Annotated in this window: 45 protein-coding genes (1 of these 45 running past the window's edge); 29 read left to right on the forward strand and 16 right to left on the reverse strand. The window is 69.9% G+C overall.

What is annotated here, in order from left to right:
• Positions 1-475, reverse strand: the beginning of a protein-coding gene (locus ON26_RS23095; RefSeq protein WP_040798479.1) for a UvrD-helicase domain-containing protein. It extends 2114 nt beyond the left edge of the window; the window shows 475 of its 2589 coding nt (coding positions 1-475); its start codon is at positions 473-475; its stop codon lies beyond the left edge, outside the window.
• Between the two features lie 313 nt (positions 476-788).
• On the opposite strand from ON26_RS23095, the gene ON26_RS23100 reads away from it, so the two are divergent.
• Positions 789-1109, forward strand: a complete 321-nt coding sequence (locus tag ON26_RS23100; RefSeq protein ID WP_040798543.1) for a chorismate mutase — start codon at positions 789-791, stop codon at positions 1107-1109.
• A 109-nt stretch (positions 1110-1218) separates the two neighbouring features.
• On the opposite strand, the gene ON26_RS23105 is transcribed toward ON26_RS23100, so the two are convergent.
• Entirely contained in the window at positions 1219-2670 is a 1452-nt protein-coding gene (locus ON26_RS23105; RefSeq protein ID WP_040798481.1) for an NAD-dependent succinate-semialdehyde dehydrogenase, read from the reverse strand.
• A gap of 156 nt (positions 2671-2826) precedes the next feature.
• Here ON26_RS23105 and pgi point away from each other — a divergent pair, with 156 nt between their 5' ends.
• Positions 2827-4464 (forward strand): glucose-6-phosphate isomerase, encoded by a 1638-nt coding sequence (pgi, locus tag ON26_RS23110; protein WP_040798544.1) that lies wholly within the window; start codon positions 2827-2829, stop codon positions 4462-4464.
• Positions 4465-4509: 45 nt separating this feature from the next.
• On the opposite strand, the gene ON26_RS23115 is transcribed toward pgi, so the two are convergent.
• The 6 genes from ON26_RS23115 to ON26_RS23140 all read right to left on the reverse strand — a co-directional run bounded on the left by ON26_RS23115 (position 4510) and on the right by ON26_RS23140 (position 10352).
• The gene (locus ON26_RS23115) at positions 4510-5415 is read right to left on the reverse strand and encodes a hypothetical protein (RefSeq protein ID WP_157171983.1); all 906 of its coding nucleotides are present in this window, start codon (positions 5413-5415) and stop codon (positions 4510-4512) included.
• Between the two features lie 71 nt (positions 5416-5486).
• Positions 5487-6329: a hypothetical protein gene (locus ON26_RS23120; RefSeq protein WP_157171984.1), complete on the reverse strand. Its 843-nt coding sequence runs from the start codon at positions 6327-6329 to the stop codon at positions 5487-5489.
• Between the two features lie 349 nt (positions 6330-6678).
• Positions 6679-7260 carry a potassium channel family protein gene (locus tag ON26_RS23125; protein ID WP_083884305.1) on the reverse strand — a complete coding sequence of 194 codons (582 nt, stop codon included), beginning with the start codon at positions 7258-7260 and terminating at the stop codon, positions 6679-6681.
• 52 nt (positions 7261-7312) lie between these two features.
• Complete coding sequence (locus ON26_RS23130) at positions 7313-8002, reverse strand: nucleoside/nucleotide kinase family protein (RefSeq protein ID WP_040798484.1); 690 nt, start codon at positions 8000-8002, stop codon at positions 7313-7315.
• A gap of 555 nt (positions 8003-8557) precedes the next feature.
• Complete coding sequence (locus ON26_RS23135) at positions 8558-9430, reverse strand: NmrA/HSCARG family protein (protein WP_040798486.1); 873 nt, start codon at positions 9428-9430, stop codon at positions 8558-8560.
• A gap of 10 nt (positions 9431-9440) precedes the next feature.
• Positions 9441-10352, reverse strand: a complete 912-nt coding sequence (locus tag ON26_RS23140; protein WP_174375437.1) for an EamA family transporter — start codon at positions 10350-10352, stop codon at positions 9441-9443.
• 81 nt (positions 10353-10433) lie between these two features.
• Between ON26_RS23140 and ON26_RS23145 the strand changes: the two genes are divergently transcribed.
• The 13 genes from ON26_RS23145 to ON26_RS34725 all read left to right on the forward strand — a co-directional run bounded on the left by ON26_RS23145 (position 10434) and on the right by ON26_RS34725 (position 19786).
• Positions 10434-11321 (forward strand): LysR family transcriptional regulator, encoded by an 888-nt coding sequence (locus ON26_RS23145; RefSeq protein ID WP_040798488.1) that lies wholly within the window; start codon positions 10434-10436, stop codon positions 11319-11321.
• Between the two features lie 412 nt (positions 11322-11733).
• A complete protein-coding gene (locus tag ON26_RS23155; protein WP_157171985.1) occupies positions 11734-12006 on the forward strand; it encodes a hypothetical protein in 273 nt (90 codons plus the stop codon).
• A complete protein-coding gene (locus ON26_RS23160; RefSeq protein ID WP_040798492.1) occupies positions 11999-12289 on the forward strand; it encodes a YbaB/EbfC family nucleoid-associated protein in 291 nt (96 codons plus the stop codon). The genes ON26_RS23155 and ON26_RS23160 overlap by 8 nt, the downstream gene beginning before the upstream one ends.
• On the forward strand, positions 12286-12582 hold the full coding sequence (locus tag ON26_RS23165) for a type VII secretion target (protein ID WP_157171986.1): 297 nt from the start codon (positions 12286-12288) through the stop codon (positions 12580-12582). Before ON26_RS23160 ends, ON26_RS23165 begins: the two co-directional genes overlap by 4 nt.
• The gene (locus ON26_RS31790; RefSeq protein WP_051027403.1) at positions 12579-13805 is read left to right on the forward strand and encodes a DUF6973 domain-containing protein; all 1227 of its coding nucleotides are present in this window, start codon (positions 12579-12581) and stop codon (positions 13803-13805) included. Before ON26_RS23165 ends, ON26_RS31790 begins: the two co-directional genes overlap by 4 nt.
• 37 nt (positions 13806-13842) lie before the next feature.
• Complete coding sequence (locus ON26_RS23175; protein ID WP_157171987.1) at positions 13843-14340, forward strand: hypothetical protein; 498 nt, start codon at positions 13843-13845, stop codon at positions 14338-14340.
• A 146-nt stretch (positions 14341-14486) separates the two neighbouring features.
• Positions 14487-16259: a serine/threonine-protein kinase gene (locus ON26_RS23180; protein WP_218000621.1), complete on the forward strand. Its 1773-nt coding sequence runs from the start codon at positions 14487-14489 to the stop codon at positions 16257-16259.
• A 48-nt stretch (positions 16260-16307) separates the two neighbouring features.
• Positions 16308-16571, forward strand: coding sequence for a dehydroquinate synthase/iron-containing alcohol dehydrogenase family protein (locus ON26_RS32545; RefSeq protein ID WP_083884306.1), 264 nt, complete (start codon positions 16308-16310; stop codon positions 16569-16571).
• Positions 16562-17233 (forward strand): 3-oxoacyl-[acyl-carrier-protein] synthase III C-terminal domain-containing protein, encoded by a 672-nt coding sequence (locus ON26_RS23185; RefSeq protein WP_083884307.1) that lies wholly within the window; start codon positions 16562-16564, stop codon positions 17231-17233. Before ON26_RS32545 ends, ON26_RS23185 begins: the two co-directional genes overlap by 10 nt.
• A gap of 294 nt (positions 17234-17527) precedes the next feature.
• Positions 17528-18208 carry an HAD-IA family hydrolase gene (locus tag ON26_RS23190; protein WP_051027407.1) on the forward strand — a complete coding sequence of 227 codons (681 nt, stop codon included), beginning with the start codon at positions 17528-17530 and terminating at the stop codon, positions 18206-18208.
• Between the two features lie 456 nt (positions 18209-18664).
• On the forward strand, positions 18665-19165 hold the full coding sequence (locus ON26_RS34715) for an ROK family protein (protein WP_281032408.1): 501 nt from the start codon (positions 18665-18667) through the stop codon (positions 19163-19165).
• Complete coding sequence (locus tag ON26_RS34720; protein WP_245545990.1) at positions 19162-19536, forward strand: alcohol dehydrogenase catalytic domain-containing protein; 375 nt, start codon at positions 19162-19164, stop codon at positions 19534-19536. Before ON26_RS34715 ends, ON26_RS34720 begins: the two co-directional genes overlap by 4 nt.
• Before the next feature lie 61 nt (positions 19537-19597).
• Positions 19598-19786, forward strand: coding sequence for a hypothetical protein (locus ON26_RS34725; RefSeq protein ID WP_245545992.1), 189 nt, complete (start codon positions 19598-19600; stop codon positions 19784-19786).
• 160 nt (positions 19787-19946) lie between these two features.
• Here ON26_RS34725 and ON26_RS23205 read toward each other — a convergent pair whose 3' ends face one another.
• Together ON26_RS23205 and ON26_RS23210 are read right to left on the reverse strand one after the other, a co-directional pair.
• Positions 19947-21569: an acyl-CoA dehydrogenase family protein gene (locus ON26_RS23205; RefSeq protein ID WP_040798496.1), complete on the reverse strand. Its 1623-nt coding sequence runs from the start codon at positions 21567-21569 to the stop codon at positions 19947-19949.
• A complete protein-coding gene (locus ON26_RS23210; RefSeq protein ID WP_040798554.1) occupies positions 21556-22206 on the reverse strand; it encodes a TetR/AcrR family transcriptional regulator in 651 nt (216 codons plus the stop codon). The genes ON26_RS23205 and ON26_RS23210 overlap by 14 nt, the downstream gene beginning before the upstream one ends.
• A 76-nt stretch (positions 22207-22282) precedes the next feature.
• Between ON26_RS23210 and ON26_RS23215 the strand changes: the two genes are divergently transcribed.
• Positions 22283-23071, forward strand: coding sequence for a crotonase/enoyl-CoA hydratase family protein (locus ON26_RS23215; RefSeq protein WP_040798498.1), 789 nt, complete (start codon positions 22283-22285; stop codon positions 23069-23071).
• A complete protein-coding gene (locus tag ON26_RS23220; RefSeq protein ID WP_245545994.1) occupies positions 23068-24426 on the forward strand; it encodes a hypothetical protein in 1359 nt (452 codons plus the stop codon). The genes ON26_RS23215 and ON26_RS23220 overlap by 4 nt, the downstream gene beginning before the upstream one ends.
• A 94-nt stretch (positions 24427-24520) precedes the next feature.
• On the opposite strand, the gene ON26_RS23225 is transcribed toward ON26_RS23220, so the two are convergent.
• Positions 24521-25216: a pyridoxamine 5'-phosphate oxidase family protein gene (locus tag ON26_RS23225; RefSeq protein WP_040798556.1), complete on the reverse strand. Its 696-nt coding sequence runs from the start codon at positions 25214-25216 to the stop codon at positions 24521-24523.
• Between the two features lie 79 nt (positions 25217-25295).
• Here ON26_RS23225 and ON26_RS23230 point away from each other — a divergent pair, with 79 nt between their 5' ends.
• From ON26_RS23230 to ON26_RS23240, 3 genes are all read left to right on the forward strand, one after another.
• Positions 25296-26792, forward strand: coding sequence for an aminotransferase-like domain-containing protein (locus ON26_RS23230; RefSeq protein WP_040798500.1), 1497 nt, complete (start codon positions 25296-25298; stop codon positions 26790-26792).
• Between the two features lie 96 nt (positions 26793-26888).
• Positions 26889-27134: a DUF2630 family protein gene (locus ON26_RS23235; protein WP_040798502.1), complete on the forward strand. Its 246-nt coding sequence runs from the start codon at positions 26889-26891 to the stop codon at positions 27132-27134.
• Positions 27135-27223: 89 nt separating this feature from the next.
• A complete protein-coding gene (locus tag ON26_RS23240) occupies positions 27224-28732 on the forward strand; it encodes a carboxylesterase/lipase family protein (RefSeq protein ID WP_040798504.1) in 1509 nt (502 codons plus the stop codon).
• Between the two features lie 9 nt (positions 28733-28741).
• Here ON26_RS23240 and ON26_RS23245 read toward each other — a convergent pair whose 3' ends face one another.
• Together ON26_RS23245 and cobF are read right to left on the reverse strand one after the other, a co-directional pair.
• Positions 28742-29611, reverse strand: a complete 870-nt coding sequence (locus ON26_RS23245) for an Fpg/Nei family DNA glycosylase (RefSeq protein ID WP_040798506.1) — start codon at positions 29609-29611, stop codon at positions 28742-28744.
• A gap of 33 nt (positions 29612-29644) precedes the next feature.
• Positions 29645-30406, reverse strand: coding sequence for a precorrin-6A synthase (deacetylating) (cobF, locus tag ON26_RS23250; RefSeq protein ID WP_040798508.1), 762 nt, complete (start codon positions 30404-30406; stop codon positions 29645-29647).
• Positions 30407-30582: 176 nt separating this feature from the next.
• On the opposite strand from cobF, the gene ON26_RS23255 reads away from it, so the two are divergent.
• The 5 genes from ON26_RS23255 to ON26_RS23275 all read left to right on the forward strand — a co-directional run bounded on the left by ON26_RS23255 (position 30583) and on the right by ON26_RS23275 (position 34236).
• Positions 30583-31401, forward strand: coding sequence for a thymidylate synthase (locus tag ON26_RS23255; protein ID WP_051027409.1), 819 nt, complete (start codon positions 30583-30585; stop codon positions 31399-31401).
• An 8-nt stretch (positions 31402-31409) separates the two neighbouring features.
• Positions 31410-31913, forward strand: a complete 504-nt coding sequence (locus ON26_RS23260) for a dihydrofolate reductase (RefSeq protein WP_040798560.1) — start codon at positions 31410-31412, stop codon at positions 31911-31913.
• 148 nt (positions 31914-32061) lie between these two features.
• On the forward strand, positions 32062-32388 hold the full coding sequence (locus ON26_RS23265; RefSeq protein WP_040798562.1) for a cupin domain-containing protein: 327 nt from the start codon (positions 32062-32064) through the stop codon (positions 32386-32388).
• A gap of 16 nt (positions 32389-32404) precedes the next feature.
• Positions 32405-33439 carry a Dyp-type peroxidase gene (locus tag ON26_RS23270; RefSeq protein ID WP_040798511.1) on the forward strand — a complete coding sequence of 345 codons (1035 nt, stop codon included), beginning with the start codon at positions 32405-32407 and terminating at the stop codon, positions 33437-33439.
• On the forward strand, positions 33436-34236 hold the full coding sequence (locus tag ON26_RS23275; protein ID WP_040798513.1) for a family 1 encapsulin nanocompartment shell protein: 801 nt from the start codon (positions 33436-33438) through the stop codon (positions 34234-34236). The genes ON26_RS23270 and ON26_RS23275 overlap by 4 nt, the downstream gene beginning before the upstream one ends.
• A gap of 12 nt (positions 34237-34248) precedes the next feature.
• Here ON26_RS23275 and ON26_RS23280 read toward each other — a convergent pair whose 3' ends face one another.
• Positions 34249-34560: a PIN domain-containing protein gene (locus ON26_RS23280; RefSeq protein ID WP_040798514.1), complete on the reverse strand. Its 312-nt coding sequence runs from the start codon at positions 34558-34560 to the stop codon at positions 34249-34251.
• Between the two features lie 71 nt (positions 34561-34631).
• Here ON26_RS23280 and ON26_RS23285 point away from each other — a divergent pair, with 71 nt between their 5' ends.
• The gene (locus tag ON26_RS23285) at positions 34632-35162 is read left to right on the forward strand and encodes a hypothetical protein (RefSeq protein ID WP_040798515.1); all 531 of its coding nucleotides are present in this window, start codon (positions 34632-34634) and stop codon (positions 35160-35162) included.
• 93 nt (positions 35163-35255) lie between these two features.
• Positions 35256-36746, forward strand: coding sequence for a TerD family protein (locus ON26_RS23290; RefSeq protein ID WP_169333762.1), 1491 nt, complete (start codon positions 35256-35258; stop codon positions 36744-36746).
• A gap of 95 nt (positions 36747-36841) precedes the next feature.
• On the opposite strand, the gene ON26_RS23295 is transcribed toward ON26_RS23290, so the two are convergent.
• Positions 36842-37456 carry a TetR/AcrR family transcriptional regulator gene (locus tag ON26_RS23295; RefSeq protein WP_040798518.1) on the reverse strand — a complete coding sequence of 205 codons (615 nt, stop codon included), beginning with the start codon at positions 37454-37456 and terminating at the stop codon, positions 36842-36844.
• Between the two features lie 69 nt (positions 37457-37525).
• Between ON26_RS23295 and ON26_RS23300 the strand changes: the two genes are divergently transcribed.
• Positions 37526-38086: a peroxiredoxin-like family protein gene (locus tag ON26_RS23300; RefSeq protein ID WP_040798519.1), complete on the forward strand. Its 561-nt coding sequence runs from the start codon at positions 37526-37528 to the stop codon at positions 38084-38086.
• Between the two features lie 229 nt (positions 38087-38315).
• Positions 38316-38921 carry a YHS domain-containing protein gene (locus ON26_RS23305; RefSeq protein WP_040798520.1) on the forward strand — a complete coding sequence of 202 codons (606 nt, stop codon included), beginning with the start codon at positions 38316-38318 and terminating at the stop codon, positions 38919-38921.
• A gap of 58 nt (positions 38922-38979) precedes the next feature.
• On the opposite strand, the gene ON26_RS23310 is transcribed toward ON26_RS23305, so the two are convergent.
• Positions 38980-45639 (reverse strand): non-ribosomal peptide synthetase (locus tag ON26_RS23310; RefSeq protein ID WP_040798522.1); only part of this gene is annotated, 6660 nt, incomplete at its 5' end.

Here is a 45639-nt window from a genome sequence, read left to right on the forward strand (position 1 = left end):
TCCGCACGCAGCTGGAGTGGAAGGTCGAGACCCACATGGTGGCCGCGCGCGGGCCGACCAGCCCGGCCACGCGCTCACGCATCTCGGCGGCGGCCTTGTTGGTGAAGGTGATCGCCAGGACCTGGCCGGGCGACACATCGCGGGCGGCCAGCAGGTAGGCGATGCGCCGGGTGAGCACGGCGGTCTTGCCCGATCCGGCGCCTGCCACGATCAGCAGCGGCGCACCCGCGTGCACGACCGCGGCCCGCTGTTGCGGATTGAGCCCGTCGAGCAGCTTCTCCACCCGGTCGGCGCGCTGCTGTTCCCGCTCGGCGCGCCACCGCGTCTGCTCCTCGGAGGGCCGCTCCTCGGCATGCCTGCGGGCCAGCTCGTCGGCGCGCTGTTGGGCACGCTCGGCCAGTGTGCGACCGGTAGAGTTCGGTTGGGGAGCGCCCGTCTGGGGAGCTGTCGTCTGGGGAGCCGCCGTCATGTCCATTGCCCGTCCACGCTACCGGCGGACACCGACAGGCGCGACGCCCCGTCCCCTCCGCAGCGGGTGCTCGACGAATTTGCAAAATGACATGTTTTGCATTGTTCGGAAGCCATGGCAGACTGGCCGACGCGTATCGGTTCGGCCACGATGCGTCCGTGTTGACGGTTCGGCGGCGACCGAGATCACGCATCCGGTGGCTGAGCGCGTACTACTGGGGGGAGTATGGAACCCGCCAGGTCTGTTTCACGGTGAAAGAACGGGTCGGTAACGCGCAACACACGCGCGCCGATCCACGTTCTGACACGAGGAGATGAATATGAGCACCCCTGCCACGACCACCGGGTCGGATGCGGCGCAGCCGCCCACCGGGTCCGACTCGGCACTGCCGCAGTCAGAGGCGGAGATCGACAAACTCCGTAAGGAGATCGACCGGCTCGACGCGGAGATCCTCGCCGCCATCAAGCGCCGCACCGAGATCTCCCGCCTCATCGGCCGCACCCGGATGGCCTCGGGTGGCCCGCGCCTGGTGCACAGCCGCGAGATGAAGGTGCTGGAGCGCTTCAGCGAGCTGGGTCAGGAAGGCCACACCCTCGCCATGCTGCTGCTGCGTCTGGGCCGCGGCCGTCTCGGCAGGTAGCAACCACGAACTCACGCACGAGGGTCGCGGTCCGTATCGGACTGCGACCCTCGATTCGTGGGCGGTGCTGTGCCGTCCGAACGGCGGGTATCGCCTCGTGGACGGGCGCTCAGAGCGCGATGTACTTCGTGGACAGATACTCCTCGATGCCTTCGAAACCGCCCTCCCGGCCGAAGCCGGATTCCTTGACGCCGCCGAACGGCGCGGCCGGGTCGGAGATGACGCCCCGATTCACCCCAACCATGCCCGTTTCCAGCCCCTCGGCGATCCGCAGCGCGCGATCCAGATCACGGGTGTAGACGTAGGCCACCAGCCCGTAACGGGTGTCGTTCGCGGCGGCCAGGCCCTGGTCCTCGGTGTCGAAGGTGACGATCGGCGCCACCGGCCCGAAGACCTCCTCGTCGAGGATGCGGGCCTTCTCCGGCACCTGGTCGAGCACCGTGGCCGGGTAGAAACAGCCCGCACCGCCCGGCGCCGAACCACCGAGCCGGACCCGAGCGCCGAGCGCGACCGCGTCCTCGACCAGATCGGTGACGGTGGCCAGCTGGTCGGCGTTGATCAACGGCCCCAGCGTGGTCTCCGGGTCCGCACCCGGCCCCATCCGCACCGAGTCCCGCACCGCCGCCACGAACTTGTCGATGAACTCCTCGGCCACCGCGCTGTGCACGTGGAACCGGTTGGCCGCCGTGCACGCCTCGCCTCCGTTGCGGAGCTTGGCCAGCACCGCGCCCTGCACCGCGGCGTCGACATCGGCGTCGTCGAACACCACGAAGGGCGCATTGCCGCCGAGTTCCATCGAGGTGCGCAGCAGCTTGCCCGCGGACTGCTCCACCAGCTTCTTGCCGACCTCGGTGGAGCCGGTGAAGGTCAGCTTGCGCAGCCGCGGGTCGTCGAGCAGCGCGCCGGTGACCGCCCCGGAACGCTTGGTCGTGATCACCGAGAGCACCCCGTCGGGCAGACCGGCCTCCGAGCACAGCCGGGCGAGCAGCAGCATGGTCAACGGCGTCTCGGAAGCGGGCTTGACGATCATGGTGCATCCCGCGGCCAGCGCCGGGCCGATCTTGCGGGTGCCCATGGCCAGCGGGAAGTTCCACGGCGTGATGGCCAGCGCGGGCCCCACCGGCTGCTTGTGCACGATGATTCGCCCGGTCCCCGAGGGTGCGTGCTGGTAGCGGCCGTGCACCCGCACCGCCTCCTCGCTGAACCAGCGGAAGAACTCCGCGCCGTAGCGCACCTCGTTGCGGCTCTCCGGCAGCGCCTTACCCATTTCCAGGGTCATCAGCAGGGCGAATTCCTCCGCTCGCGCGGTGATCGCCTCGAACACCGCGCGCAGGATCTCGCCGCGCTCGCGGGCGGAGGTGGCCGCCCATTCGGACTGGACCGCTGTCGCGGCGTCGAGAGCGCGCAGCGCGTCGTCCGGGGTGGCGTCGGCGACTTCGGTGATCACCTCCCCGGTGGCGGGATTGTGCACGGGGAAGGTGGCGCCGCCGGTGGCATCGACGGGTCCGCCGATCCACAGTCGCGTCGGGACGAATTCGAGTAGTTCGCGTTCGGACACCATGACGCCAGCCTAGACAGCTCGGGCTTCGGGAGACTGTGGCTTCGCACGGGGATTTCACCTCGATTCGCACCGTTGTCCCTGTCCATGGCCCGTCGTCGCCGCCGCCGGTGAGCATTGCCCGTGCATGCCCGGGCGGCTATGAGTAACCTCGGCGGCGTGAGCAGCGACATCACCGCATCGGCGGCCTGGCGGAAACTGCACGATCATCACGGCGTTCTCGCGCGACGGCACCTGAGGGAGCTGTTCGCCGAGGACCCGGAGCGCGGCCGCGAGCTGGCGATACGGGTCGGCGACCTGCACATCGACTACAGCAAGCATCGCGTCACCCGCGAAACCCTCGCACTGCTGGTCGAATTGGCGCACGAGGCGCAGGTCCCCGAGCACCGCGACGCCATGCTCGCGGGCGCCCATATCAACACCTCGGAGAACCGGGCCGTCGGCCATGTGGCGCTGCGCCTGCCCGAGGGCGAGTCGCTGCGCATCGACGGCGAGGACGCCGGCGAGCAGGTGCACGAAGTCCTGCGCCGCATGGGCGAATTCACCGACGCGCTGCGTTCGGGACAGTGGCGCGGCGCGACCGGCGAGCGCATTCGCACGGTGGTGAACATCGGCATCGGCGGCTCCGATCTCGGCCCGGTCATGGTCTACCAAGCGCTGCGCCACTACGCCGACGCGGGCATCGCCGCGCGCTTCGTCTCCAATGTCGACCCCGCCGATCTCATCGCCGAACTCGACGGCTTGGATCCGGCGACCACATTGTTCATCGTGGCGTCCAAGACATTCTCGACGCTGGAAACCCTCACCAACGCCACCGCGGCCCGTCGCTGGCTGGTTGCCGCACTCGGCGAGGAGGCGGTGGCGAAGCATTTCGTCGCGGTCTCCACCAATGCCGAGCGGGTAGTGGCCTTCGGCATCGACATCGCGCACATGTTCGGCTTCTGGGACTGGGTCGGCGGCCGCTACTCGGTCGATTCGGCCATCGGCCTGTCCGTGATGGCGACCATCGGCAAGGAGCGCTTCGCCGAATTCCTTGCGGGCATGCACACCGTGGACACCCACTTCGCCACCGCGCCGCTGGCGGCCAACGCCCCGGTCCTGCTCGCCCTCCTCGGCGTCTGGTACTCGAACTTCTTCGGCGCCGAATCCCGGGCGGTGCTGCCCTATTCGAACGATCTCGCCCGATTCCCCGCCTATCTGCAACAGCTGACCATGGAGTCCAACGGCAAGTCCGTGCGCGCCGACGGCACCCCCGTGACCACCTCCACCGGCGAGATCTTCTGGGGCGAGCCGGGCACCAACGGCCAGCACGCCTTCTACCAGCTGCTGCACCAGGGCACCCGGCTCATCCCCGCCGACTTCATCGGATTCGCCCGCCCCACCGACGATCTCCCGACCGCCGACGGCACCGGCAGCATGCACGACGTGCTGATGAGCAACCTGTTCGCCCAGACCAAGGTGCTCGCCTTCGGCAAGACCGCCGAGGAGATCGCCGCCGAGGGCGCCGACCCGAAGGTCGTCCCGCACAAGGTGATGCCCGGCAACCGCCCCAGCACCACCATCCTCGCCCCGCAGCTCACGCCGTCGGTGGTCGGCCAGCTCATCGCCCTGTACGAGCACCAGGTGTTCGTGGAGGGAACCATCTGGGGCATCGACAGTTTCGATCAGTGGGGCGTGGAGCTGGGCAAGCAGCAGGCCCTCGCCCTGGCCCCGCTGCTGTCCGCCGCCGAGGATCCCGAGCCCCAGGACGACTCCTCCACCGACGCCCTCATCCGCTGGTACCGCGAACACCGCTGAGCCTGGCCTGTTCCGCGGAGCCGAGACGAACCGCCCGGCCGAGGCTCACTCCTCTCGGAGGTAATCCTTCACCGCGAGCACCGCGATCCGCCGCGTCTCGGTACAGCTGTGTCCGGTCACTCGAAGCAACTCGATCCACGGCTCGGTGTCGCCGTTGTGATCGACGACGGGGAAGGGTCGGTCGGCTCCGACCCTGATCTCGATCATGCAGTAGTCGTTCGCACTGGTCTCCTCGGTCGCGTCGACGCCCACGATGCGCAATCGCCGCATGTGCGACTGGACGTGAGTCGCCACGCTCACCGGCTTGTGCATATAAGCGATTTTGTATCGGTTGATATCGGTCGGCACATGATCGAAGCCGAGCTTGTAGTCGCAGACGAAAGGGCTCAGCGCACTGATGGCGAATCGCTGATCGGGATCGTATGCGGTGTTCAGCGCAGCGCACGGGTCGCGCTGCCATCCCAGCGTCTGCGGCATGCGCGTCGATTCCGCTCGCAACGGTCTCGTCGAGAACAACGGCTCGGAGTCCGTCACGATCCGGCGCAACTGTCCGCACAGGTCCCCGTCGGGTGAGCCGTCGATCGAGTAGAAGAACGACCGGATGTCGTTGAAGTACACGGTGATGTGGCAACGCGTGCCGCTGTCCAGCACGTGCGCGGTGCGGTCGGCGATCTTGATCTCCTGCCCGGCGCGGTCGGGGGTGATCGACAGGAGAACCGAGACACTGCCCACCCCGTTGGTCGTGGTGGTGGAGTCGAAACGCACGACGCAGGCGTCGGGTTCGTGGTCCGCGCCGAAGTAGCGGGGTGTGCCGACGTGCGCGATGATCGCCTCTTCGTCGAGCATGCCGCAGGGGTCGATCTGCCGCATAGTGTCGGAGTCGCTCATCACCTCGGCGGCCCTCGCGCGGTCGGGCCCGGCCGATCCGCGATAACCGGTGCCCTCGGACACGGCGAAACCTTCCACCGTGCATCCGCCTGCCAACGCGGCCGCGGCGAGAACGGCCAGAACTCGTCGCCGGATCATCGATCGACCCCGAACAACTCGAGCGCCGTGGGGATGATCGCGCGCGTGACCTCGCAGACGCCCGACAACTGTCCTGCCGACACGACGTGATCCTTCTCGGGCATACCGTGCTCGTAGGTCGGCCCCACCGGGAACCGGAAGAGGCAGCTCTGCTCGCCGAGGCTCGTCTTCGTCTCGACCAACACCGGATGGCCGGCGATGGTTTCGACCACCTGGCCCTCGCCGTAGGGTCGCAACGCCCCCTGCGGGCTGGTGAGGAGGAACGTCATGTGGATGATGTTCTTCCCGCTCCACCATTCGCAGTCGTAGGGTTCGGTGGTCACGTCGAAGCGTTCGGCGGGAACGTTGTCCGGCATGTGCTCGAGAATTTCGCACGGGCTACGATCCGCCAGTGCGAGTTTCGCCGGCGACTGGCTGCGCAGCGGCACCCGGTCCTCGGCGAACATCGTCAATATCCGTATGGTCGTCTCCCGGATGACGCCGCAATTGCCACCCACCGAGGCGGGAAATCCGAGGGCCGTGAGCAGGAGATACGGCACCGGTGGCACTTCCACGATGTCGGGCACCTCCGTTTGCTCGGCCGATGACGCCGAAGACCTGAACCGCATCGGAACCTTCACGTCACACCCGGTGCCGGAGTGCTTGACGATCGCCACCGTCTCACCGGCGATAGTCACCGTTTCCTCATCCGAATACGGTTCGTAGCTGGAGAGATTCACCCGGATGCTCGCACCGGAACTGCCGGGGATCTCGACCCGGATCTGGCAATCCTCCAACTGGGTGTCCGGCCCGGCGGAAATGACCGTGCCGAGTCCGCGAAAGTACTCCGGGTCGAGCAAGGCGCAGGGATCGACGGCCCGCACCTGCTCGGCGAGTTCCAGCTTCGCGTAATCCGCGGCGGGAACCGGCCGTCCGAAGATGGTGACCGTCTCTGCCGGGGGTGGATCCGGCGGCGTCCACGGTGTCGATGCTTCGGCCGAGCACGCCACCGCGCTCACAGACATCACGAGAATCAGCGCTACACGCGCCGCTACAGACATAACTGATCGCCACCCCCTGGAGACACCCTCGGATCAGGGCGGCTGAGCCCCCCTGTTCGGCAGCAAGTATGCCAAGCCCAGCGACGAGACGATCAATCGGTAGCCCGGCAGTTCGTTGCGGCACACCGTTGAGCGTGCCCCGGCCGGTTCACTCCCGGCCGTCGTCCTCGGCCCGGTCCCCGGTGGCGCCGGGTCCCCCGTCGGCGGTGCGACGGCCCGCCTCCACCCGGCGCACGATGCTCGTCGTCATGACCGCGAGCAGCGTCCCGATCACGATCAGGTCGAACACGATCTGGATCATGACCGCGATGCGCGCGGCCTGCCCGGACGCCTGGACATCGCCGAACCCGACGGTGCCGAGCGTGACGATCGTGTAGTACAGCGCGTCGGTCCGGGTGCGCAGCCCGTCGAACTGGGCAGGATCGTGCACCTCGAGCCGGTAGTAGAACTGCGCGAAGAACACGATCACCACCACGAGCAGCAGCAGGATCCCGTCGACCCGCCGATCCGTGCCCTCCGGCGCGTCCAGGTACCGGCGGATCTGCCGGGCGACCAGCCACAGCAAGCCGAGCACACCGATCACGAAAGCCACCGTCGCCACCACACCGGCCAGGGAAGTACCCGGCCACCTGTCCACCGGCACGCCGTAGAACAGCAGCAACGCGAACAGCACCGCGGCACCGTGGCGCAGGGCACGGATCCGGGGAGAGGCGGGACGCGACTCGGCCATGGCATTCATGGTCCGCCCGAACGGCGGCTCCCGGTGGCTTACGCGCCGGGCATCACCGATCGAGTACCACGTAGCCGTCACCATCGGCCCGCAGGACCAGGTCGGCACGCGCGCGGGTAGCGGCGACGAGTTCGGCGTTGCGCAGGTCGCTGTGCTCGACCTTCTCGCGCGCGGCCTCGTCCGTTCGCCCGCCGTCCCGGTGGCGGCTCAGCAGGCGCGCGGTCAGCACCTCGCGCTCCGCGTCCAGATACCAGCACTCGTCCAGCAGCGCGCGCACCCCTCGCCAGGCGCCGAGCGCGGAATCGTCGACGAGCAGATAATTGCCCTCGGTGACGACGATGCGCTCGCCGCCGAACACCACGCCCGCCGGCGTCGGCTCGTCGAGCGAGCGGTCGAAGGTGGGCCACGCGACCGGCTCACCCAGCGGCGTCTCCCGCAGCCGCGCCAGGTTCTCGACATACCCCACGCTGTCGAAGGTGTCCGGCTCGCCCTTCGCCGCCCGCCTGCCCATCGCGTCGAGGCGCGCGTTGGGCAGGTGATAGCCGTCCATCGGCGCGATCTCGGCGATCCGCCGACCGTCGCGGGAATTCAGCGCCGCGCAGAGGGCTGCCGCCAGCGTGGACTTGCCCGCGCCGGGCGGGCCCGCGATACCCACGAGATACCGCCGGTCCGCCCCGGACGACCTTTCTTCCACGGCGGCAGCCAAAACCGAGATCGAGGTCTCCCACGCTGTGCCGGTCACAGAGTCACCGTAAGCGGTAGGCGACCGCTCCGGCACATGCCCGGCGAGGCAACTCGCCGGGCAGCACTCCTGTCACCAGCAGAACCGGTAACCGTTGTAGTACTCGCACTCCTGCTGGTACTGCCACATGCCGAGTAATCCCCGGCCCGCGTTCACACCGACCGACAGCGAAACGGAGCCGGCCGACCGAGGTGGCGCGCGTCAGGTGAACCCGTACCCCACGCGGTACGGGGTACGCCCTGCCCTCCGCTCCACTCCGCAACCTCCCGAGGTCGGCGAACGAACAGCCACCCGATCGACCTGCCCACAGAGCAGCCGAGCGCACAGACACAAACCCGCGACCACCGGTCCACGCAGCGACCAGCCGGAAGCGTGCCGCCCAAGGCAGTGACACCGTCGAACCCGCACGACGCCCTGTTCCGGCGCATCCTGGCCAACCCCGCCATCGCCACCAGCGAACTCCGCACAGCGTTGCCCGCGTATGTATCTCGACGACATCGGGGTACCGAGCGTATCCATTGCTCATTCCTGTGCGGCAGGTGCGATGGGCCGATATCACTTCGAAGAACCCGCGTGCGATGTGCTGCGCACCCACGCATCGAAGGTCTGCATCCCCGGATAGCGACCGCGGACCATGGCGATGTCGGCACGATGGCCATGCGCGTTCAACCACTCGTACATCCTCGCGAATTCGACTGCTTCCGAACGCACTTGTTCGATCGGCAGCCGCCGCAGCCGCGTCGGTACACCATCCACGGCAGCGAAATTCTCGACGATCTCCCCCACTGTGCATTCGTCCCCGGCGATCTCGATGCTCTCGCCGAGATGACCGGCTGGATCGGTGAAGGCGGCAGCGGCGATGCGCCCGATATCCGACACCGCGATCATCTGCAGCGACGTATCCGCGTCGAGAGGGATCGAGACGACTCGTTCACCGTCTGCGTCCCGAGTCGTGAGATACCGCCAGTTCTCCATGAAGTACACCGGCCGCAGCACCGTGACGGGCACACCGAGGGCTTCGATGTGGGACTCGATCTCACGCTTGGTCTCGAAGTGCGCGACTCCGGAGGCCCGATCGGCCGAGGCGACCGAACTGTAGACCAGATGCGCGACGCCCGCTGCGGCCGCCGCGGCGGCGAGGTTCTTGCCCCGGCGCACCTCGAGCTCGGGATCCGGTGCGCTCATGTCGGAGGGCTGCACGCTGAACACTCCGTGCACATCTCGCGCGGCATCACGCAAGGATCCGGGATCGTCGAGGTCGCCGGGAATGAGCCGGGCACCGAGTTTCTCGAGACTCCGAGCAGCGCGGGCGGCCGGGTCGCGGACGATTGCCCGCACCTGCCAGCCGCCACCGAGCAGTGCCCGGGCAACGGCGCCACCCTGGTTTCCTGTTGCCCCCGAGACCAATACGGTCCTGTTCACAGTCATCGTGACCTTCCTATGCGCTGACCGGTTGGACGCTGTGTGAGCGAGCGGGCGGAGGTAGTTGTCCGGCGACGATCGCGGCGAGGGTGAGTCCGAAGCCCGCGATCTGGACGGGGCCGAGCAGCTGGCCGAGGAGGGCGGCGCCCGCGATAGCGGCGACCAGGGGCGAGAGCAGGCCGAGCAGCGAGACCGACGTGACCGGCAGGGTGACGATGCCTTGGAACCACAGCACATAGGCGATCAAGCCACCGGCCAGACCCAGCCACAGGTAGCCGAGCCCGGCGGCGGGCCCTATCGCGGGCGGCGGCCCTTCGATCAGAAGCGTGAGGGGTAGCAGGAAGATGCCTGCCGAGGCGAGCTGCCAGCCGGCGAACGCGGTCGGTGTCGCTCCCGCGGGTCGCCCCCAGTGTTTGGTGAGAGTCAGCCCCAAGGCCATGGTCGCCGCACAGCCGAGCCCTGCGGCGATCCCGACGCCGTCGAGCGCCGCTGCCGGACCGAGCACCACGAGTCCGACGCCGACGACGCCTGCCACACCCCAGGCCACCCGCCACGCACCGGGTCGCTCCCGCAACACCACCGCCGCCAGCGCTACGACCAGCAGCGGCTGCCCCGCCACCACTGTGGCGGCGACACCGCCCGGCAGGCGTTCAGCGGCGACGAACAACAGCGCGTTGAACGCCCCGATGTTCAAGACACCGAGGACCGCCGCCTTACCCCACCACGCGCCGCGCGGCAGGGTCCGCGCCACGGCCAGCGCGACGAGCCCGGCAGGCAGGGTGCGCATCAGGGCGGCGAACAGCGGATGGCCCGGTGGCAGAACTTCGGTGGTGACCACGTAGGTCGTGCCCCACACCACCGGGGCGACGGCGGTCACGGCGGTGCGCCCGGCCGACCCTCGAACCGGCTGCGCTACTGACGTTTTCATACTCGACAGTCTCGGCCGCACCCAATTGATGAGTCCAACACATTGTTGTCACACGATCGATCTTCATTCACGATTGATCGGATGGAGCTCCAGCAGATGCGATACGTGGTCGCGGTCGCCGAAACGAACAGTTTCACCCGGGCCGCCGAACGTTGCCGGGTGGTCCAGTCCGCCCTCAGCCATCAAGTCGCGCGGCTGGAACGCGAACTCGGCGCGCGACTGTTCGAACGCACCAGTCGCCGCGTGCGGCTCACCGCGGCGGGCGCGGCCTTCCTGGCCGCCGCCGATCGCGCCGCCGCCGAGGTCGCCGCCGCGATCGGGGAGGTGCGCGGGCCGTTGCGCGTCGGCCTGATCCCGACCGTCGCGGCAGTCGATGTCCCCGGCGCGCTGGGCGTGTTCCGGCAGCGTTACCCGCAGGCGCGGATCAGTCTGCGGGTGGGCGGCAGCGACACACTTATTCGTCAGGTCCACGACAGGGAACTCGATGTGGCATTCCTCGGCCTGCCCGCCACCACTCACCCGGCCGGGGTCGCCGCCCGCGAACTCGCGAGGGACCCACTGGTCGCCGTGGTCGCACCGGACCATCCGCTGGCCGCCGAAACAGCGGTCGACCTACGCAGGCTCGCCGGCGAAGTTTTCGTCGACCTGCCCGCGGGCACCCCCGGCCGCAACCAGTCCGACCTGGCCTTCGCCGCAGCCGGGTTGAATCGCGATGTCGCGTTCGAAGTGTCGACGGTCGATGCGCTGATGGCCCGCCTGGTCGCCCAGGGTCTGGGCATCGCCCTGCTCGCCTCCACCTACGCCCCGCAACTGACCGGCGTCGCCACCGTCGAGATCATCGACGCGCCGACCCGCGTCGAATGGGTCGTCTGGAGTTCCACCGGAAGCACGCCTGCCGCAGGCGCCTTTCTCGGCATCCTCGGCGGGTTCGACGAGACTTCCACCCCGGCCCGACCGGACGGTGAATAGTTTCGCCTACCAAGGGGGCAAGCGTGTCGGCGCAGTGCTGTGTCTCGCCTTCTCGCCGGCATCCCTGCTGCCTTTCATCGGCGATCGCCTGCGCCCGATCACACTCGGCCCGGAAGGTCTCTGCACACTGTCGGCCCACAATGCGCACACCGAGCACCTCAACCGCACCGCCAAGCGGTAGGCGCGCAGTCAGCCGAGTCCGAGCCTGCGGTCATACTCCGACCCGGCTGAATTCTCTGTGCCACATGTCAACCCAATCGACGTGGCGGCCGTGACGGGAGGTCCTGGCCTGCGTCGGTCGTGGCCCGCCTCCGCCTCTCAGGATGACCACCCGCCACGGAAGACGGTATACATTTTGCGGCGGGGGTGGCGCTGTGAGCCGTCCCCGGAGAAGCTGGAAGCAGGGTGGGGTGTGAGTACGGGGAGACAAGACACCGAGTTGGATCAGCGGATCGCGTCGGTCCGAGGCGAATCGAGTTCCACCGACAGGAGTGTCGCCATCGAGACCGATCCGGGCGGCCGGATCACGCGACTCTACGTCGCCGACTACGCCATGGACGACGGTCCCGAGCGCTTGGCCGCTGTCCTGGCCGAACAGCATCGAATCGCGCACTCCTCCGCGATGGACCGGGCCGTGCAGATCTTCGAGTCGCAGGCTCGGGATTCGGTGGGCCGCGATGCATGAGGATCTGGACCAGGTGGCCCGGCGCGTCACCGAACTCGACGCGGCGGTCGGTAGCGTCCGTGGCGAGGCATACTCGTCGAACGGCGCGGTCTACGTGGAGGTGGACCTCTACGGCGCCATCACCGGCCTGCGATTGACGGAGTTCGCGATGGAACGCGGGGCGGAGGAGTTCGCTCGGCTCGTCGCGGAAAGTCACGAGCGGGCGCATACCGCGGCGCTGGCGAATGCTCGTCTGGCGCATGAGGCAGTTCGCGCGCAACAGGATTCACGGGGTGTGTGGTGAACGTCGATCCGGTCGAGATGCGGGAACTCGGGACACGGCTGCGATGGCAGGCGGGGATCGTCGAAGGGCATCAGCCGTTGGCCAAGGAGACCCGAGACGCGGCACGTGATGGCACCAATCCTTCGCAGACGTTCACCCGGGTGCAGGAGGTGCTCGGCGCGCTGGACCGAGTCGTCCGCTATCACGCGGAGCAGATGCGCGCGGTTGCCGACGAGATCGATACCGCTGCCGCTACTTACGAGACGCAGGACGGCGCCAACGCCAAGTCGATCGAACGGATGGGGCCACGGTGACCGATGAGAGTCCTTTCACGATCCCCGTTGTGCTGGGATGGACGATCAGCCCCGCCGAGCGGCTACCCACCGAGCTGGGTTCGCTCGCCAACACCATCGAAACCGATGTCGAAGCAGCGAACCGTGACGTGCAGAACTCGCGCGACTACTTCGACAGCGAGGCGGGGGACGCGATGCGGACCCGATTCGACACCGACCGGAGAAACGCGCTCGCCACCGTCGATGCGATCGACTCGATGAAAGCGCCGATCCAGGCAGTCGCCTCCATCTTCCGGTCGGCGAAGTCCACCATCGTCGACACCATCCGACTGATCGAAGCGTCCGAATACGAGCTCTTCTACACCGACGATGGTCAGGTCCTGTCGAAGAAGTCGGTGATGGACTGGATGAATGACAGCTTGCTCACCGGAGTCACAAAGGCATACGCCGTCGAGCGCACGCGCCGCGCGTTCCAGTCGGCTCTACAGGGAGCGTTGAACGACATCTGGACGGCCGACCTCGAGTACAACGCCGAGATAAATCTCGTGCTCGAGCAACTGCCGAACGAGGTCCGCGAAGCTCTGATCGCGACGCCGAGCGATCCCGAGCTGGCTCGCATCCTCGAGGAGTATCAGGTCTCCGCATCCGACACGACGGTAGTCTTCCCGTCCGGCGCCTTACTCGACATAATCCGGACCTTCAAGCCGGATATCGAGCCCAAGGCGATGACGCAGGAGGAAGCCCAGGCGTTGATCCGCCTCGCCGGTACACCGCCGGAGGGCGTGTACAACCTGAAGAAGTTCTACGACATCCAGGACGAGGCCACCCTGGCGGCCGAAACCGCTTTTCCCGAACTCGATTCCACCGACAACAAGAAGTCACTTGCCGACGGTCATTCGGACGCCTTCCGCCACATGTACTGGAATGCGCGCATGACCCAGGAATTCGGCCCGGAGTGGACGAGCACCTTCGCGAGTGCACACGAGATGATCGGCAGCAACCCCGCGGCGCGCGAAGCCATGGATCTCTATAACAACGAGGTCGGCCGAAACATCGGATCACAGAATATGAATGCCGGCTCGGAGGAGTTGCAGCAGAAGGTCTTGGAGGCGATCAACAACAACCAGGCGATTGTCATCCAAGATACGCCCGGTGGTGGGCAGATCGCCTTCAGTAATTCCGTGGCGCCCGGCACGAACGCAATTCTGCCAGGTGCTGACATCCCTATGCCGGAAGGAAATTGAGGTGCGACCTCCCGTTGCCCTGCTCGGAGCAGTAGCGATGTCGATGACCCTGGCGGTCACAGGATGCCGGGCAGACGATTCCGAACCCAGTGCTGCCGCCTGCCCGTCACAGGTTTTCGACCTCCAGAGCACCGAAACACCACTCGGACCTCCCAAGGAGTTGATCCGAGTCTTCAACCAAGCCGTGGATCAGCAAGTCCCGGTCACGACCCTGGCCGAGATGACGAGCAGCGCCGGATGGTCATCCAACTGGGACCGAGTGATCTTCATAGCCTCCGCCATGACGGATGCGCACCTGAAGAGAGAGTCCGGGACAGACCTCACATTGGCGTGCTTCGACGGACTGCCGCGGCGAAGCAGCAACTCCGATCTTGTCAGCCCCCACGCCACCGTGTTCCTATCCGATGGCAAGCCTGTCCAAGCTGTCTGGTGGTCGGGACAGAATCCGAGCCTGGACTTCGGCGGGCAAAGCTTCCTGACCCCGGAAACGGTATTCCGCTACAACCCGAATCGTCGTGTCATGGAAGCCGAATAAGACTCGGTCGCACGCTCCGCGATACACCGGCATGTCGGGATGGATGGCGCAGGTCGGCGATCCGAATGTCTGCCGCAAGGAGGTCCGGGGCGCGGTCAGCGGGTGGCGCTCTGGCATGCGGGTGGCCACCCCCATAGGCTTGCGCCGTGGTTCCCGAGCCGGTGGTGGTAGACGGTCGTTTCGAGTTGCGTGGGCCGCTCGGCAGCGGCGGCATGGGCACGGTGTGGCGGGCTTACGACCTCGTCCTGCATCGGGAGGTCGCGCTCAAGGAGGTGCGGCCCGCCGATCCGGACAGTTCCGCGGGCGCCCCGGGCGTGCAGCGGGAACGGGTGCTGCGCGAGGCGCGGGCGCTGGCACGGATCGGGCACCCGAACGTGGTGGCGGTGCATCACATCGTCGACTCGGCACCGCCCGCGCATCCGTGGATCGTCATGGAATTGGTGCGCGGGCGTTCGCTGTCGGATCGACTCGCGGACGGTCCGATCTCGCCGGAGGAGGCGGCGCGGATCGGGCGCGGCATCCTGGCGGGCCTGCGCGCCGCCCATCAGGTCGGTGTTCTCCATCGCGACATCAAACCCGCGAATGTGCTGCTGCGTGAGGACGGTTCGCCCGTGCTCACCGATTTCGGTATCGCCGCGCTGCACGACGCCACAGGTCTCACCGGCACTGGCAATCTGGTCGGCTCGCTCGACTATGTGGCGCCGGAGCGGCTGGCAGGGCAGGAGGGCAACCCGGCCTCCGATCTGTGGTCGCTGGGACTGCTGCTGTTCGTCGCGGTCGAGGGCTATCACCCGATGCGCCGCGACACCACGGTCGCCACGCTGGCGGCGGTTCTGCAGGGCACCGTGCCCGCGCCGCGGCTGGCCGGGCCGCTGACCCCGGCGTTGGGCGCGGTGCTGGTGCCGCAGCCGGAGCGCAGGCCATCGACCGAGGAACTCGATCTGCTGCTGACACGGGCGATCACCGGGGATCGACCATGGCCGGGGCCGGGTCCGGCGATGTCCGGCCCGCAGCCGGCGGTCTCCGGCTCGCAGCCGGTCGTCACCGGCCCAGGGCTGCCGGGACCGTATCGCGTCGAGCCGAGTGCGTACCCCGTGAACTCGGGGCCGGACCTCGTCTCGACTCCCCATCCGGCAACCTTCGGATACGCCTCGCCCGAATTCACCGGCCCCTCGGGCGGATATCCGTCCGGGCCGCCCGGATACACCCCTCCTGGGCCGGGCACTTCCGGTCACCCACCCGGCCGTAGCGGGCTGTCGTCCGCCGCACGGGCGGGGCTGGCCGCGGCGGCGGTGATCACCGTCGCCACCGTCGTCACCGCGGCGGTGCTGCTGCGTCCGGGGACGACGGAGTCGTCGGCCACGGGGACGACCACGATCACCGTGCCGGGCGGTCCCGGGACCACAGGTTCGCGTCCCACCGGTGGTGCGCAGATCACCGCAGTCGACTCGACGGAGAGCGCGAACACCGCCGATCTGCTGACCCCGGACGGGATGCGTGCGGCCGTGACGGCACTGGAACAGCTGACGGGCGGGACCGAGTTCACCGAGTTCACCGTCTACCCGAACTTCGCCAACGCCAGTGCGCCGCTGGCGACACAGCCCGGCCTGTACGACGAGTACAGCTATCGCGACGGCGTCGCGACCCGCGAGGGCGCGGGCGGCGAACTCGACGACGACGATGCGACGATCCGCCTCGGCAGCATCGATTGGAACGTCCTGCCCGCCCTGTTCGCCACCGCGAACGCGGAACTCGGCGTGCCGAATCCGACGCTGCGCTACGTGATCGTCGAACCGGCCTGGACCTTCAACGACGACAAACCGACCTTGCTGGTGTACCTCTCCGACGACTACGGCGGCGCGTATCTCGCGGCGAACCTCGACGGCTCCGTCGTCACCATGTACCCCCGGGGCCGCTGACCCGGGCAATGGTTCGCCCGCAATGGTATTCGCACCGAGATTCTCGCGATGCGGGCCGACGAGTCGGTCAAGGAGTGGGCGTCGGTCGAAACAGTCGTCGACGCGATGAACGCCTTCGGCATCGACCGGCGCCGCGAACCGGTCGTCGCGATCGGCGGTGGCGTGCTACTCGACGTGGTCGGGCTGGCGGCCAGCCTCTATCGGCGCGGCACGCCCTACATACGTGTGCCCACCACACTGGTCGGGCTCGTCGACGCCGGCGTAGGCGTGAAGACGGGGGTCAACTACCGGAAGGGAAAGGCATGGAAATGATCGGACGGTGGTTCGGCGGCACCGGATGCGGCCTGGTCACCGCGTCCGATGTGTGGGCGCTTCCGTTGTTCGATCGATGGTCCTCCGACAGCGGACTGGTCTACGGCGACGGGGCCGCGGCAGCGGTTGTCGGGCCCGAACCAGGTCCCTTCCGGGTGCCGTCGACGTCGGTGGTCAGCGACCCGGCGCTCGAGCAGATGCATCGCGGGCACGACGGCATGGACATGCCCGCGTATCGCGAGGCGCTGCCGCTGGATCTACGCGGCCGCGTCGCCGGATTCACCGAGCACCGTTCGATCGACGAATTCTGGACGCGCAACGCCGCCGCGCTGTCGCGATGCGCGGAAATCGCTCTGGCCGACGCCGGCATCCACCACGACGACGTGCGGACCTGGATCGTGCCCAACTTCGGCGATGTGCTGCTGCGCAAGCAGTGTTTCGAGCCGCTGAAGATCCGGCCCCGGCAGACGCTGGTCGAACTCGGCCACGACATCGGCCACACCGGCGCGGCGGACCCGTTGCTCGGGCTCGACCTGCTCACCGCCGGCGGTGAGCTACGGCCCGCGGATCGGATCGTGCTCACCGGAATCGGCGTCGGATTCACCTGGGGCTGCGCTGTTGTCGAGGCCACCGACCTGGTCACCGCTGCCGCGACCGACTGAACGCCTCGCAGGCACCCCTACTCACCGGAAGGGCAGGTATGTCCACCCCATCTCTCGGCAAGGCCGCGCACGAGGCGCAGGCCGTCCCCGTCGATCGCGCCATCGTCTGCATGTTGCTGGCGGTGTTCGGGTCGAACAGATCGCCGAGGACCTGCGGTTCCTGGCCGCACTCGGAGCCGACACGGTCGTGCTCGACACCGATCCGGGGAATCAGTCCTTGCGCAGGCCGCTCGATGACGACCTGGCCCTCGTCCGGCTCGCGGGCAACAGGTTCGCCTCCTCCCCCGCGGCGCGATGAGCCTGCACAGCGGCGGCAGAGTCCGCCACCGTTCGCACACCGTCGAAGTCGATGCCGTGCTGTTCGACATGGACGGCACGCTGGTGGATTCCCACGCCTCGATCCACGAGACCTGGACCGATTTCGCGCACCGCCATCGGCTCGATCCCGCGCTCGTGTACGCGACACTGCCCGGGCGAACCGCGCGGGCCATCGTCGGTACCGTTCTCCCCTCGGCAACCCCGGCCGAAGTGGATGCCGAGGTGCTCTGGGTCCGCCGTCGCGAACAGCACACACAGGCACCGGTGCGGCCGATCGCCGGTGCCGCGGAGTTGATCGTGGCGCTCGCCCCGCATCGGTGGGCCGTGGTGACAGCCGCCTCGGCCGTGATGATGCGCAGGCGGCTGAGTGCCGCCGGTCTGCCCGAACCCGGGCACGCGGTCACCGCCGACGACGCCGTGAACAGCAAACCCGCTCCGGACGGCTATCTTCGCGCGGCGGCGTTGCTCGCGGTGGCGCCCACGCGATGCGCGGTGTTCGAGGACTCGACGGCCGGTCTGCTGGCGGGCCACCGTGCGGGCAGCTTCTGCATCGCGGTCGGCGACGAGGACGGGCCCGCCGATGCCCGCGTCGCCGATCTGACGGCGGTCACGGCGACTCTCTCCGACGGACGCGTACTGCTGCGGGTCGACGGATGAACACACGGATGGCCGTCGATGTGCACCTGGCTACGGATCCGGGCGGGCGAGGGCGCGGTGCTGCGTCGTCCCTCGCCCAGCCGCATCCCCGCACAGCGGGCCGGCCGAACTGGTGTCGGCACTGGTGGCGATGCTGGCCGAAGCCGCGCCACCGGATTCCACCGTCGACATCTCCTGCGGGGCCGCGCTGGACGAGGAACTGGGCGTCGCCTACGGCTCGGGTCCGCTGTGGGGCTGGCAACTGCCGACCAGGTTGCCGCTGCGTGCCCTGCTCGAGCAAGCCAGACCCGACGTGACATGGAATCTGGTCAACGACGTCACCGCCGCACTGGCCGATGCCGTGCGACGTTTGGCGATGCCGACCGACCGTCGCGTCGCCTATCTGACCATCAGTAGCGGAATCGCCTTGCGTACAGCGGATTTGACGACGTCGGCGATCGCTGTGGAGGCTACGGCCTGCAAGGCGAGGTTGGGCATCTGCGTGCGGCGACGAGCGCGCCGGAGGCCGTGCGGTCCCTGGAGTGCCTCTGCGGCGGGACGGGGCACATCGCCGCGCTGTGCGCGGGCCCCGCGATCCCACGGGTCGCCGCCGCATTGGGCCTGCCGGAACCCGCCGCGATGTCGGCTCAGCTGAGTGAACGAGTTCGCGTCGGCGACCCCGATGCGCTGGTACTGCTGCGCACCATCGTCGAACCCATCGCGGAGCTGGTGCGGACACTGCGGACCACCGACCCGCAGCTCGACCTGATCGTCCTCGGCGGCGGGGTCGCCGAGGGACTGGCCGGGGTATACGAGAACGAGTTGGCGGCGCGACTGGCCGAGGTCCGCTCCTACGCCGACGTGGGCCCCGCCGGGCTGCGAGTGCACGTATGTCGCGCCGGTCACGTCGATCCGCTCGCCGGCGCGACGGCAGTGGCTACCGGCCGACTTCGAGTTCGAAAGGGACGTTCCCGATGACAGCCACACACTTGGCCATCGTTCGTGACGGCTCATGGTCGTCCGTCCGGCGCAGGCCGACGCCGCGGCCGGGCCGGGGCGAGATCGTCGTCGCGCCGGAGAAGGTGTCGCTGTGCGGCACCGACATCCAGATCGTCCGCGGTGACCGCGACGACCCGTCCCCGATCGTCGGGCACGAGGGAGCGGCCCGGGTGGTAGCCGTCGGCGCGGGTGTCGAGCTCCTGACCCCCGGCCTGCGAGTCGTGATCAACCCGACCCATCCCGGCGATCCGTCCTTCCTGCTCGGCCACGATGTCGACGGGCTCTTCCAGCAGCGTGTGCTCATCGGGGGCATCCGCCGTCCGCGCCGGACTCGTCGCCCGGATCGGTGAGACGCTTTCGTCGGCCCGGGCGACCCTCATCGAACCCTGTCGAGGGGTCACCACCGAGCGGTTGTGCGCGGCCGCCGACGAACTGGCCGCCGAAACCACGCATGTCGACGTGCTCCTCACCCACGATGTCGGTCTCATGGCCGGTGTCGAGGTGATGAACGCCCTGTGCTGCGAGCGGCGTCGCCGTGTCGGCGGACGTCGGGTGGTGCGCCTGCTCGTCACGATGAACCGGGAGCTGGTCCACGGATGACCGGCCGAGGGACCCCGTGATTCGTGATCCGAGTCAGCGACAGCCGTCTCGATGGAACCGTTCGCTTCCCGCCGCCGTCGAAACCTGTTGCGAGGCAATGAAGCCTTGCGGCGCGACTGCGCGTGCCGGGCACTGGGCCGGGTGTGGCCGGAGAAGCCGCTCAGTCCACGAACGCCCGCTCGATGATCGCCCCGGTGTCCACCCCCACCGGCAGCGTGCCGAAGGCGATGCCCCAGTCGTCGCCCAGCCGGGTGGCGCAGAAGGCGTCGGCGATGGCCGGGTGCCCGTGCCGAACCAGTTGCGCGCCTTGCAGAACGAGCGCCATGAGCTCGACCACCCGCCGGGCGCGGTATTCGATGTCGGACAGGTCGGAGAGTTCCTTGCCGACGCGATCGATGGCGTCGTCCAGGCGCGGGTTCTCGCCGCGGGACTTGTTCACCTCGTCGAAGTAGGCCTGCACGGTGTCGGGCTGGCGGCCCATGGCGCGCAGGGCATCCAGCGCGGCGACATTGCCGGAGCCTTCCCAGATCGACATGAGCGGGGACTCGCGGTAGAGACGGGGCATGCCTGATTCCTCGGCATAGCCGTTGCCGCCCAGGCATTCCAGTGCTTCGGCGGTGTGCATGGGGGCGCGCTTGCACACCCAGTACTTGGTGATCGCGAGGGCGATGCGCCGCAGGGCGGCTTCGGCGGGGTCGGTGCTCGCGCGGTCGGTGGCGCCTGCCAGTCGCATCATGACGGTGGTGGCGGCATCGGATTCGATGACCAGGTCGGCGAGGACATTGCGCATGGCGGGCTGGTCGACGAGCTTCGCGCCGAAGGCCGAGCGGTGCCGGGCGTGGTGCACGGCGAGCACGGTGGCCGCGCGCATGTTGGTGGCCGAGCCGATCACGCAGTCCAGGCGGGTCATGTTGACCATCTCGATGATGGTCTTGACGCCCTGGCCCTCGCCGCCGACCAGCCAGCCGGTCGCGTTCTCGTACTCGATCTCCGAGGAGGCGTTGGACTTGTTGCCCAGCTTGTCCTTGAGCCGCTGGATGCGGATCGGGTTGCGGGAGCCGTCGGGCAGCACTCTGGGCAGCAGGAAACAGGACAGGCCGCCGGGGGCCTGGGCGAGGGTCAGGAACATGTCCGACATCGGGGCGGAGGTGAACCACTTGTGGCCGACGATGCGGTAGCTGCCGTCCGGTTGCGGGGTGGCGGTGGTGGTGTTGGCGCGGACGTCGGAGCCGCCCTGCTTCTCGGTCATCGACATGCCCGCGATGAGGCCGGACTTGGTGGACGGCTCGCGCAGGCCGAAATCGTAGCTGCGCGAACCGAGTAGCGGCTCATAGGTGGCGGCGAGTTCGGCGTTGTGGCGCAGGGCGGGAACCACGGCGTAGGTCATGGAGATCGGGCACATGTGCCCGGCGTCGGCGAAACCCCAGGTGTAGAACTTGGCGGCGCGGGCGACGTGGGCGCCGGGGCGGGCGTCGAGCCAGGGGGCGCCGTGCAGGCCGTGCTCGACGGCGACGGTCATGAGTTCGTGCCAGTGGGGATGGAACTCGACCTCGTCGATGCGATGACCGTAGCGGTCGTGGGTGTGCAGGACGGGCGGGTACTCGTTGGCGAGCCTGCCCCACTCCTGCGCGCGCGGACCGCCCGCGAGCACGCCGAGTTCGCGCACCTCGTCCTCGGCCCAGCCCGCGCCCTCACGATGCAGACCTTCCAGCAGCGCCGGATTGCGCGAGAAGTCGAAGGGGGTGATGTCGGGGGCCTGGTTGAAGACCTCATGAGTTGGCATAGGGCACTCCCGGTGTAGTGGCGATGGGTCCGGCCTGGGCCGGGGCGCCGAGGGCGCGCAGGGCGAAGGCGACGAGTTCGCGGACGACATTGTCGTTGTGCGGATTGGTGGCCAGCGGGCCGACGAGCACCTCGCCGATGGCGCCGACGAGGCCCGCGGCGGTGGTGTCGGGGTTCTGGGCGGGTAGTTCGCCGGTGGTCACGCCGTCGGCGATCGCGGCGACGAAGGTGTCGGTGAAGGCGCGGCGGAAGTGCAGCCGTTCGATGTCGACGACGGCGTCCACCGGTTCGACCAGCAGCACGTAGGCGAGTTTGGGGTTGCGCAGGGCGCGACCGGCGAAGGTCCGCACGGCGGCGACCACACGCTCGGTGGCGCTCCCCGACGACGCCGACGCCGCGGCGACGACAGCGTCGACTTCCCGGCCGACCACCGTGCGGAAGACGGCGGTGACCAATTCGGCCTTGTTCTCGTAGTGCTTGTAGACGGTGCCGGTGGCCACGCCCGCGGTCGCCGCGACCGAGGCCATGGACAGTCCGGCGAAGCCCTCCTGGGACAACACCGTCGTCGCGGCCTGCACGATCAGCCGCGCCTGAGCGTCCAGCCTGGCCTGCATGGCGGGGCTTCGGCGATACACCATACAAAAAGTGAACCACTGATTCACTTCTTCGCGCAAGGGGTCGCTCACCAGCACGTATCCGGGCTATGTTCGAGCGATGAGTGAGAGTGCCGATCCCACCGGCCCCGCCGTCCGAGTCGAGCGTGAGGGGCCGGTCACCACGGTGATCCTGCACCGCCCGCACGCCCGCAACGCCGTGGACGGACCGACCGCGACCGCCCTGGCCGAGGCCTTCCGACAGTTCGACGCCGACCCGGACGCCTCGGTCGCGGTGTTCTGGGGTGACGGCGGAACCTTCTGCGCGGGAGCGGATCTCAAGGGTCTCGGCACCGAGCGCGGCAATCGCGCGGAACCCGAGGGCGACGGGCCGATGGGGCCGACGCGGATGGTGCTGAGCAAGCCGGTGATCGCGGCGATCAGCGGGCACGCCGTCGCGGGCGGTCTGGAACTGGCCCTGTGGTGCGACATGCGCGTCGCCGAGGAGAACACCACGCTCGGCGTGTTCTGCCGCCGCTGGGGGGTGCCGCTCATCGACGGCGGCACGGTGCGGTTGCCGCGGCTGATCGGAGCGGGGCGGGCCATGGATCTCGTGCTCACCGGTCGTGCGGTGGATGCGCGGGAGGCGCTGCGGATCGGGCTCGTCGATCGGGTGGTGCCCGCCGGACAGGCACGGGCCGCGGCCGAGGAACTCGCCGCCGAACTGGCCCGGCTCCCCCAGGTCTGCCTGCGCTCGGACCGCATGTCGCTGCTGGAACAGGAAGGCATGGACGAGGCGAGCGCGTTGGCCAACGAGTTCCGGCACGGGCTCGGGGCGCTGAGCGCGGGAGCACTGGACGGGGCGCAACGCTTCGCGGCGGGCGCGGGCAGGCACGGCGCGGCGGAGTGAACGACGCGGGCGGGGTGCCGGAGGCCCGGCTCGGCGTCGTCGACGAGATCTTCTTGCGCGGCCACCGGGGGCTGGGCACTCCCAATGTCCTGCAGGGCCTCTGGCGCACGGCCGATCGGGTCGACCCGGACCTGCTGCACCGGCTGCACGCCAGCCTGCGCACCGGCGACCTCGGCAGACGGGTGGCCCGTTCGCGCGTTCCCGGCGCCCGGCCGGCTTGGCGCCGGAACCAGGGCGCCCACCCGCTCGTGCTGGCGAGTGAACCGCTGACCGCCGCACAGGCGCTGGCCTGGGCCGATGGCCAGGGCGCCGACCTCGACCCCGAGTTCGGCCCAGGTTGGCGGCTGTCGGCCACACCCCTGGACGACGGGGGCACCATCATCGCCCTGACCTGCTCGCACGTCCTCGCCGACGCCCGCGGACTCGTTCTCGCGGCTTGCCGGGCACTGGCTCGACTCGAGACGAGCAGCGTGGACTCACCCGGCGACGACTGTGCGGCGCCGGCTCCGGCCGAGTCGGAGTGGCGGGACGCGGCGCGACAGTGGTCGATCGTGGTCGGCGGGACGATACGGGCCGTTCGCGGTCTGGGTGCCCGTCCGGTCCGAGCGCTTCGTGACGCGATACCGGATAGCGAAGTGGCACCACGCCGCCGGGCTCCCCATCCGGAGCCCGCGCCTGCCTTGCGCGCCGGTGAGCCGCTTCCGGTGCACAGCGTGGCAGCTCGATGCGACGCGACAACCTGGGACCGGGTCGCGGCCGAGCACGGCGGCACGGCCAACAGCCTGTTCATCACGCTGGTCGGCGAGACCCTGCGGACGGCAGGCACCGCGGTGGGTTTCGAATGGGGCGGGATAGAGGCCAGCCTGCCGGTGGACACCCGTGACGAACCACGGGTGGCCAACGACATCGCGGTGACCTCGGTGGTCATCGAGCCCACCGACAGCCCCGCCACCCTGCGGGCGAAGGCGCGCGCTGCTTACGAGCACCGGATGACCGGACCGGTCGGCGTGCCCGAGGAGATCCTCCAGGTCGTCGGGGACAGGCTCGCACATCGGATGGCCGCGGGCGCGGGGGAACGCGACATCCTCTGCTCGAATATCGGCGATCTGCCCGAGCAGTTGAGCAATTTCGGCCCGCACCGCTGCCTCGGCGTGGCGGCCAGGGCGATCCACCCCGGGCTCACCGCCCGTACCCGGCCGCGCACGCGGTTGTCGGGTTACCTGTGCCGCATCGGCGCGGACTACACGCTGTGCCTGGTGGCCCTCGACCCGCCCGGCATCGACTCACCGGACGCGCTTGCCGAGGCGGCCGGTCGGGTCGCCTCCGGACTCGCGCTCCCGCTGTCGTTCTGGTGACGCACGCGCCGAGATGGCGCAACCGGTTCGCGGCAGCACAGGCCCCCACACCACTGGTCCGATCGCCAGGAACCCCGCGGGCCCGCACTCCGAATCAGGCGAGTTCGACCTGGCCGGTGACCCGCGCCGACACCGAATCCGGCACCACCACAGCATGTTCCAGATCGGGCGAGCCGATCGGCGGATCGAAGACCTGACGCATGGGCAGTACGCCGGCCCACACCCCGCCCGCGGCGATGTCCTCGGGGTCGTCGCCGGGGCCGCCCGTTCGCACCTTCACCGAGGCCTCGGTGAGGTCGACCGCCAGCACCAGGGTCGCCGCCATCTCCTTGCGGTTGGGCGGGCGCACCCGCTCCCACGCGCCGGGAGCGGCGTGCTCGACGATGAGGCGCAGGGCATCCATCCGCCGGTCGAGGTCGGTGAGTTCCACCGCGCGCCCGCGCACCACCGCCGAGCGGTAGTTCATCGAGAAGTGCATGGCCGACCGGGCATAGACGACGCCGTCGACGTGGGTGACCGCCACCGACACCTCCGAGCCGAGCGCGGCGCGCAGATTGCCCGCGCCGGTGGAGCCGTGCAGGTAGAGGAACCGGCCGTCGTGGCCGTAGACGGTCGGCAGCACGACGGGGCTGCCGTCGAGCACGACGCCGAGGTGGCAGACGAGCCCGGCGTCGAGCACCGCGTCGAGGTCGGCGCGCTCCGTGCGGGCCCGATGCTTCGAGCGGGTGGGCGTGCTGCGCGGAGTCGGTGACAGGGACGGGCGGGTGGAAGGCACGGCATCTGCTGGCATGGAACTCAGCATGCAAGGCGCAGTGGCATGATCGAAGAGCCAATTCCGCACTCATTCAGCAGTCCACTCGGGAGAGACCGTGCTCGACGAATTGCCGGTCGTTCTCGACCGCACCGCCGCCGAACCGCTCGCCGTGCAGGTGGCCGACGCGCTGCGGGCCGCCGCTACCGGAGGTGTGCTGCGCGGCGGCGACCGGTTGCCCGCCACCCGAGCGCTGGCCGAGCGGCTGGGAGTGAGCCGCAGCGTGGTGGCGGCCGCCTACGACCAACTGCACGCCGAGGGGTGGATCGCGGGCAGGCACGGCTCCGGCACCTATCTGACCGCCGCGCCCGCCACCGCACCGGAACACCACCCCGCAGGCACCGGCGACGGCGCGCGCTCGGCACTGCACGACCTGAGCCCCGGCGCACCTTGTGTGGACGCCATCGATCCCGCGGCCTGGCGGCGGGCATGGCGCGCGGCGGCGGACCGGCCGCCGATCGTTCGCAAAGATCGCGGCGGCGATCCCGCGTATGTGGCGGCGGTGGCCGAGCATCTGCTGCGTCATCGCGGCCTGCGCGCGGGCGGCGACACGGTCGTGCTGGCCACCGCGGGGACCGGCGCCGCGGTCGGCGAGCTCGCGGCCGCGCTACTGCGCCCCGGCGACGCGGTGGCCGTCGAGAACCCCGGCTACCAGCGGGCGGTCGGCGCCTTCCGGGCGGCGGGCATTGCGGTGCGGCCGGTGCCGGTGGACGGCGCCGGACTGCGTGTGGATCTGATCCCGCCGGACGTGCGCGCGGTGTATTGCACTCCGGCGCACCAATTTCCGATGGGCGCGCGCATGCCCGCCGCACGCCGGGTCGAGCTGGTCGAGCACGCCAGGCGATCCGGTCTGCTCGTGATCGAGGACGACTACGACGGCGAACTGCGCTACGACACCGCACCCCTGCCGCTGCTCGCCGCGCTCGCCCCGGACGTGGTGGTGCATCTGGGCACGACCAGCAAGATCCTGTCCCCCACGCTGGGCGTCGGCTGGCTGGTCGCGACGCCGGAGATCACCGGCGCGATCCTCGCCCATCGCGAGCACACCGGCACCGCGCCCGCGCCCGCCGGGCAGATGGTGCTCGCCGACCTCGCCCGGCACGGCGATCTGGCGCGGCACCTGCGGCGCCTGCGTCGTCTCGTGGCGCCCCGGCGCGAAATCGTGGTCACCGCGCTGCGCGAGCGCGGCCTCGACGTGCTCGGCGACGACGCGGGTTCGCACGTGGTGGTCCCGCTGCCCACCCTGGCGGCCGAGCGGGCCGCGGTGCACCTCGGTCGCGCCGCCGGCCTCGACCTCGACGCGCTGGCCCGCCACCACATCGACGCCGCCGAACCCGGTGAGCCCGCCCCGCACCCCGCACGCGCGCCCCATCGCGTGCCCGAGCAGGCGGGCAGACCCGCTCGGGCCGTGCGATCGGTACCCGTAGCCGAGCGCGCGCCGCGCAGCTACGGCATCCCGCTCGGCTACACGGCAACCGGCCTGCCTCAACTGCGCATCGCGGCGAGGCTGGCAGCGGATTGCCTGGCACGCGCACGCGACGACCAGCAGCCCTGATCCGATCGAGCCGATGACGGGGGCGAGCGAGCACGCCTCGGATCGACGTCCCGTCGCCACCGCACAGCCGGAGGACTGGGCCCGTAGCATGGGTGCATGAGCGATCAGGATCTCCTGGCACGCATCAGGCAACTCGTCGACGACGAACACCAGCTGCGCGCGAAAGCGGTTGCGGGAAAGGTGGATCCGGTCGACGAGCGCAAACGTCTGGCCGAGATCGAGGTGATGCTCGACCAGTGCTGGGATCTGCTGCGTCAGCGCCGCGCCCGGCTGGATTCGGGCGGGTCGCCGGACGAGGCCCAGCTCAACCCCCCGCGCCAGGTCGAGGGCTACCTGCAGTAGCCGATGGCACCCCGTGCCGCGCGCGGAGGGTGCCGAGGCGCCCGCCGTGACCCTCGCGCGGGACCGCCGCGGCTGGTTACCATCGTCGGATGGTGGCAACGATCGACATCACGACCGAAGACGGCGTAGTCCGCGGTCGACAGGGCAAGCGTGTCCTGCGCTGGCGTGGCCTGCCCTATGCCGCGCCGCCGATCGGCGAGCTGCGATTCCGCGCCCCGCAGCCGGTCCAGCCGTGGACCGGCGTACGTGATGCGACCGAATTCGCCTCGGCCTCCTTCCAGCATCGCGGCGGGGCCAGGATCGGCGCGCGGGTGGTTCAGCCGACCAGTGAGGATTCGCTGACACTGAATGTCACCGTCCCCGCGGCGCCGTCGATCACGCCGCGACCGGTGCTGGTGTTCATCCACGGCGGCGGCTATGTGATGGGCACCTCGGCGCTGAGCCTGTACTCGGGTGCGCGGCTGGCGCAGCGCGGCGCGGTCGTGGTGACGCTGAACTACCGTCTCGGCGCGTTCGGCTATGTCGATTTCGGCCAGTTCGCCACCCCGTCCCGGCCCTTCGACAACAACCTGGGACTGCGCGACCAGGTCGCGGCGCTGGAGTGGGTGCAGCGCAATATCGCCGCGTTCGGCGGCGACCCCGGCAATGTCACCGTCTTCGGCGAATCCGCCGGCGCGCACGCCGTGCTGTCGCTGATGGCGGCCCCGGCGGCACGGGGCCTGTTCCATCGCGCGATCGCCCAGAGCCCGCCTGCCGACTGGGGTCTGTCGGCCGACGATGCCGCGGAGTTCGCCCGCCTGCTGATCGGCAGGCTCGGCATCGACCCGGCCGATGCCGCGAAGGCGCTGCAGGAACTTCCCGCCAACGACATCCGCAAGGCGGCCGACCGCACGATCGCCTCCGCCGGGCGTCCGCGCCCCGGCTTCTTCCCCATCTGCCCGGTCGCCGACGGCGAGTACCTGCCGCAGGCCCCCGTGGACGCGATCCGCGACGGCAATGCGGCCCCGGTGCCGTTGATCATCGGCACGTGCCGGGACGAGGGCCAGCTGTTCGCCCGGTTCGCCGACTACCTGCCCACCAACCCCGACCGGCTGCAACGGCTGCTGTCCACGGCGGGCGAAGACGTCGAGAAGCGGGTGCGCGCCGCCTACCCGAGGTATCCGGAGTCGCGGGCCGCGGTGCGGGTGGGCGGCGACTACGTCTTCTGGCGTCCGTCGGTGGCGGTGATGGAAGGCCACAGCAAGCACGCCCCCACCTACGCCTACCGCTACGACTACGCCCCGCGCGCCCTGAAACTGGCGGGCATCGGCGCCACCCACGCCACCGACCTCATCCCGGTCTTCGGCGCGGGCGACGGCCCGATCGGGCGGGCGCTCACCGCCGCGGGCGGTGCGCGCGGCATGGCCGTGGTGACCCGTCAATTCCAGGACAACTGGCTGTCTTTCGCCCGCACCGGCGAACCGCTGCCCTCCTGGCCCGCCTACACCGAGACCGACCGCCTCACCCTCGTCATCGACGACCCGGTCCGCGTGCTGCCCGATCCGGACAAGCAGCGGCGGCTGGCCTGGGAAGGCGTGCGGGCGCCCTCCCTCACGTGAGGCCCCGCCTCACTTGAGCAGGCGCGACATCCGCCGGTCGGCGAGCACCTTGCCGCCGGTCTGGCAGGTCGCGCAGTACTGGAAGGACCGTTCGGCGTAGGAGACCTCGCGCACGGTGTCCCCGCACACGGGGCACGGTTGCCCGGTCCTGGCGTGCACCCGCAGCCCGGAGCGCTTCTCGCCCTTGAGCCGGGCGGCGTCCTGACCGACCGACCGCGCGACCGCGTCGGTGAGCACCGTGCGCATCGCCGTGTACAGTTCGGCCACCTTCGCGGCGGGCAGCGTCTTGGTGTTGGCGAACGGCGAGAGCATGGCGGTGTGCAGGATCTCGTCGGAGTAGCCGTTGCCGATGCCCGCGAGCAGGGCCTGGTCGACCAGCACGGTCTTCACCCGTCCCGAGGCGCCGCGCAGGATCTCTTCGAACTGCGGTTCGCTCACCTCCAGCGCGTCCGGCCCGAGTCGCGCGATGCCGGGCACCTGCGCCGGATCGGCGACGACGTACACGGCGAGCCGTTTCTTGGTCCCGGCTTCGGTGAGGTCGATCGCCGGAGTGGCGCCCTCGGGGGTGAAGAAGTGGACTCGCAGCGCCAGCGGGCTCTTACCACCCGGCTTCGGCGGATTCGGGCTGGGCTCGTCGACCCAGCGCAGCCACCCCGCGCGGGAGAGGTGGGTGATCAGCCAGAGCCCCGAACAGTCCAGGCCGAGGAACTTCCCCCAGCGCGCGGCGCCGGTCACGTCGCGACCGGACAACGACGTCACCGGCGGGTCGAAGGTCTTGACCGCGCTCAACGCGGCGACATCGACCCGGCCGACCACCGCGCCGACCGCATGTTCCCGCAGGAACTGCGCCAGCGCCTCCACTTCCGGCAGTTCCGGCACGGAGTACCTCCCTGGTTCGGGTTCAGCCCGAGGCTACCGGGCGGCCCCGACACTTCCCGGTGTGCGACGCAGCAGGTAGATGTCCATGATCCAGCCTTTTTCGGCGCGCAACCGGGAGCGCGTTTCGACGATGCGGTCGCGCACGTCGCACACTCGCCCGGCGATCAGGCTCTCGTCGGGCATACCCAGATAGGCGCCCCACCAGATGTGCGTATCGCCGGGCACCTCGGTGAACGCGCAGTCGCCGTCGAGCATGACCAGCGTCGAACCGGGCCCGAGCCCCTCGTCGCGCACCTTGCGCCCGGTGGTGATGTGCACGGGCTCGCCGATCTCGTGCAGGACGATCCGATGGCGCGCGGCCAGCGCCTGGGCGCTCGTGACGCCGGGGATCACCTCGTAGTCGAAGCCGAGCGTGCCGCGGCGCAACACCCGTTCGATCATCCGCAGGGTGCTGTCGTAGAGCGAGGGATCGCCCCACACCAGGATCCCGCCGACCCCGTCGACCTCGGCGAAGGCTCGTTCCAGCAGTTCCGCGCGACGCTCGTGCCAGTCCTCGACCACGCCCCGGTAGTCGTCGGGGGTGCGGTCGCGCGGCGGATCGGCGATCTCCACGATCCGGGGCGCGGCCTCCAGGTGGGCGCGCAGGATCTCGGTGCGCACCTGCACCAGCTCGCGCTTGGCCTCGCCTTTGCCGATCACGAAGAACACCTCGACCTGTCGCATGGCCTCGACGGCCTGCATCGTCACCTGGCGCGGATCACCCGCGCCGATGCCGATCACGTAGAGCTTGCGCATCCGCCGAGCATGCCAGCCGCACTCACGCCCGCCCGGCGCGGCCCGATCGCGCATCCCGCGCGGCGTCCGCGCGTGTCTGCCGGACGGACCGGGCGTGGTACTCGGCCGGTTCCGCCCCGCTTCCCCGGGTGGCCCGAACGACTCGGGCAGCGGGGCGCCGGACTAAGCTTCCCGGCGTGGAGACGGACACGGAAGTTCCACCGGATCGCCAGTACGAAGACCTTCTGAAACTCGTACTCGAGACCGGCACACCGAAGGGCGACCGCACCGGCACCGGCACCCGCAGCGTGTTCGGCCATCAGCTGCGCTACGACCTGTCGGCCGGCTTTCCGCTGGTCACCACCAAGAAGGTGCATCTGAAGTCGATCGTCTACGAACTGCTGTGGTTCCTACGCGGCGACTCCAATGTCGGCTGGCTGCACGAGCACGGCGTGACGATCTGGGACGAGTGGGCCGCGCCCGACGGCGAGCTCGGCCCGGTCTACGGCGTGCAGTGGCGGTCCTGGCCCACCCCCGACGGCAACCACATCGACCAGATCGCCCAGGTGCTGCACACCCTGCGCACCGACCCCGACTCCCGGCGGATGCTCGTCTCGGCGTGGAATGTCGCCGAGCTGGACAAGATGGCGCTGGCGCCCTGCCACGCCTTCTTCCAGTTCCACGTCGCCGACGGCAAACTGTCCTGCCAGCTCTACCAGCGCAGCGCCGACCTGTTCCTCGGCGTGCCGTTCAACATCGCCAGCTACGCGCTGCTCACCCATCTGGTCGCCCAGCAGGTCGAGCTCGAGCCCGGTGAGTTCATCTGGACCGGCGGCGACTGCCACATCTACGACAACCACGTCGAGCAGGTCACCGAGCAGCTCGGCCGCGAGCCCTACCCGTTCCCGCGGCTGGAATTGCGCCCGGCGACCTCGCTGTTCGACTACGTCTACGAGGACATCTCCGTGACCGGCTACCGGCATCACCCGGCGATCAAGGCTCCGGTGGCGGTGTGAGCACGATCGTGTCCACCCGCACCATCGGCCTGATCTGGGCGCAGAGCCCCGAGGGCGTCGTCGGGTTCGAGAACACCATCCCCTGGCGCGTGCCGGAGGACATGGCCAATTTCCGCACCGTTACCTGGGGACACCCGGTGATCATGGGCCGCAAGACCTGGGATTCGCTGCCGCCGAAGTTCCGCCCGCTGGCCGGACGCCGCAATATCGTGCTCACCCGGCAGCCGAACTGGTCCGCCCCCGGCGCCGAACGCGCCGGTTCGCTGACCGAGGCGCTCGCGCTGACCGAGCCGGAGTCGGTGTGGGTGGCCGGCGGAGCGGAAATCTATGCCACCGCAATGGATTTCGCGACCGAGCTGCTGGTGACCGAGGTGCAGGTCAGCGTCCAGGGGGACGCGCACGCACCGACCATCGGCCCGGAATGGCGGTTGCTGGAATCCGAGCCCGAGCGCGTCTCGTCCACCGGGCTGCGCTTTCGCATCGATCGTTACGTGCGCCGGACCCGCAGCTGAGCGGGACCGGCGCGCGAGCTGTCGCGGGTGGGTGGGCAAAGCGGGCACGCCCGTGCGAGCGGTCCGGCATACTCCAAGAACACCGGTGGCGCCGGCTCCGTCTCCGGCAGATGTGGACGCGAACACAGATCTCGGGAAAGGCATTCCCATGGACAAGAAGTCGCTGACCGCCCTGGCTCGCCAGCAGCTCAAACTGGCCACCACCGCATCGAGCGGACGCAGTTCGCAAACCGTCTACGGCGGGCACACCCACGCTCTGCGCCAGACTGTGGTCGCCCTCACAGCGGGCCAGAGCCTGGCCGAGCACGACAACGGCGGCGACGCCACCATCTACGTCCTGTCCGGCACATTGACGCTGATCAGCGGTCTCGACGAGTGGAAGGGATCGGCCGGCGACCTGATCGTGGTGCCCAAGGCCAGGCACAGCGTGAAGGCCGACGACGACGTCGCGTTCCTGCTGACCGTGGCGATCTGACCTCTAAGCTGTCGGCATGGGTGAGCCGCAGCCGATCCTCGAACCGCTCACGCCTGCCGCCATCTTCCTCGTCGCCACCATCGACGAGGGTGGCGAGGCGACCGCGCGCGACCTGCTCGAGGACCTGCCGGGCCTACGCCGCTCGGTCGGGTTCCGGCTGCCCGGCGCGAATCTCAGCGTTGTCGCATCGATCGGCTCACAGGCTTGGGACCGGCTGTTCACCGGTCCCCGCCCGGCCGAGCTGCACGTACTGCCGGAGTTCGCGGGTGCGGTTCATCGCGCGCCGTCCACCCCGGGCGATCTGCTCTTCCACATCCGCGCCGAAGTGCAGGACGCCTGCTTCGAGCTGGCGATGACCATCGCCGACCGGCTGGCGGGCGCGGCGACCATCGTCGACGAGACCGTCGGCTTCCGCTATTTCGAACAGCGCGACCTGCTCGGCTTCGTCGACGGCACCGAGAATCCCGAAGGCGCCGAGGCCGTCGGCCACACGCTGATCACCGAGGCCGACGACCCGGATTTCGCCGGCGGCAGCTACGTGATCGTGCAGAAATACCTGCACCCGATGCGGGCGTGGCGGGCGTTGTCGGTCGAGGAGCAGGAACGGATCATCGGGCGCACCAAACTCGACGATTTCGAACTGCCCGACGACGTGAAGCCCGCCGACTCGCACGTCGCGGTGAACACCGTGGTCGACGAGAACGGCGCCGAGCGCAAGATCTTCCGCCACAACATGCCCTTCGGCAGTGTGCGCGAGGGCGAGTTCGGCACCTACTACATCGCCTATGCCGCCACCCCGACCGTCACCGAGACCATGCTCGCCCGCATGTTCGAGGGCACCGAGGACGCCCCCTACGACCGCATCCTCGACTTCTCCACCGCGATCACCGGCTCCCTGTTCTTCGCCCCGCCGCTGGACTTCTTCGACGACCTGCCCGACCCACCCGGCGCCGCCGCGGCCACCGAGCCGGCCGATACGCAGGCGCGGCCGCTCGGAGCGAATGCCGACGGCTCACTCGGTATCGGCACACTGAAAAGGAGCACCCCGTGAACAACCTGCATCGCGAACTCGCGCCGATCACCGGCGCGGCGTGGGCGGCCATCGAGGAAGAGGCGACCCGCACCTTCAAGCGCCACATCGCGGGGCGGCGCGTGGTCGACCTGTCCGGCCCGCACGGCGTCGACTACTCCGCGGTCGGCCTCGGCCGCACCACGACGATCGAGGCGCCCGATGAGGGTGTGCAGGCCCGTCAGCGGCTGGTCGCCCCGCTGGTCGAGCTGCGCGTGCCGTTCACGCTCGCGCGCGAGGAACTCGACAATGTCGAGCGCGGCGCCGACGACGCCGACCTGGACCCGGTGAAGGACGCCGCCCGCCGCATCGCCTTCGCCGAGGACCGCGCCATCTTCGAGGGCTACGCCGCCGCGGGTATCACCGGCATCCGCGCCGCCGCCTCCAACGATCCCCTCACCCTGCCCACCGAGTCGCGCCTGGTGCCCGAGGCCATCGCCCAGGCGCTGACCGAACTACGCCTGGCCGGTGTCGACGGCCCCTACTCGGTGCTGCTCAGCGCCGAGCTCTACACCGAGGTCAGCGAGACCTCCGATCACGGCTATCCCATCCGCGTGCACATCGAGCGCATGTTCCCCGACGGCAAGATCATCTGGGCCCCGGCCATCGACGGCGCCTTCGTCGTCACCACCCGCGGCGGCGACTTCGAGCTCACCCTCGGCCAGGACGTATCCATCGGCTACCTTTCCCACGACGCCGACACCGTCGACCTCTACTTCCAGCAGAGCCTGCAGTTCCGCGTCCACACCGCCGAGGCCGCCGTCGCCCTGCGTCGCTGAGGTCACGGCTCGTCAGCAGGCCCAGGGGTCGACGACCTCGACTCCTGTGTCGGCGAAATCCTTGACGTGTCGAGTGGCCGGCGTCGCTCCTCGGCTCGCTGCCGCGGTATCGAACCTTTCGATGCGTCCCTGGAGGTCTTCGTAGAGAACGGCGTCGATGCCGGTGACCGACGCGGTCTTGCGCCGTCGGCCGGGAAGCCGGCGCACGCTGTACCAGGGTTCGGCCGCTGTGATCGGGGTCGTCGCCAGACCTGCGGCAGGGTGCGAATCGAGCCAGTCGATCACCCGCTGTTCGGGACCGGCCTTCACGAGCTCGGAGAGCACGTCAACTCTCTGGTTCCAGTCCTCGGCCGGTGGCCGGTAGCGTGGCGGGCGAGAGGCGGGAGGCTGATCGGATGGCGATGGTTCGGGCCGGTGTGGTGCCGGGGCGGCGCACGGCGATCTACAGCGCGATCGGGTTCGCGCTGGTGGTCGTGGTGACGCTGGCGGTGGTGGCCGTATTCGGATGGGGCCGGGTGTTCACCGGATTGCTGGGCGGGGCCGTCGTGGGGATCGCGGCGCTGGTCGCGTTGTACAAGCGCGACGCGGTGGTGCTGACCGACGAGGCGATCGAGTTGCGTACACCGCTGACGCACGAGGTGGTGATGTGGGATCGGGTGGTCGGGGCGCGGTTCGCGCTCGACGAGCATGCGCGGTGGTCGCTGGCACTGGATCTCACCGGCGGTGACGAGGCGCACGGCGAGCTGGTGTTGCTGTCGATTCCGCCGGTGCGGCAGCCGCTGTCGGGCGCCTACGACCTGCGTAAGCGCGAGCAGGTGAACGAGATCCGGGAGTTCTTGCGGCGCAAGCGGGTCGCGGTCACCGTGTTGCCGGAGATCGCCGGGGCGCTGAGCGAGCACTGGAAGATCGCGCCGCCGACACACTGAGACCGCGCGCGGACGCGCGGGCCGATGACGCGCGCAGCCCCGCGTTCGGCGTGACGGGCCGGGGCCCGCTCGTATACGTTGGGTTGCGTGTCGATGATGAAGGGCGCCAATGTAGCGGTGCCGATGTCCGCGGTCCGCATCGAGCTGGGGTGGCAATCGGGTCCGGGTGTACCGGATGCCGACGCGTCCGCGTTGTTGCTGGTTGGCGGCAAAGTCCGCTCCGACAACGACTTCGTGTTCTACAACCAGCCCACGCATCCCTCCGGGGCGGTGCGGCACGAGGGTAAGCAGCAGGGACCGACGGTCCTCGACGTGCTCTCGGTGCAGTTGTCCACCGTCGAACCGCAGGTCGAGACCATCGTGATCGCGGCGTCCACCGACGGTGGCACATTCGGGCAGTTCCGTGGCCTCTACGTGCGTGTGCTCGACGCGGCGGGCGGCGCCGAGGTGGCCCGCTTCGACAGCACCGGCGCGACCACCGAGACCGCGTTCGTGCTCGGCGAGCTCTACCGCCGCCAGGGTGCCTGGAAGTTCCGTGCCGTCGGCCAGGGCTACGACTCCGGATTGGCCGGGCTCGCCACCGATTTCGGCATCTCCGTCGACGAGCCCGCACCGGCCGCTCCGCCGCAGCAGCAGTTCACCCCGCCCCCTCCGCCGCCCCTGCCGCCGCAGCAGTACGCCCCGCCGAACCAGCAGCAGTTCGCTCCCCCGCCGCCGCAGCAGCAGTACGCGCCGCCGCCCAACCAGCAATTCGCACCGCCGCCGAACCCCCAGTTCGCACCGCCCCCGCCGAACCCCCAGTTCGCGCCGCCCCCGCCGAACCAGCAATTCGCGCCGCCGAACCAGCAGTTCGCGCCGCCCCCGCCACAGCAGCAGTACGCGCCGCCACAGCAGAACCAGCAGTTCGCTCCGCCACCGCCGCCCACCGGTGGCGCGCCGGTGAACCTGAGCAAGATCTCGCTGACCAAGGAATCGCCCTCGGTCTCGCTCACCAAGCAGGGCGCCACCGGCGGCACCATGCGGATCAATCTGAACTGGACCTCCCAGCAGCAACCGCAGCGCGGCGGCCTGTTCGGCCGCAAGCGCGGCGGGGGCGGCCTGGACCTCGATCTGAGCTGCTTCTTCGAGCTCGCCGACGGCCGGATCGGCTCGGTGCGCGCGCTGGACCGTTCCTTCGGCGCCCTGGACCGCCCGCCGTTCATCCGCCTCGACCAGGACGACCGCACCGGCTCCAGCGCCACCGGCGAAAACCTCGACATCAACCTGGATTTCGCCGGGCAGCTGCGCCGCATCCTGGTGTTCACCTCGATCTACGAGGGCGCCAACGATTTCCGCGGCGTGCAAGCCACCGCCACGCTGTACCCGCGCAACTGCCCGCCGATCGAGATGACCCTCGACGGCTGCATGGACGATTCCCGCGACGCCGTGCTCGCCCACATCGAGAACATCAACGGCGAGCTCGTCGTACGCCGTGAGGGCACCTTCATCCGGCCGCCCGCCGGCCGCCCCGGCGCGGGCATCATCGAGATCGCCCAGCGCTACAACTGGGACTTCGGGTTCAAGGCCGGTCGCGGCAAGGACTGACCCGCCCGCCCAGGGAAACGGCCGCGTCGAGGCTTCTCGGCGCGGCCGTTTCGCGTGCGCGGGCCGCAGTGAGCACGACAGCGCCGCCTGCCTTTTCAGTGCGGACGCAACCCGCGCAGCACGATCGCCAAGCCGCCGCGGAACTCCTCCTCTGCCGACACGGTCCTCGCCGATCGAGCCGTCGCGACCAGGTGCGGAAATTCGTCCGCGGACATCTCGGCGAGGGCGGCCGTGCCGTCTCCGGCCAGCGAAGCGTAGTGCGCGTTGTGCAGGAAACCGAACAGGTAGCCGACAAGAGTCCGCTGGGCGATCACCCTGTCGACGCCATCGAAACCGGCATGGGTGAGCACGGTCAGCACGGCCTCCATCCAGCGCAGCCCACTGCGCGCGGACTGCCGGTGCGCCAGGAGCAGCGGAACCGTCTGGGGATGGGCTCCGACCGCGACGCGCACCCGCTCGGCCAGCATCTCGACCCGCTCCGCCCACGGCAGACCGGCGGGCACGGAGGTGTCGACCGCGCCGAAAACGCTTTCCACCACCAGCACTTCGAGCGCCCCGCGATCGGGTACGTAGCGGTACAGCGCCATTGTCGCCACACCGAGTTCCTTGGCGACCGCGCGCATGGTGAGAGCGGACAAGCCTTCCCGGTCGATCACCGCGAGGGCCGCGGCGGCGAGATCGCCGCCGGTCAGAGAGCGAGGACGAGGCACGGATTGACAGCGTACAAGATACGCGCATACTTGTTAGGCGTACTACGTACACCTACGAAGGAGCCCGGCATGCCGTTGATTTCCACCGTGCCCCCGCGGACGCTGACCGCCATCACCGGAGCCGAGGTGACCGTGCCGGACCCGGGCAGGCTCGTCCACCTGCAGTTCCGCCGCTTCGCCGGCTGCCCCGTCTGCCATCTGCATCTGCGCTCGATCGTCGCTCGCAGAGACGAGATCGACGCCGCCGGAATACGCGAGGTGGTCGTCTTCCACTCCACCGCCGACGCGTTGCGCAAGCACGAGGCCGATCTGCCCGTGGCGGTGATCGCCGACCCCGACCGCCGCCTCTACCGCGAATTCGGCGTGGAGACCGCCGCCCGCGCCGTCCTCGATCCGCGCGCCTGGCCCGGTGTCGTCCGCGCGGTGACCCACGCCGCCGTCGCCGCCGCGCGTCTGCGCCGCCCCGTTCCTCCGCTGCGTCCCGAGGGCGGCTCACTCGGGCTGCCGGCCGATTTCCTCATCGCCTCGGACGGCCGGGTAGTCGCGGCGAAACACGGCGCACACGCCGACGACCAATGGTCCGTCGACGAGTTGCTGTCGCTCGCGCCCGTCGGCCACCCGGCCCGGTGATCGGACCAGGCCCGGTGCGGGCGAGCGCACTGCTGTCCAGCGGACTGCTGGCGGGGGCCTTCTTCTACGGCGCTGTCAACGCGACCCCGCCGGAGAACCACCGCGCCCTCCTTGCCCGCTGGGAAGCGTTTCACTTCGCCGGAACCGCCTGTGCTGTATCCGCATTCGTCCTGCTCACCGGGGGCACGTCGCGCACCGGGAGCGACCGCGCAACGAAAGAAGAGAACTCATGATGACTGTCGAACTGTTCGTGGACACCGCGACGCCGCAGAGCGACGCACGATCGCAGGCCGAACGCATCCTGGCCGCGCTGACCACCCAGGAGGGTGCGCCGCAGGACGTTCTCGCCAAAGCCCGAGAGCTGACGCATGTGGTGATGCATCGCCCCGCCGTATGGGTGACCGGCGGGCCGGCCGAGCAGCCGCGCTATCTGGTGCGCATCACGGTGCCCGCGGCGTGGAGCAACGATCCGGGCTTCGCCTCGCACGTCGTGCCCGCGGTCACCGCCGCGATCGCAGGCGTCGAGCCGGACCCCGGGCGGCTGGAGCGTGAACCGCATTGCGTGGTCCAGATCGTCGGTGTCCGCGAGAACGGTCTCGGCGTGTTCGGCAGGCCGGTGTCGAGCACAGAGGTCACGCGCATGCTGACGCAGGACTTCCGCGACTCGGGCGCGGCGGTCGATGTGCCCGAGGGATACGCCGTCGACCCGGTGTGCGGGATGGCGGTCGACATCGCCTCGGCGCGATTCGATCTCGAGCACGACGGCGTGCGCCACGTCTTCTGCGCACCGGTGTGCCGGAAGGTGTTCGCCGAGGATCTCGGGCTGCCCGCATAAACGAGGCCGTGGGCCGTTGCCGATGATCGGCAGCGGCCCACGGCCTGTCGTGCGCGCCCTACTTCTCCGGAATCACCCGGACCGCGTCGTCGGCCGCGTCCGCGGACTCCCCGGCGGCGAGGAACCAGTGCGTGACCTCCCCTTCGGCCAGGTCGTCGGCGACCGAACCGGTGGGCAGCACCGAGAGCGCGCCCGCGATGGAGGTCGCGAGGAACTCGGTCAGCGCGGCCCGGCCGGCGTCGGCGGTGGTGTAGGTCGTCGACTCGTAGTCGATGTCCTCGCTGCGCCGGAGGCTGTCGCCCAGGTCGAGCGCTTCCTCCTGACTCAACGCGGCCGCAGCGCCGTCGACCAGTTCCACGAAGGCCGGATGCTCCTCGCCGAGCGGGCGGACCCGGTCGGCGTAGGACACCGGATGGCCTGCGGCAGTGGCGATCTCATCGCGCACCGACTGCTCGCCGAGGGCCACCCAGGCGATCCCGGCGTCCACGCGGGCCTCGCGGGTGACGCCGAAGCGGGCTCCCGCCGACTCCAGCGCCGCCGCGTCGAGTCCGGCGGCGAACAGCACGGCCGCACCGGCCTTCTGGACCGCCCACACCGCGACCACCGAATCCACCGACCGGGGCAGTGCCACCGCGACCACGTCGCCGGGGCCGACCCCGCGCCCGATGAGCACTCGCGCGAGCTGCGAGGAGCGCCGATCGAGTACGTGGTAGGCGATCTCGTTGTCACCGTCGAGCAGCGCGGGTGCTTCCGGATCGGCTTCGACGACCTCGGCGAGCACCTTCGCGACCGTCCTGGCCCCGAGGCGACCGGCCTCGGGAGCCTGCGCCCCGCTCGAGTCACCCAGCAGCGCCGCGCGTTCGGACTCGTCGAGGATGTCGATGTCGCCGACCGCGCCGACCGGATCGCCGAGCAGCGCGTCGAGCACCCGCAGCATCCGCTTGGCCAGCGTGCGGACCTCGTCCTCGGTGTAACGGCTGGTCAGGTACTCGAAGGTGATCTCGAGCTTGCTCTCCAGCAGCACCTGCAGGGTCAGCGGGTAGTGCGTGGAGTTGCTGACGCCGACGCCCGTCACCGACATGCCGTCGATGTCGGACGCCGCGGCGATCGCCTCGCGATCCACCGGGTAGGACTCGAACACGTAGAGGGTGTCGAACTGCGAGGCCACCCCGGCGGCGCGCTGGATATCGGCCAGACCGATGTAGTGGTGGTCGAGCAGATCGGCCTGTTCGCGCTGCACGCGGCGCAGCTGGTCACCGATGGCGGCGTGCTCGTCGATGCGCATGCGCACCGGCAGGGTGTTGATGAACAGACCCACCATCGTCTCGACGCCGGGCAGCTCGGCCGGGCGGCCGGAGACCGTGGTGCCGAACACCACGTCCGAGCGGCCGACGAGCCTGCCGACCAGGATGCCCCAGGCCGAGGAGACCAACGTGTTCACGGTGATGCCCAGCTCCGCGCAGTGCTTGCCCAGCCTGCGGGTCCGGTCCTCGTCGAGCTCGACGGTGACCTTGCCGGTCTCGTACTGCTCGACGCCCTTGGCGGGCGGCGCGAACTCGGTCGGCTCGGACAGCCCCTCGAAGGCCTGCGCCCAGATCCGCAGGGAGGCCTGCGGATCGCGGGCGGCCAGCCATTCCAGGAAGGTGCGGTAGGAGGCCACCGGCGGCAGCGCGGTGAGGTCGCCCCGCACCGCGTAGAACATCAGCAGGTCCTGCATGAGCAGCGGCATCGACCAGCCGTCCAGCAGCACGTGGTGGGTGGTGATGGACAGGTGCCACTGGTGCGCGGAGGTGCGGTACAGGGTGTAACGCACCAACGGCGGAGTGGCCATGTCGAATCGATCGGCCTGTTCCTGGGCCAGCAGCTTGCGCAGCTGGTCCATCCGCGCGCCCTGCGGCAGGTCGGTGAGATCCACCGCCCGCCACGGCACCTCGACATCGTCGAGGACCACCTGCACGGCCTGGCCCTCGGAGTCGGTGACGAAGGCGGTGCGCAGGTTCGGATAGCGGTCCAGAATCGCCTGCGCCGAGGCATGCAGGCGTTCGGTGTCCACCTCGCCGGTGAGATCGACCACGGCCTGCATCGTGTAGACGTCCACCGTGGCGGTGCTCATCAGCGCGTGGAAGAGCAGACCGGACTGCAGCGGGGTCAGCGGCCACACCTCGGTCATGCCGGGGTAGGTCCGCTCCCACAGTTCGATGTCGGTCTGGCCGACCCGCACCAGCGGCATGTCCGACGGGGTGAATCCGCCCGCGTCCGGCCGCTGCGCGTGCGCGGCGAACGCGGCCAGCGCGTCGCTCCACAGCTGCGCCAGCTCGCCTGCCCGCTGCTCGGTCAGCACGCCCGCCGGGAAGGCGAAGGTGGTGACCAGTTCCGCGCCCAGGGTGGTGGCGTCGATGTCGAGGACACCCGCGGCGGGCAGATCGCCCGAGCGCGCGTCCACGATCTCGGCGGGCAGCGCGCCGCGATAGCGGAAGCCGATCCCGCCCCGGGCGGGCAGCCCGAGCTGCGCGTAACCCACACCGTGATCGGGCACCGCCAGCAGCTGCTCCTTGACGGCCTTGACGAGCCGGCCGAGGGCGGAGCCACCGGCGAAGGCATCGTCGATGTCGGCCGCCGACAGTCCGGCCGCGGCCAGGTCCACACGCGCCGGGTAGGCGGTGTCGAACCAGCCGACGGTGGTCGCCAGGTTCGCGCCCGGCACCGATTCGTCGGCACGGCCGTGCGCGTCCAGGCGCAGCATCGGCAGTTCGGCCGTGCCGCGCCAGCGCGCCAGCGCCAGAGCGAGAGCGGCCACCAGCACGTCGTGGGCGCTGCTGCGGTACTTGCCCGCGATCCCGTCGGCATCGCCGGAGCCGAGAACCGCCGCGGCGATCTCGGCAGGGGTCTGCACCCGCACCCGGCGCACGGTCGCCGCGTTGTCGCGGACCGGGTCGAACGCACGGTCACCGATCGGCGCCTCGTCCGCCTCCGAAAGACCCTGCCAGTACGACAGTTCCGCGCTGCGGTCGAGTTCGGCGGCGTAGTGCGCCCAGCGGCGCAGCGTGGTGCCGGTCGCGGGCAGTTCCAGCGGCGCGTCCACGCCGAGGCGGGCGACCGCCTCGGTGATCTCGGCGCCGAGGATCCGCCAGGACGGCCCGTCCACCACGAAGCGATGCGCCACGACGAGCAGTTCGTCGGTGCGGTCGTCTTCGAAGGTGAAGAGCACGAACTGCGCCATCACGCCTTCGGCCGGATCGAGACGATCCACCGCCGCGGCCAGCTCGTCCTCGCGTAGCCAGTCGCCATCGGTGCCGCGGGCGACCCTGACCTCTCGAACCAGCGGCTCGACGTCGACCACGGCCAGCGCCTCGAACTCCCAGGCACCGCCGTTCTCACGCACCCGGGTGCGCAGCGCGTCGTGGCGTTCGAAGATCGCCTCGAGCGCTTCGAGCAAGGTCCACCAGTCCAGTGCCTGCGGCATCTCCAGCGTGGTGGCCTCGGCCAGGCCGTCGAAACGGCCCTGCGCCAGCAGCGCCGCCATCGCCGGGGCGATCGGGATCTCGCCGACGCCGCCGCCGGGCAGTTCCCGCAGCTCGGTGTCGGTGGCACCGGTGAGGGTCGCCACCTCCGCCAGTGCCGCGACGCTGCGCTGGTCGAAGACCTCACGCACGCTGAACGCCACACCGGCGGCCTTGGCGCGCGCCACCAGCTGGATGGACAGGATGCTGTTGCCGCCCAGGGCGAAGAAGTCGTCGTCCGCGCCGATCCGGCCGGATCCGGACTTCTCGATGCCGAGGACATCGGCGAACACCTCGGCCACGATCCGCTCGGCCGGCGTCGACGGCGCGCGGAAGGCGGCCTGCTCGAAGCTCGGCGCGGGCAGCGCCTTGCGGTCGAGCTTGCCGTTGGTGTTGAGCGGCAGAGCGTCGAGCACCACGAAGGCGCTGGGCACCATGTAGGACGGCAGGTCCTCCGACAGCGCGGACTGCAATGCCCGCCTGTCGAATTGCTCGGCCGTGACCGCGTGCGTGCCGGGCGCGGGGACCACGTAGGCGACCAGGCGATCGCCCAGGTTCGGGTCGTTGTGCGCCAGCACCGCCGCCGCCGACACCGAATCCTGGCGCAGCAGCGCGGCTTCGATCTCGCCGAGCTCGATGCGGAAGCCGCGGATCTTCACCTGGAAGTCGGTGCGGCCCCGGTAGTCGAGTTCGCCGTTGGCGGTCCAGGCCACCAGGTCGCCGGTGCGGTACATGCGGTCCCCGGCCGCGCCGAACGGGTCGGCGACGAACCGGTCGGCGGTCAGATCCGGTCGCGCGTAGTACCCGCGCGCCAACTGTTCGCCGGCCAGGTACAGCTCACCGGCGACGCCGACCGGCACCGGACGCAGGCGTGCGTCGAGCACGTAGACCCGGCTGTTCCACTCCGGCGCGCCGATGGACACCGAGCCGGTGTCGTGCTCGTCGACCCGGTGGCTGGTGATCGAGACCGCGGCCTCGGTCGGGCCGTACAGGTTGAACAGCGCGTCGGCGTTCGCCGCGCGGAAGCGCTGCGCGGTCGCGGCGGGCAGCGCCTCGCCGATGGCCAGAACCCGACGCAGGGACGGCGCCATCTGCTCGCCGGACTCGGTGAGCAGCGCGTCGAGCATGGACGGCACCACGTGCAGCGTGGTCACGCCGGTCTCGCGCATGAGCGCGTTCAGGTACGACGGGTCGCGATGACCGTCGGCGGAGGCGATGACCAGTGTGCCGCCGCTGACCGCTGCCGACCAGAACTCCCAGACCGAGAGGTCGAAGGTGGCGGCGGTCTTGAGCAGCACCGCGTCGTCGGCACCGAGGCCGAATTCGGCGGTCTTCCACTGCAACTGGTTGGCGATGGCCGCGTGCGGCACCGCGACGCCCTTCGGCACACCGGTCGAACCGGAGGTGAAGATGACGTAGGCGGTGTTCGCCGGGACCAGCGGGCGCACCCGCTCGCCGGCGGCGATCGGGCCGTCGGCGTAGCCGGACAGATCCAGCTCGTCGATGCGCACCGACGGCGCGGCCTCGTGCTCGAAGCCGTCGCGCGCGGTGGTCAGCACCCGGACCGGTGCGGCCGTGCCGAGGATGATCGCGACGCGCTCGGCGGGCTGATCCGGGTCGATCGGCACGTAGGCCGCGCCCGCCCTGGCCACCGCGTACATCGCGATCACCAGGTCGGCGCTGCGGCGGATGGCCAGCGCGACCCGGTCCTCGGCGCCGATGCCCTGGTCGATCAGGTAGCGCGCCAGGGTGTTCACCCGGGCGTCCAGCTCGGCCCAGGTCAGCGACAGCCGTTCCCCGGCCGCATCGGCGATCAGGGCGATCGCGTCCCGGTCGGCGTTCGCCACGGCCGCGTCGAACAGCGACACCAGGGTCGCGTCCCGATCGGTCGCGTGCGCGGTGTCGTTCCACGCCCGCAGGATCCGCTCGGACTCCTCGACGGCCAGCAGGTCGATATCGCCCACCGGCACCGTCTGGTCGGTGATCACGGTGTCGAGCACCCGCAGGAACCGGTCCACGAAACCGCGCACCGTCGACTCGTCGAACAGGTCGGTGGCGTAACCGAATTCGGCCACGATCTCGGCTGGGGCGCCGTCGGCGGCGTACCGGTCGAACACGGTGACGTGCAGATCGGTCTTGGCCAGCTGCGCGCCGAAGTCGACCGCGCTCACCGACAGACCGGGCAGCTCGAACGCCTGCTCGGCCAGGTTCTGGAACGACAGACCCATCTGGAACAGCGGGTTGCGCGCGGTCGAGCGCACCGGGTTGAGCACCTCGACCAGGCGCTCGAACGGCACGTCGGCGTGCGCGAAGGCCTGCAGGTCGCGTTCCCTGACCTCGGCGAGCAGGTCGGCGAAGGTGTCGCCGGAGCGCACCTGGGTGCGGAACACCAGGGTGTTGACGAACATGCCGATCATGTCGTCGAGTTCGCGCTCACCGCGGCCGGCGATCGGGGTGCCGACCGCGATGTCCTCGGTGCCCGAGAGCCTGGCCAGCAACACCGCCAGGGCCGCGTGCACGACCATGAACAGCGAGGCGTTGTTGGCCCGCGCCACCTCGTGCAGCTTCGCGTGCCGCTCGGGGTCGATCTCGAAGCGGATCGCGCTGCCGCGGAAGGACTGCATCGGCGGACGCGGCCGGTCGGCCGGAAGCTCCAGCTGGTCGGGCAGGCCCGCCAGCGCGGACTTCCAGTACTCGACCTGCTGAGCCGCCACCGATTCCGGATCGTCCTCGGTGCCGAGCACCTCGCGCTGCCACAGCGCGTAGTCGGCGTACTGCACCGGCAGCGGCGACCACTGCGGCGCCTCGCCCGCCGCGCGCGCCATGTAGGCGGTCATCAGGTCGCGCGCGAGCGGACCCATCGACGCGCCGTCGGCGGAGACGTGGTGGGAGACGAAGGCGATCACGTGCTGATCCGGAGCCAACCGGTACAGCGCGACCTTCAGCGGCACCTCGGCGGTGACATCGAAGGTGGTCATCACGAAGGCGATCACCGTGGCGATCAGCTCGGACTCGTCGATGTCCACCGGGCGCAGCGACGGGGTCGACTGCGAGGCGGGCAGCACGACCTGCACCGGCTCGCCGTCCACCGTCGGGTAGACGGTGCGCAGCGATTCGTGCCGGGCGAAGATGTCGGCCACCGCACGCTCCAGCGCGGCCACGTCCAGCTTGCCGGTCAGGCGCACCGCGAACGGCACGTTGTCGACCGCCGAGGCGCT

Origin of the sequence: Nocardia higoensis NBRC 100133, from assembly GCF_000308595.1 — a bacterium.
Lineage (GTDB): Bacteria > Actinomycetota > Actinomycetes > Mycobacteriales > Mycobacteriaceae > Nocardia > Nocardia higoensis.

Bases quoted from the DNA above. Each gene is read 5' to 3' on its own strand.
- ON26_RS23100 (WP_040798543.1), top strand. From the start codon at position 789: ATGAGCACCCCTGCCACGACCACCGGGTCGGATGCGGCGCAGCCGCCC.
- ON26_RS23105 (WP_040798481.1), bottom strand. From the start codon at position 2,670: ATGGTGTCCGAACGCGAACTACTCGAATTCGTCCCGACGCGACTGTGG.
- ON26_RS23125 (WP_083884305.1), bottom strand. From the start codon at position 7,260: ATGGCCGAGTCGCGTCCCGCCTCTCCCCGGATCCGTGCCCTGCGCCAC.
- ON26_RS23135 (WP_040798486.1), bottom strand. From the start codon at position 9,430: ATGACTGTGAACAGGACCGTATTGGTCTCGGGGGCAACAGGAAACCAG.
- ON26_RS23140 (WP_174375437.1), bottom strand. From the start codon at position 10,352: ATGAAAACGTCAGTAGCGCAGCCGGTTCGAGGGTCGGCCGGGCGCACC.
- ON26_RS23145 (WP_040798488.1), top strand. From the start codon at position 10,434: ATGGAGCTCCAGCAGATGCGATACGTGGTCGCGGTCGCCGAAACGAAC.
- ON26_RS23160 (WP_040798492.1), top strand. From the start codon at position 11,999: ATGCATGAGGATCTGGACCAGGTGGCCCGGCGCGTCACCGAACTCGAC.
- ON26_RS23175 (WP_157171987.1), top strand. From the start codon at position 13,843: ATGTCGATGACCCTGGCGGTCACAGGATGCCGGGCAGACGATTCCGAA.
- ON26_RS32545 (WP_083884306.1), top strand. From the start codon at position 16,308: ATGCGGGCCGACGAGTCGGTCAAGGAGTGGGCGTCGGTCGAAACAGTC.
- ON26_RS23185 (WP_083884307.1), top strand. From the start codon at position 16,562: ATGGAAATGATCGGACGGTGGTTCGGCGGCACCGGATGCGGCCTGGTC.
- ON26_RS23190 (WP_051027407.1), top strand. From the start codon at position 17,528: ATGAGCCTGCACAGCGGCGGCAGAGTCCGCCACCGTTCGCACACCGTC.
- ON26_RS34720 (WP_245545990.1), top strand. From the start codon at position 19,162: ATGACAGCCACACACTTGGCCATCGTTCGTGACGGCTCATGGTCGTCC.
- ON26_RS23205 (WP_040798496.1), bottom strand. From the start codon at position 21,569: ATGCCAACTCATGAGGTCTTCAACCAGGCCCCCGACATCACCCCCTTC.
- ON26_RS23210 (WP_040798554.1), bottom strand. From the start codon at position 22,206: ATGGTGTATCGCCGAAGCCCCGCCATGCAGGCCAGGCTGGACGCTCAG.
- ON26_RS23215 (WP_040798498.1), top strand. From the start codon at position 22,283: ATGAGTGAGAGTGCCGATCCCACCGGCCCCGCCGTCCGAGTCGAGCGT.
- ON26_RS23225 (WP_040798556.1), bottom strand. From the start codon at position 25,216: ATGCCAGCAGATGCCGTGCCTTCCACCCGCCCGTCCCTGTCACCGACT.
- ON26_RS23235 (WP_040798502.1), top strand. From the start codon at position 26,889: ATGAGCGATCAGGATCTCCTGGCACGCATCAGGCAACTCGTCGACGAC.
- ON26_RS23240 (WP_040798504.1), top strand. From the start codon at position 27,224: ATGGTGGCAACGATCGACATCACGACCGAAGACGGCGTAGTCCGCGGT.
- cobF (WP_040798508.1), bottom strand. From the start codon at position 30,406: ATGCGCAAGCTCTACGTGATCGGCATCGGCGCGGGTGATCCGCGCCAG.
- ON26_RS23265 (WP_040798562.1), top strand. From the start codon at position 32,062: ATGGACAAGAAGTCGCTGACCGCCCTGGCTCGCCAGCAGCTCAAACTG.
- ON26_RS23270 (WP_040798511.1), top strand. From the start codon at position 32,405: ATGGGTGAGCCGCAGCCGATCCTCGAACCGCTCACGCCTGCCGCCATC.
- ON26_RS23285 (WP_040798515.1), top strand. From the start codon at position 34,632: ATGGCGATGGTTCGGGCCGGTGTGGTGCCGGGGCGGCGCACGGCGATC.
- ON26_RS23290 (WP_169333762.1), top strand. From the start codon at position 35,256: ATGATGAAGGGCGCCAATGTAGCGGTGCCGATGTCCGCGGTCCGCATC.
- ON26_RS23300 (WP_040798519.1), top strand. From the start codon at position 37,526: ATGCCGTTGATTTCCACCGTGCCCCCGCGGACGCTGACCGCCATCACC.
- ON26_RS23305 (WP_040798520.1), top strand. From the start codon at position 38,316: ATGATGACTGTCGAACTGTTCGTGGACACCGCGACGCCGCAGAGCGAC.